This window comes from Micromonospora sp. NPDC047187 (genome assembly GCF_040643355.1).
Lineage (GTDB): Bacteria > Actinomycetota > Actinomycetes > Mycobacteriales > Micromonosporaceae > Micromonospora > Micromonospora salmantinae.
The window spans coordinates 1-50,642 of record NZ_JBEYUF010000018.1 but is presented as its reverse complement, the minus strand read 5'-3'; the positions used below and the strand labels follow the sequence as shown (position 1 = coordinate 50,642).

The 50,642-nt window shown below is 72.1% G+C and carries 47 protein-coding genes; 35 read left to right on the top strand and 12 right to left on the bottom strand.

Going from position 1 to position 50,642, the window contains the following annotated elements; translation table 11 throughout:
• Positions 1-177 precede the first annotated feature (177 nt).
• Together ABZ794_RS24510 and ABZ794_RS24505 are read right to left on the bottom strand one after the other, a co-directional pair.
• Entirely contained in the window at positions 178-525 is a 348-nt protein-coding gene (locus ABZ794_RS24510) for an Lsr2 family protein (protein ID WP_210784867.1), read from the bottom strand.
• A gap of 144 nt (positions 526-669) precedes the next feature.
• Positions 670-1,278 carry a response regulator transcription factor gene (locus ABZ794_RS24505; RefSeq protein ID WP_307850583.1) on the bottom strand — a complete coding sequence of 203 codons (609 nt, stop codon included), beginning with the start codon at positions 1,276-1,278 and terminating at the stop codon, positions 670-672.
• Between the two features lie 98 nt (positions 1,279-1,376).
• Here ABZ794_RS24505 and ABZ794_RS24500 point away from each other — a divergent pair, with 98 nt between their 5' ends.
• The 5 genes from ABZ794_RS24500 to ABZ794_RS24480 all read left to right on the top strand — a co-directional run bounded on the left by ABZ794_RS24500 (position 1,377) and on the right by ABZ794_RS24480 (position 7,358).
• Positions 1,377-2,108, top strand: a complete 732-nt coding sequence (locus tag ABZ794_RS24500) for a HAMP domain-containing sensor histidine kinase (RefSeq protein ID WP_357517751.1) — start codon at positions 1,377-1,379, stop codon at positions 2,106-2,108.
• 84 nt (positions 2,109-2,192) lie between these two features.
• Entirely contained in the window at positions 2,193-3,062 is an 870-nt protein-coding gene (locus ABZ794_RS24495; RefSeq protein WP_210784870.1) for a manganese catalase family protein, read from the top strand.
• A gap of 141 nt (positions 3,063-3,203) precedes the next feature.
• Positions 3,204-5,534, top strand: coding sequence for an endopeptidase La (lon, locus tag ABZ794_RS24490; RefSeq protein ID WP_357517749.1), 2,331 nt, complete (start codon positions 3,204-3,206; stop codon positions 5,532-5,534).
• A gap of 131 nt (positions 5,535-5,665) precedes the next feature.
• The gene (locus ABZ794_RS24485; RefSeq protein ID WP_210784872.1) at positions 5,666-6,070 is read left to right on the top strand and encodes a DoxX family protein; all 405 of its coding nucleotides are present in this window, start codon (positions 5,666-5,668) and stop codon (positions 6,068-6,070) included.
• A 163-nt stretch (positions 6,071-6,233) separates the two neighbouring features.
• Positions 6,234-7,358, top strand: coding sequence for a right-handed parallel beta-helix repeat-containing protein (locus ABZ794_RS24480; protein WP_357517746.1), 1,125 nt, complete (start codon positions 6,234-6,236; stop codon positions 7,356-7,358).
• Positions 7,359-7,454: 96 nt separating this feature from the next.
• On the opposite strand, the gene ABZ794_RS24475 is transcribed toward ABZ794_RS24480, so the two are convergent.
• Positions 7,455-9,188: a DEAD/DEAH box helicase gene (locus ABZ794_RS24475; RefSeq protein WP_210784874.1), complete on the bottom strand. Its 1,734-nt coding sequence runs from the start codon at positions 9,186-9,188 to the stop codon at positions 7,455-7,457.
• A 105-nt stretch (positions 9,189-9,293) separates the two neighbouring features.
• Complete coding sequence (locus ABZ794_RS24470) at positions 9,294-10,223, bottom strand: hypothetical protein (protein ID WP_357517744.1); 930 nt, start codon at positions 10,221-10,223, stop codon at positions 9,294-9,296.
• Positions 10,224-10,356: 133 nt separating this feature from the next.
• Between ABZ794_RS24470 and ABZ794_RS24465 the strand changes: the two genes are divergently transcribed.
• From ABZ794_RS24465 to ABZ794_RS24455, 3 genes are read left to right on the top strand one after another with little or no spacing between them, the layout of a single operon-like run.
• On the top strand, positions 10,357-11,511 hold the full coding sequence (locus tag ABZ794_RS24465; protein WP_210784876.1) for a histidine kinase: 1,155 nt from the start codon (positions 10,357-10,359) through the stop codon (positions 11,509-11,511).
• Positions 11,508-12,113 carry a response regulator transcription factor gene (locus ABZ794_RS24460; RefSeq protein WP_238688889.1) on the top strand — a complete coding sequence of 202 codons (606 nt, stop codon included), beginning with the start codon at positions 11,508-11,510 and terminating at the stop codon, positions 12,111-12,113. Before ABZ794_RS24465 ends, ABZ794_RS24460 begins: the two co-directional genes overlap by 4 nt.
• 49 nt (positions 12,114-12,162) lie before the next feature.
• The gene (locus ABZ794_RS24455) at positions 12,163-12,681 is read left to right on the top strand and encodes a 2'-5' RNA ligase family protein (protein ID WP_357517741.1); all 519 of its coding nucleotides are present in this window, start codon (positions 12,163-12,165) and stop codon (positions 12,679-12,681) included.
• A gap of 24 nt (positions 12,682-12,705) precedes the next feature.
• On the opposite strand, the gene ABZ794_RS24450 is transcribed toward ABZ794_RS24455, so the two are convergent.
• Positions 12,706-13,350, bottom strand: coding sequence for a hypothetical protein (locus ABZ794_RS24450; RefSeq protein ID WP_357517739.1), 645 nt, complete (start codon positions 13,348-13,350; stop codon positions 12,706-12,708).
• Positions 13,351-13,498: 148 nt separating this feature from the next.
• Complete coding sequence (locus ABZ794_RS24445) at positions 13,499-14,335, bottom strand: helix-turn-helix transcriptional regulator (RefSeq protein ID WP_210786286.1); 837 nt, start codon at positions 14,333-14,335, stop codon at positions 13,499-13,501.
• Positions 14,336-14,555: 220 nt separating this feature from the next.
• Between ABZ794_RS24445 and ABZ794_RS24440 the strand changes: the two genes are divergently transcribed.
• The 8 genes from ABZ794_RS24440 (at position 14,556) to ABZ794_RS24405 (ending at position 22,085) form a co-directional block, all read left to right on the top strand.
• Positions 14,556-15,344 (top strand): SDR family oxidoreductase, encoded by a 789-nt coding sequence (locus tag ABZ794_RS24440; protein ID WP_357517737.1) that lies wholly within the window; start codon positions 14,556-14,558, stop codon positions 15,342-15,344.
• A gap of 24 nt (positions 15,345-15,368) precedes the next feature.
• Complete coding sequence (locus ABZ794_RS24435) at positions 15,369-15,671, top strand: hypothetical protein (protein ID WP_238688892.1); 303 nt, start codon at positions 15,369-15,371, stop codon at positions 15,669-15,671.
• A 72-nt stretch (positions 15,672-15,743) separates the two neighbouring features.
• Positions 15,744-16,487: a winged helix-turn-helix domain-containing protein gene (locus ABZ794_RS24430; RefSeq protein WP_210786283.1), complete on the top strand. Its 744-nt coding sequence runs from the start codon at positions 15,744-15,746 to the stop codon at positions 16,485-16,487.
• A gap of 192 nt (positions 16,488-16,679) precedes the next feature.
• On the top strand, positions 16,680-17,714 hold the full coding sequence (locus ABZ794_RS24425) for a cytochrome P450 (protein ID WP_307850668.1): 1,035 nt from the start codon (positions 16,680-16,682) through the stop codon (positions 17,712-17,714).
• Entirely contained in the window at positions 17,711-18,508 is a 798-nt protein-coding gene (locus ABZ794_RS24420) for an isocitrate lyase/phosphoenolpyruvate mutase family protein (protein WP_210786281.1), read from the top strand. The genes ABZ794_RS24425 and ABZ794_RS24420 overlap by 4 nt, the downstream gene beginning before the upstream one ends.
• Before the next feature lie 124 nt (positions 18,509-18,632).
• Positions 18,633-19,601: a DUF5715 family protein gene (locus tag ABZ794_RS24415; RefSeq protein ID WP_210786280.1), complete on the top strand. Its 969-nt coding sequence runs from the start codon at positions 18,633-18,635 to the stop codon at positions 19,599-19,601.
• A 4-nt stretch (positions 19,602-19,605) separates the two neighbouring features.
• Positions 19,606-21,195 (top strand): asparagine synthase-related protein, encoded by a 1,590-nt coding sequence (locus ABZ794_RS24410; RefSeq protein ID WP_357517733.1) that lies wholly within the window; start codon positions 19,606-19,608, stop codon positions 21,193-21,195.
• 62 nt (positions 21,196-21,257) lie between these two features.
• Complete coding sequence (locus ABZ794_RS24405) at positions 21,258-22,085, top strand: MerR family transcriptional regulator (protein WP_357517731.1); 828 nt, start codon at positions 21,258-21,260, stop codon at positions 22,083-22,085.
• Positions 22,086-22,089: 4 nt separating this feature from the next.
• Here the strand turns inward: ABZ794_RS24405 and ABZ794_RS24400 are convergent, their stop codons facing one another.
• Entirely contained in the window at positions 22,090-23,301 is a 1,212-nt protein-coding gene (locus ABZ794_RS24400; RefSeq protein ID WP_357517729.1) for an SLC13 family permease, read from the bottom strand.
• Between the two features lie 155 nt (positions 23,302-23,456).
• Entirely contained in the window at positions 23,457-24,902 is a 1,446-nt protein-coding gene (locus ABZ794_RS24395; RefSeq protein ID WP_210786276.1) for a hypothetical protein, read from the bottom strand.
• A 138-nt stretch (positions 24,903-25,040) separates the two neighbouring features.
• Between ABZ794_RS24395 and ABZ794_RS24390 the strand changes: the two genes are divergently transcribed.
• The 4 genes from ABZ794_RS24390 to ABZ794_RS24375 all read left to right on the top strand — a co-directional run bounded on the left by ABZ794_RS24390 (position 25,041) and on the right by ABZ794_RS24375 (position 30,301).
• A complete protein-coding gene (locus ABZ794_RS24390; RefSeq protein WP_357517727.1) occupies positions 25,041-25,748 on the top strand; it encodes a DUF305 domain-containing protein in 708 nt (235 codons plus the stop codon).
• Between the two features lie 48 nt (positions 25,749-25,796).
• The gene (locus tag ABZ794_RS24385) at positions 25,797-27,017 is read left to right on the top strand and encodes a histidine kinase (RefSeq protein ID WP_238688901.1); all 1,221 of its coding nucleotides are present in this window, start codon (positions 25,797-25,799) and stop codon (positions 27,015-27,017) included.
• A complete protein-coding gene (locus ABZ794_RS24380; RefSeq protein WP_091397823.1) occupies positions 27,014-27,679 on the top strand; it encodes a response regulator transcription factor in 666 nt (221 codons plus the stop codon). The genes ABZ794_RS24385 and ABZ794_RS24380 overlap by 4 nt, the downstream gene beginning before the upstream one ends.
• A gap of 147 nt (positions 27,680-27,826) precedes the next feature.
• Positions 27,827-30,301: an ABC transporter permease gene (locus ABZ794_RS24375; protein WP_357517724.1), complete on the top strand. Its 2,475-nt coding sequence runs from the start codon at positions 27,827-27,829 to the stop codon at positions 30,299-30,301.
• A gap of 107 nt (positions 30,302-30,408) precedes the next feature.
• On the opposite strand, the gene ABZ794_RS24370 is transcribed toward ABZ794_RS24375, so the two are convergent.
• On the bottom strand, positions 30,409-31,671 hold the full coding sequence (locus tag ABZ794_RS24370; protein WP_357517722.1) for a nucleotide sugar dehydrogenase: 1,263 nt from the start codon (positions 31,669-31,671) through the stop codon (positions 30,409-30,411).
• Between the two features lie 126 nt (positions 31,672-31,797).
• A complete protein-coding gene (locus ABZ794_RS24365) occupies positions 31,798-33,159 on the bottom strand; it encodes a serine/threonine-protein kinase (RefSeq protein ID WP_210786271.1) in 1,362 nt (453 codons plus the stop codon).
• A 538-nt stretch (positions 33,160-33,697) separates the two neighbouring features.
• Here ABZ794_RS24365 and ABZ794_RS24360 point away from each other — a divergent pair.
• From ABZ794_RS24360 to ABZ794_RS24315, 10 genes are all read left to right on the top strand, one after another.
• A complete protein-coding gene (locus tag ABZ794_RS24360; RefSeq protein ID WP_210786270.1) occupies positions 33,698-34,330 on the top strand; it encodes an RNA polymerase sigma factor in 633 nt (210 codons plus the stop codon).
• Between the two features lie 16 nt (positions 34,331-34,346).
• Positions 34,347-35,171, top strand: a complete 825-nt coding sequence (locus ABZ794_RS24355; protein WP_210786269.1) for a hypothetical protein — start codon at positions 34,347-34,349, stop codon at positions 35,169-35,171.
• Between the two features lie 158 nt (positions 35,172-35,329).
• Positions 35,330-36,565, top strand: a complete 1,236-nt coding sequence (gene egtA / locus ABZ794_RS24350; protein WP_238688905.1) for an ergothioneine biosynthesis glutamate--cysteine ligase EgtA — start codon at positions 35,330-35,332, stop codon at positions 36,563-36,565.
• Between the two features lie 80 nt (positions 36,566-36,645).
• Positions 36,646-37,983, top strand: a complete 1,338-nt coding sequence (gene egtB, locus ABZ794_RS24345) for an ergothioneine biosynthesis protein EgtB (protein ID WP_357517793.1) — start codon at positions 36,646-36,648, stop codon at positions 37,981-37,983.
• A gap of 43 nt (positions 37,984-38,026) precedes the next feature.
• Positions 38,027-38,803 carry an ergothioneine biosynthesis protein EgtC gene (gene egtC / locus ABZ794_RS24340; RefSeq protein ID WP_238688906.1) on the top strand — a complete coding sequence of 259 codons (777 nt, stop codon included), beginning with the start codon at positions 38,027-38,029 and terminating at the stop codon, positions 38,801-38,803.
• A gap of 21 nt (positions 38,804-38,824) precedes the next feature.
• Complete coding sequence (gene egtD, locus ABZ794_RS24335; protein ID WP_238688907.1) at positions 38,825-39,790, top strand: L-histidine N(alpha)-methyltransferase; 966 nt, start codon at positions 38,825-38,827, stop codon at positions 39,788-39,790.
• A 217-nt stretch (positions 39,791-40,007) separates the two neighbouring features.
• The gene (locus tag ABZ794_RS24330) at positions 40,008-40,595 is read left to right on the top strand and encodes a TMEM165/GDT1 family protein (RefSeq protein WP_145785637.1); all 588 of its coding nucleotides are present in this window, start codon (positions 40,008-40,010) and stop codon (positions 40,593-40,595) included.
• A gap of 39 nt (positions 40,596-40,634) precedes the next feature.
• A complete protein-coding gene (locus ABZ794_RS24325) occupies positions 40,635-40,997 on the top strand; it encodes a DUF1622 domain-containing protein (RefSeq protein WP_238685702.1) in 363 nt (120 codons plus the stop codon).
• Positions 40,994-41,317 carry a hypothetical protein gene (locus tag ABZ794_RS24320; protein WP_210786265.1) on the top strand — a complete coding sequence of 108 codons (324 nt, stop codon included), beginning with the start codon at positions 40,994-40,996 and terminating at the stop codon, positions 41,315-41,317. Before ABZ794_RS24325 ends, ABZ794_RS24320 begins: the two co-directional genes overlap by 4 nt.
• A 4-nt stretch (positions 41,318-41,321) precedes the next feature.
• Positions 41,322-41,519, top strand: a complete 198-nt coding sequence (locus tag ABZ794_RS24315; protein ID WP_210786264.1) for a hypothetical protein — start codon at positions 41,322-41,324, stop codon at positions 41,517-41,519.
• A gap of 103 nt (positions 41,520-41,622) precedes the next feature.
• On the opposite strand, the gene nhaA is transcribed toward ABZ794_RS24315, so the two are convergent.
• Complete coding sequence (nhaA, locus tag ABZ794_RS24310) at positions 41,623-42,993, bottom strand: Na+/H+ antiporter NhaA (protein ID WP_238688908.1); 1,371 nt, start codon at positions 42,991-42,993, stop codon at positions 41,623-41,625.
• Between the two features lie 327 nt (positions 42,994-43,320).
• Here nhaA and ABZ794_RS24305 point away from each other — a divergent pair, with 327 nt between their 5' ends.
• Entirely contained in the window at positions 43,321-44,784 is a 1,464-nt protein-coding gene (locus ABZ794_RS24305; RefSeq protein WP_210787564.1) for a polysaccharide biosynthesis tyrosine autokinase, read from the top strand.
• On the opposite strand, the gene ABZ794_RS24300 is transcribed toward ABZ794_RS24305, so the two are convergent.
• Positions 44,765-45,319: a low molecular weight phosphatase family protein gene (locus ABZ794_RS24300; RefSeq protein WP_357517716.1), complete on the bottom strand. Its 555-nt coding sequence runs from the start codon at positions 45,317-45,319 to the stop codon at positions 44,765-44,767. The two genes, ABZ794_RS24305 and ABZ794_RS24300, sit on opposite strands and share 20 nt — an antisense overlap.
• 168 nt (positions 45,320-45,487) lie before the next feature.
• Between ABZ794_RS24300 and ABZ794_RS24295 the strand changes: the two genes are divergently transcribed.
• The 4 genes from ABZ794_RS24295 to ABZ794_RS24280 all read left to right on the top strand — a co-directional run.
• On the top strand, positions 45,488-46,735 hold the full coding sequence (locus ABZ794_RS24295) for a glycosyltransferase family 4 protein (RefSeq protein ID WP_238688909.1): 1,248 nt from the start codon (positions 45,488-45,490) through the stop codon (positions 46,733-46,735).
• Between the two features lie 103 nt (positions 46,736-46,838).
• Complete coding sequence (locus ABZ794_RS24290; RefSeq protein WP_238688910.1) at positions 46,839-48,617, top strand: DUF4012 domain-containing protein; 1,779 nt, start codon at positions 46,839-46,841, stop codon at positions 48,615-48,617.
• Between the two features lie 13 nt (positions 48,618-48,630).
• Positions 48,631-49,260 carry a hypothetical protein gene (locus ABZ794_RS24285; protein WP_210783762.1) on the top strand — a complete coding sequence of 210 codons (630 nt, stop codon included), beginning with the start codon at positions 48,631-48,633 and terminating at the stop codon, positions 49,258-49,260.
• Between the two features lie 828 nt (positions 49,261-50,088).
• Positions 50,089-50,642: hypothetical protein (locus tag ABZ794_RS24280; RefSeq protein WP_357517712.1), on the top strand; the 554-nt coding region annotated here is incomplete at its 3' end.

The following is a 50,642-nucleotide window of genomic DNA, read 5'->3' as shown; positions in this document are numbered from 1 at the left end:
CCCCAAACCCCCCCCCCCGCTTCCGCCGGGGGGCACCTCCCCCACATTTTTTTCCGGGGCCCCCGGGGGCCCCCCCCCGGGGCCCCCCCCCGGGGGGGCCCCCCCCGCCGCCTCGCTTCGGGTGCCTGGACAAACGACGGGGCCCCGCCGTTTCCGGCGGGGCCCCGTCGAGTCGCGTCAGCGGCTCTTGTACGCCTCGACGACCTCAACCGGGATCCGGCCGCGCTCGGAAATCTTGTAGCCGTTCTTGACGGCCCATTCCCGGATGGCCCGGTTCTGCTCCCGATCCATTCCCGCGCCGGTGGGTCGCCCCGGTCGCCGGACAGAACGGGTGCTCTCCACCGGACCGCGCCCGATCCGCCGACCCGCATTGATGTACGGATCGAGCGCCTTGCGCAGGACGCCGGCATTCTCGTCGGAGACATCGATCGTGTAGGCCACGCCGTCGAGACTGAACTCAACCGTCCGGTCGGCCTTCCCACCGTCGAGGTCGTCGGTCAGGACCGTGATTACTTTTCTCGCCATTGCCGATTACTCCCTGTGTGCGGCGGGATGTGTCCAAAGTCTGACCTACCACCCCGGTAATCCGCAACAATATGCCTTCCATTCATTCGGCGCGTCGCGATTCCGTTACCGAGCAAAACCGTGAATCGGTTCGGTGCGGAGGCTTCATTCCCCGAGGATGCCGCTGTGACCGGCGACGGCAGCCGCCTCGGCCCGGTTCGAGACCCGCAACTTGCGCAGCAACGCGGCGGTCATCCGTTTCACCGTCCGTTCGGAGACGTGCAGTTCTTCGGCGATGTCGACGGTGCTGCGGCCGGCGGCGATCGCTCGCAGCAGTCGCCGTTCCTCGCCGTCCAGGTCGACGGGCGCGGAGCGCGTGGGCCGCAGCATGGCGCGCAGCAGTTCGGCCGGCAGCACCGCCCAGCCGTCGAGGATCGCCAGCAGCGGGGGCAGCAGCTCCTCCGGTTCGCTGGTCTTCGGCAGGAACCCCTCGGCGCCGGCCCGCAGCGCCTCCACCGCTGGCCCGGGCTCGGCGGAACCAGACATCGCGACCACCCGTACCCGTGGGGTGGTCCGCCGGATCGCGGCCACCGCCCGGATACCGCCGGGCGGCGGCATGTGCAGGTCGACCAGGGCCAGGTCGGGGCAGCAGCTGCTGACCAGGGCCGCCGCCGCGGCGGCGTCGCCGGTCGAGGCGACCACCTCGGCGCGGCCGTTAGTGGTGATCGGGAGCAGCAACTCCAGGCCGCGGACGAAAAGGGGGTGATCGTCCACGACGACGAGTCGCAAGGTGGAGGCTCCCGGCATGTCTGCGCCGTTCCCCAGCGGGTACCGATCATGCGGGTTCGCACCGAACGAGGGGAGTCGGGTGGATGCGCGTACGGCACGGTTTGCGGGACCTGCTGCGAGGGTTGCGCCCCAATGAGCCGACACCCGGCGAGAGGCGACCGACGGCGGCCGATTCGGAGTTGCTGCTGCGGGTGTTGTGCCACGAGTTCCGGACGCCGATCAGCACCCTGACCTCGCTGACCCGCGCGCTGGCAGACGAGCGTCGGGAGCTGACCGGGGACGACCGGCGGGCGCTCAGTGAGCTGGCCCGTGACCAGGCCGCCCACCTGCAGAGCCTGCTGCGCGACGCGACCGCCGGCACCGGCGTGCTGACGCCGACTCCGCAGCCGGAGCCGGCCGTCGCGCTGGCGGGCATCCTGCGGGAGGCCGCCGCTCTGGTGCCGGTCGGCCGTCGGCGGGCGCGGGCCACCCGGGGAGCGGCCTCCTTCCCGGTGCCGGCGGGACGAACTCGACAGGTGCTGGTCAACCTGGTGCAGAACGCGTTGCGGCACGGGCCGCCGGACGGACAGGTCGGGCTCTACGCCACGGTGCGCGGCCCCAGCCTGAGCATCCTGGTCACCGACGAGGGTCGGGTCGACGAAGCGCTGCTGGTCGCGCTGCGGCGTCCGGCGCCGGCCGTCGGGATGTCCGGTCTGGGCCTGTGGATCGCGCGGCAGCTCGTCGCGACCGACGGTGGAGCGTTGCGGGCGTACCGGCTACGGCCCCGTGGAGTGGCGCTGGAGGTGCTGCTGCCGATGGCTCGGCCGGTGCGCTGACCCGGGCGGGACACCGGTTGGCCCGCTCGGGTCATCGGGGCGGGAACGGCCTCGCTACCTGTTTTCCGGTACCGAGGAGGTTGGATGTTCAGCCACGTCAAGGATCTGCAGTTCGAAGCCAAGCCGGACGGCCCGGACGCGGCGTTCGCCCGGCGGTTGCAGGAGGTGCTGGGCGGCAAGTGGGGTGAGATGACGGTCGCCAACCAGTATCTCTTCCAGGGTTGGAACTGCCGGCTGCCCGGCAAGTACAAGGACCTGCTGCTCGACGTCGGCACCGAGGAGATGGGCCACGTCGAGATGATCGTCACGATGATCACCCGGCTGTTGGACAACGCGCCGCTGTCGCTGACCGAGGGGATCGCGGAGGATCCCGGAGGTGCCGCGACCTACGCCGGTGAGAATCCGGCGCACTTCATCCACGGCGGGGGTGGGGCCCTGCCCACCGACTCCAACGGGGTGCCCTGGAACGGCGCGTTCATCACCGCCAGCGGCAACCTGTTGGCCGATTTCCAGCTCAACGTCACCGCCGAGGCGCAGGGTCGGCTCCAGGTCGCCCGGTTGTTCCACATGACCGACGACCCGGGCGTCAAGCAGATGCTGCGCTTCCTGCTGGCCCGCGACACGATGCACCAGAACATGTGGCTGGCGGCGATCGAGCAGCTCAAGGAGGACGGGCTGGAGGAGATGCCGGTGCCGGAGGCCTTCCCGGACTCGGGTGAGTTCACCGAGGAGTACGGCTACACGTACCTGGGTTTCTCCTCGGGCACCGACGCCGCCCAGGGGCGCTGGGCGTCCGGGCCCTCGCCGGACGGCAAGGGCGAGTTCCGGTACGACGACAACCCGCGGGCGAACGCGCCGGAACCGGTGCTGCCTCCGGGTGACCCTCGGTTGTACGGCACCAACCCGGGGGTGGCCGGCTCGGTGGTGAACACGGTGAAGAGCAAGCTCACCTGAGGTGCCTCGTCGGGTCGCCCGCCGGTCCTGGGCGACCCGACGGACCGGGGAGAAGAGTGGTCTGGGTCACAGGTCGGAACAAGGGGAACGCTTTGTTACTTGAGTGAGACACGCTCAACTCAACGCGATAGCAGGTGTTCGATGGCAACTCTTCCGGTACTTCCCCTGACCGACGCCGTGCTGCTGCCCGGCATGGTCATCCCGGTGACCCTCGACCCCACCACCCAGGCCGCGATCGACGCGGCGCGGGCGACCGGCGACCGCAAGCTGCTGGCCGTGCCGCGCATCGACGGCGAGTACGGTCCGGTGGGCGTGGTCGCCACCATCGAGAAGGTCGGCCGGCTGCCCGAGGGTGAGCCCGCCGCCGTCATCCGTGGCCTGTCCCGGGCCCGGATCGGCTCCGGCGTGCCCGGCCCCGGCGCCGCCCTCTGGGTCGAGGCGACCGAACTCGACGAACCCGCCTACGCCGGTCGGGCCCGGGAACTCGCCCGCGAGTACCGCGCCCTGGTGACCTCCGTGCTCCAGCAGCGGGGCGCCTGGCAGGTCATCGACGCGGTGGAGCGGATGACCGACCTCTCCGAGCTGGCCGACTCGGCCGGTTACGCGCCCTGGCTCACGCTGGAGCAGAAGACCGAGCTGCTCGCCGCGCCGGACGTCACCGCCCGGCTGGAGCTGCTGGTCGGCTGGGTGAAGGACTACCTGGCCGAGCAGGAGGTCACCGAGCAGATCAACAGTGACGTCCGCGAGGGGCTGGAGAAGTCCCAACGCGAGTTCCTGCTGCGCCAGCAACTCGCCGCGATCCGCAAGGAGCTGGGCGAGGACGAGCCGGACGGCTCCGCCGACTACCGGTCCCGCGTCGAGTCCGCCGAGCTGCCGGAGAAGGTACGCGAGGCGGCCATGCGGGAGGTCGGCAAGCTGGAACGGGCCAGCGACGCCTCCCCGGAGGCGGGCTGGATCCGTACCTGGCTGGACACCGTGCTCGAGATGCCGTGGGGCACGCGTACCGAGGACAACACCGACCTGGCCGCGGCCCGAGCCGTGCTCGACGCCGACCACGCCGGCCTGGCCGACGTCAAGGACCGCATCCTGGAGTACCTGGCGGTGCGTAACCGGCGTGCCGAGCGCAACCTGGGTGTCGTCGGTGGTCGCGGGTCCGGCGCGGTGCTCGCCCTCGCTGGTCCTCCCGGCGTGGGTAAGACCAGCCTCGGCGAGTCCGTGGCGCGGGCGCTCGGCCGTAACTTCGTCCGGGTCTCGCTCGGCGGCGTCCGCGACGAGGCGGAGATCCGCGGGCACCGGCGCACCTACGTGGGGGCGCTGCCCGGTCGGATCGTCCGCGCGTTGCGCGAGGCCGGTTCGATGAACCCGGTCGTGCTTCTCGACGAGGTGGACAAGCTGGCCGCCGGCTACGCCGGTGACCCGGCCGCCGCCCTGCTGGAGGTGCTCGACCCGGCCCAGAACCACACCTTCCGGGATCACTACCTGGAGGTTGACCTCGACCTGTCCGACGTGCTGTTCCTGGCCACCGCCAACGTGGTGGAGTCCATTCCCGGCCCCCTGCTGGACCGGATGGAGCTGGTCACCCTGGACGGCTACACCGAGGACGAGAAGGTCGCCATCGCCCGCGACCACCTGCTGCCCCGGCAGCGGGAGCGGGCCGGGCTGACCGTCGACGAGGTCGCCGTTGCCGACGAGGCTCTCGCGCTGATCGCGGGGGAGTACACCCGGGAGGCCGGCGTCCGGCAGCTCGAGCGGGCCCTGGCCAAGATCCTGCGTAAGGTGGCGGTGACGCTGGCGACGGACCCGACGCCGGCACGCGTGGGCACCGACAACCTCACCGGTTACCTGGGTCGGCCGAAGTTCACCCCGGAATCGGCCGAGCGCACCGCCGTGCCCGGCGTGGCCACCGGTCTGGCCGTCACGGGTGCCGGTGGGGACGTGCTCTTCATCGAGGCGACCAGCATGGAGGGCGAGCCGGGGCTGACCCTGACCGGCCAGCTCGGTGACGTGATGAAGGAGTCGGCGCAGATCGCGCTCTCCTACCTGCGCTCCAACGGGCGGCGGTTCGGCATCGACCCGAACGCTCTCGCGGGACGCCGGATCCACGTCCACTTCCCGGCGGGCGCGGTGCCCAAGGACGGTCCGAGCGCCGGCATCACCATGGTCACGGCCCTGGCGTCGCTGGTCACCGGTCGCCCGGTCCGCCCCGAGTTCGGGATGACCGGTGAGGTGACGCTCTCCGGCCGGGTGCTGCCGATCGGTGGGGTGAAGCAGAAGCTGCTCGCCGCGCACCGGGCCGGCCTCACCGAGGTGATCATCCCGGCGCGCAACGAGCCCGACCTGGACGACCTGCCGACCGAGGTGCGCGAGGCGCTGACAGTGCACACCCTGGCCGACGTCGCCGACGTGCTCGCCCTGGCGCTGCGCCCGGCCGACGTGAAGACGCTGGACGGTCCGGCGCTCTTCGCGGTCTGACGCTCCGACCGTTCGGGCCCCCGCCGTCTTCCGACGGCGGGGGCCCTTTCGGTACGCGGGGGAAGGTCTACTGTCTCGTCTGCACCGTCAACCACCTCTCCGCCGCGAGGCGGCCCCCTGGAGGAACCCCAGTGAACGTGGTGCTCTGGATCATTCAGATCCTTCTCGCCGCCGTCTTCGCCGGCGTCGGACTGGCCAAGCTGAGCCAGCCCAAGGAGAAGTTGCGCGACGTGATGCGGTGGGTGGACCCGGTGCCGCCGTCACAGGTCAGGTCGCTCGGCGCGGTCGAGTTGCTGGCCGCCGCCGGGCTCGTGCTGCCGGCCGCCACCGGCATCGCCACAGTGCTCACCCCACTCGCCGCCGTCGGGCTGGTCATCGTCATGATCGGCGGCATCCTGGTGCACCTGCGCGCCCGCAAGCAGCAGACCACCCAGGACGGGCGTCGCACCGAGATCCAGGGCGCTGTCGCCTGCGCGGTGCTGCTCGTCCTCGCCGCCGTGGTGGCCGTTGGCCGTTTCGGCCCGTACGCTCTCTGATCCGCGTCGGCCAGCAGGCGACAATGCACAGTAGAGTCTGCCCGCCGCTCGAGGTGGCACTCAACGGGGGAGAGGCATGGAACCGATCGTGAGCGCACCTGGTGCGGTACCGCCGGCAGTGCCACAACGGTCAGATCCACCGGGCCGACGGTTGGGACGGCGGGTGCTCTTCGCTGGCGGCGCGGGCGCCGCGGTGGCGACGACGGTGGCCACCCTCGCCGGTGCCGAACAGGCGGGATCACCGCCCGTCACGACAGTGCGGGAGGCCCCGCTCAGCCTCCGGGACCCCCGGGTCGGCTGCCGGCTCGACGGCAGTGACGAGTCGGACAAGGTCACCACCGCGCTGAACCTGCTGCCGCCCGGTGGCGGGGAGATCTTCCAACCGGTGGGCGCACTCGGTCTCGGATCGGAGGTCCGCTTCCCGACGAGCGTGACCTGGACCGGCGAGAACATCGGCGCGGCGATCATCCAGCCGGCCCCGGGCTACACCGGTCGTCTGGTATCGAGCGGTAAGTACAACCAGATCTCCAACGTGCACTTCTACGGCATGCGGACCTCCGACGTGCTGTTGACCGTCCGCGGCCCCCGGTCGACCTTCCACCACCTGCACTTCGGCAACTCGGGCAGCCACGCCATCGAGTTCCTCGGCAAGGACGCGGACACCAGCGCCCACGCCAACAAGATCACCGATATCAACATCGAGGACTGCCTCGGCGTCGGCATCCTCGTGAACAAGGTCGCGTACGACAACGAGTTCCTCAACGTCTGGGTCGGTGAGTGCCAGACCGGGATACGGCTGCTGGACAGCGCCTGCTTCTTCGACAACCTGCACGTCTGGGGTTGCCGGGGCAACGGCGTGGAGCTGCGCGAACCCGCCCATCGAAACATCTTCCAGAACGTCTACCTGGAGTCGAACGGCACGAGTGGCACCGGTAGCGGCGCCGACCTGCGGCAGGTCTGGGGGACCCAGTTCATCGGCGGCCGGCTGTGGCGCAACGCCACCAACGGTATCGAGGTCTCCTCATCCGGACGTACCCGGATCATGGGGCTCGACATCCACGACAACGGCGCGAACGGGATCCTCGGCCGTGACGCCGACCTGTGCCAGGTGATCGGCAACCAGTTCTACGACGACGCGACGCCCCGCCGCCAGGACCGACCGATCGTGACGGCCGGCACCAGCAACAACTGGATCGTCACCAACAACGTGATGCGGGCGTACGACCACCGGTCCGGTGGCGCGTCGCTGGCCGGGGCCAACAACGTGGTCAACGGAAACATCGGCTAGCGCCGGCGGGGCGGCGGGTGCTCGGCGTTTCTCCCGCCGCCTCGCCGGGCCGTGTCGTCGGCGACCGTCGTGCCCCGGCGGTCGCCGACGGCGTGTTCAGCGCTCGTCGCCGCCGCGGTCGCGGCGCACGGTGGCCTTGCGGCCCTTGATCGTGCTGGAGCGCAACCCGGAGATGACCTCGTCGGCCACCCCCTGCGGCACCTCCACCAGCGAGAACCGGTCGGCGATCTCGATCGAGCCGATGTCCCGGCCGCGGATGCCGGTCTCCCCGGTGATCGCGCCGACCAGGTCCTGCGGGCGCACCCCGGCGCGTCGACCCAGGCCGACGAAGACCTGGACGGTGTTGCCGCCGCCGGAGCGTGGCCGGCCCCCGCCCCGCCGGTCGCCGCCCCGGCCGCCGGCCTCCGGTCGACCCTCGCGCGGCCCACGGACCGGAACCTGCGGGATCTCCTCCTCGTCGTCGGAGCCCGGCGACGTCACCTCGTGGGCCAGCTTCACGGCGGCGAGGGCGACCTCCATCAGGTCGAACTCGTCGGTCAGCGTCTCCACGATCACCCGGAACGGGTCGAGGTCGTCCTCCAGCAGGCTCTCCCGCAGGGCCGCCTGGGTCAGCTCCAGCCGGCGGGTACGCATGTCGGCCACGGTGGGGATCTTGTCGATGGTGATCCGCTGGCCGGTCACGCGCTCGATGGTCTTGAGCATCCGGTGCTCACGCGGCTCGGCGAGGGTGATCGCCACGCCCTCGCGGCCAGCCCGACCCACCCGGCCGATCCGGTGCACGTACGACTCCGGGGCGGACGGCACGTCGTAGTTGACCACGTGGGTCAGCTGCTCGACGTCCAGCCCACGCGCCGCCACGTCGGTGGCCACCAGCAGGTCGGCGGTGCCCGCCCGCAGCCGGCCCATGACCCGGTCGCGTTGCTCCTGGCTCATGCCACCGTGCAGCGCCTCGGAGCGGTAGCCGCGACCGTTCATCGTCTCGGTCAACCGGTCGACCTCTTCCCGGCTGCGGCAGAACACGATCGCCGCGGTCGGGGACTCCACGTCCAACACCCGACCCAGCGCGGCCGGCTTGTGCGCCCGGGTCACGATGTACGCGCTCTGCCGTACCCGGGGCGCCTCACCCGCTACCTGCTGCTCCCGGCCGATCTCGATCCGCACCGGTTCGCGCAGGTGCTGGCGGGCCATCCCGTCGATGCGCGACGGCATGGTGGCCGAGAAGAGCACCGTCTGACGCTGCGCCGGAGCGTGCTCCAGGATCGCCTCGATGTCCTCGGCGAAGCCCATGTCGAGCATCTCGTCGGCCTCGTCCAGCACCACCGTGGCCAATCCACCGAGGCGCAGGGTGCCCCGGGCGATGTGGTCGAGGGCCCGACCCGGGGTGGCCACCACCACGTCGACACCGCTGTCCAGTGCCCGCAACTGCCGCCCGATCGGCTGCCCACCGTAGATCGGCAGCACCCGCGCGCCCAGGTCCTTGCCGTAGCGGTGGAACGCCTCGGAGACCTGTACCGCCAGCTCCCGGGTCGGCACCAGCACCAGCGCCACCGGGTCGCCGCCCTGGCGGTGTGCCGTCATGAGGTTCAGCAGCGGCAGCGCGAACGCGGCCGTCTTGCCGGTGCCGGTGGCCGCCTGACCCAGCAGGTCCCGACCCTCCAGCAGCGGTGGGATAGCCTCCCGCTGGATGGGGGTCGGCTCCTCGTACCCGAGGGCGGCGAGCGCGCCCAGCAGCTCGGCGCGGAGCCCGAGCTCGGTGAAGGCGCTCACCTCGTCGGTGCCGTCGGGGGTGGCGTCGATCGGTGCGTCGTGCTGTGCAGGTGCGGAACTCATGCGCCAAGCCTTTCATCACGCCGTCCGGGCCGTTGCGGCGACCGCCACAAGAGCTGTCCCCGAGCCCGTGCTGCGGCCGTTCCGCGGTCCCGACGGCGGCCTCGATCAGGCGTCGGTGGTCAGGATGGCCAGCACCATCACCGCGGCGAGGGCCACATCGAGCACCGCGCAGAACTCGGCGTAGCCGCGCGGCACCACCCGGCCGCTGCGGTGGTACGTCAGGTCCCAGCCGGCGTGCGCCAACCACCCGAACGCCACCAGCCAGTCGGCGGTCCGCCCGCCGGCCTTCACCGCGATCAGCGTCAGGGCGACCCAGCAGAACAGACCGGCGAGTTGGGTGGCGAGCACGCCCCGCCCGCCCAGCGTGCGGCGGGCCACGCCGATCACCAGGTAGCCGCCGGGCAGCACCAGCATGGTCCACGGGCTGAGCACGCTCGGGTCGACCCACATGTCCACGGTCATCAGCAGCGCCAACCCGGTCGGCCAGCGGTGGGCGAGCGCCACCACGACCCGGTGTCGGCGTACCGGCGCCAACGCCTCGTGTCGGTGTCGGACCGCCACCAGCACCATCGCGGGGATCATCAGCAGGTGACCGCCGAGCATCAGCGCGTCGGCGTCGATCAGGCCGGCCCGAAACGGCACGACCAGCAGCAGGAACGGAACGTACATCGCGGCGGCCATCTCGCCGACCGCGTGCCAGCGGTGCGCCCGGTAGCGCATCCCCACCGTCATCCCGACGGTCATGTTCGTGGCCATCACCAGTGCGGCGACCTCCGGCCGGGCCAGCGCGTCGCCGACGCCCAGAGCGGCGCCGGCCAGCTCCCACAACGGCCCGAGCAGCAGCATCCCGGCGACCATCGCCACTGCCATCTCGCCCAGGTGCCCCAGCAGCCGCCGCCTGCCGCTGGCCGGTGCCGCGGCGGTCGGTGCCGCGCTGGTCGGTGTCGGGGCCGAGGGGGTCGGCTCGTCGGTGGGCAGGGGCGCGGTCGACGGTACGGCGGTGAGGCTGTCCGCGTACATCCGGGTGTTTTCCATGCCTCGACCCTGCCGGTGCCCCCCGGTGTGGCCGGCAGACCCGTTCGTCACGGGAAAACCGTGCGGACCGCACGGCCCGACCGTGACGGTTCGCATGGGTGGACCGTGCGCGGGGCGGTCCTAGGATCGGTGCGTGGCGAGCGAGGCGGTGACTCCCCGGGCGGACCGCCGGCTGCGTCGCGCCCGGCAGGCGACGCTGGTGTCGCTGGCCACCGGCGTCTGGGCGAGCGTCCTGCTACCGGCGGTCGGCCTGACCCGCGAGCCCGACCCGGGCCGGGTGACACTCGGCGCGGTCGGGATCCTCGCCTTCGTGATCGCCCAGACCGTCGTCCTGTACGCGGCCGTGACGCCGTGGCTCGACCCGCGCTGGCGGCGTCGGGCCGAGCTGAGTCTGGTCGCGGTGGCGGTGCTGACCGTTCCGCTGGTGGGTCCGGTGGCGGCCGGCAGGTGGCCGACCTGGGCCTGGCTCGGTGCGGCGCTGATCGGCATGACGCCGCTGCTGGTGCGGTGGCGGGCCGCGCTGGCGGTCGCGGTCGGCGTCCTGGCGGTGGCGGTGGCGGTGGCCTGGTGGACCGGTGGTTCCGTTCCGCGCCATCTCGCCGTGACTGGTGGGATCGGCGCGGCAGTGGCCGCCGTCAACGGGTTCCAGGTCTGGTTCTGGGACCTGCTCGTGGAGGCCCGGCAGGGCCAGGCCGCCCAGTCCCGGCTGGCCGCCGCCGAGGAGCGGCTGCGCTTCGCCCGCGACGTGCACGACGTCCTGGGGCACCGCCTCACGGTGATCGCGTTGAAGGCCGAACTCGCCGCCCGGCTCGCCCCGGTCGACGCGGAACGGGCCGGGCGGGAAGCCGCCGAGGTGCAACGGTTGGCCGCCTCCGCGCTGAGCGAGGTACGGGAGACCGTGCACGGCTATCGGGCCGTCGACCTCGACGAACAGCTCGCCGCGGTGGTGGGGGTGCTGCGCTCCTGCGGGGTGCGGTGCACGGTTCTGCCACTGCCGGCGGACCTGCCGCAACCCGCCGCCACCGAGCTGGCGGCGGTGCTGCGCGAGGCGAGCACCAACGTGTTGCGGCACAGCCGGGCCGACTGGTGCCGGATCCGCATCGATCGGGAGGATGGCGTGGCCAGGATGACGGTGGCCAACGACGGTGCCGACGACCGTGGCCCGGACGCGCACAGCCACGGCCTGCGCGGGCTGGCCGACCGGCTCGCCGCTGCCGGGGGCGAGTTGCGGGTACGCCGGGAGGACATGATCTTCACCCTCGAAGCCACAGTGCCGGCGCCGTCGTGATCCGCGTCCTGCTCGCCGACGACGAGGACCTGATCCGGGTAGCCGTCGCCGCGCTGCTCGCCCTGGAACCGGACATCGAGGTGGTGGCACACGCCGCCGACGGGCCGACAGCCGTCACCGCGGCGCTGGCGCACCGCCCGGACGTGGCAGTGGTGGACCTGGAGATGCCCGGCCTGGACGGCATCGCGGTGGCCGCCGAGCTGACCCGGGTCCGACCCGACTGCGCGGTGGTCGTGCTGACCGGGCACGGTCGTCCCGGGCACCTGCGCCAGGCGTTGACCGCCGGCGCCCGAGGGTTCCTGCCCAAGGGCTCGCCGGGTGGGGCGCTCGCCGACGTGATCCGCCGGGTGCACGCCGGAGGGCGCTACGTCGACCCCTCGCTGGCCGCCGACGCGTTGACCCTGCCCCCGTGCCCGCTGACCCCTCGGGAACTGGAGACGCTGCGGCTGGCGGAGGTCGGTGCCCCGGTCGCGGTGATCGCCCGTCGGGTGCACCTGTCCACCGGAACCGTGCGCAACCACCTCTCCGCCGCCGTGCAGAAGCTCGGCGCCGCCGACCGGGCCGAGGCCGTCCGCACCGCCCGGGACAACGGCTGGCTCTGACTTCGGTTGGCGTCCGCCGAGCAGGAGCGTCGCCGGCTAGCGTGGGCGCGTGCGTACGGTGGAACTGGTCTGCTCGCCCGGCCTGGAGGTCGCGGTCCGGGCGGTCTGGGGTCGGCTGGCCGCCGCCGGGTTGCCCAGCCTGGCCCGCAACATCCACCCGACCAGCCGGCCGCACCTCACCCTCGCCGCCGTCGACGAGTTCCCGCCGGGGGTCGAGCACCGCCTCGCCGCACTGTTCGACGCCGCGCTGCCGGTGCCGGTGACGCTCGACCGGGTCGTCGTCCTCGACGGCAGCGCCCCACTGGTCTGGCTCGTCCGACCCACTCCGGCGCTGACCGCGCTGCACGCCGCCGTCTGGGACGTTCTCGCCGAGGCCGACGGACACCGCCCGTGGCATGCGCCCGACGCATGGGTGCCGCACCTGAGCCTGGCCCTGCGGTTCCGCAACGCGGACCTGCGGATGGCTCGTGCCGTCGCCGGGGGGCAGCGTCCGACGGGTGACTTCGACGCCGCCCGCAGCTACGACGGCACGGACCGGACGGTGAGCCCGTTGACCGGCCGCGGCTGAGGTCGTCACGCGTCGTCCGGAGCCTCAGTTGCTGCCCCCACCGCCGTCGCCGCCTCCACCATCGCCCCCACCACTGAACTCGCCGCCACCACCGCCACCACCTGCGCCGCCGGCGTAGCCGTGGCGGCCGTCGAGGAAGGGCAGGTCGCCGCGAATGCCGGGTGGCTTGGGCCGCCTGCCCGGCCCGGCGAGGTGTTGCAGGCAGACCCGGCCCGAGACCGGGAAGCATTCGCCACGGCCTCCGCAGTCGGCCAGGTAGCGGTTGCCGTCGTGGATGTGCAGTTCCTGGTCCACCCGGAACAACAGGGGAAGGCCGGTCGGGCCACACCCCTCGTCACGCCGGCCATGGCCGAGCGTGGCGAGCAGGAGAGGCCCGCGATTGGCGTCGGTCCTGTCGCTGCTCGTCGCGGACGTCGGTCGGTGGTGCGTAGAGCGCCCGAACGCGGCGTCGCAGAAGGTGGCGTAGTCCCGCGCGTGCAGGGTCATCTCCTGCCACAGATCGTCCACGACCACCGAGGGCATGGACAGCTTCGCGCCGGGCTGGCGGGCGATGATCCGGAACCACTGCCGGGTCGCGGTTTCGACGAGAACGAGGTCGTCGTCGCTGAGATGGGGATACCGGTTTCTGAGATGTTGACGCCCGCTGGCAGGAAACCGCAGTTCGGACACGGCACGGAGTCGGCGAGGGGTGCGGTCGCTTCTGAACTTCGTCCAGATCATCCGGTTACTTCTATCCGCCCGGCGATGCAGGCGCTAAGGCCCCGACTTGCCGAAGTGGCGCCGCGGCTCCTTCAGAGTAGGGCAGTAGGCAAGCGCCTCACCGACGCCTGTCAGGCAGGCTGTACGTGGTGGCCAGTGCGGCGAGGGCCTCGGCGCTGCGGCTCCCCGGCTCCGGCATGCCGACCAGGAGCTGCTGTCCGGGCGCATCACGGACGTCGAACGTCTGGTAGGTCAACTCGATCCGTCCGGCGGCCGGGTGCTGCACCACCTTGAACATCCTGGTAAGACCGCGCACGCTCTGGTTCGCCCAGAGGGTCCGGAACTCTGGCGAGCCCCGCCCCAGGTCGGCCACCAGCGACTGGATTTCCGGGTCGTTTGGAAAGAGGCCGGCATTGAGCCGCAGAGCGTGTACGACGTTCTCGGTAAGAGTTGGCCAGTCCGGAAAGACGGTGCGCGCCTGCGGATGTTGGAACAGCACCCGGACCATGTTGACAGTGCCCACGAAGGGTGACAGCAGTGCCGCCGCCACATTGTTCGTGGCCAGCACGTCGAACGCGGGGTTGAGCACGTAGGCGGCGGAGGTGGGGAACGCGTCCAACAGCCGCAGCAACTCGGGGTGAACCGAATCTCGAAAGCTCGTCGGACCCAGGCTGGGGTTCAGCCCGGCGAGCCGGAAGAGGTGGCCGCGCGCATCCAGGTCGAGGCGCAGGGCCCGTCCGATTGCGTCGAGCACCTGCGCCGAAGGGTTGCGCTCCCGGCCCTGTTCGAGGCGGGCGTAGTAGTCGACGCTCACGCCGGCCAGCACCGCGATCTCCTCACGGCGCAACCCGGACACCCGGCGGTCGCCGCCCCCGCGCAGTCCAACGTCCCTGGGGTCGACACGGGCACGCTGGGCTCGGAGGTAGTCGCCGAGCCCGTTGCTGGTGGCGACCATGTCCACCAGCCTAAAGCTCCGGTCCCCGCCCTCGACGGCCGCTACCGCGACGGCGGGCATCGCCGGCAGCCGTTCGCCAGCGGAACCGGACAGCGACGTCGAAACCGGGCTGGGTCGGTGTGATGGCCGGGGCGGACGGAGCCGTGCAGGTCCAGGGCGGCGTTCCAGGGTGCGGTGCACCTAGGAAAGGCCGCCCTTCCCGGCTCCCGGCCGCCGCAGGATGGTTGGACACGCGCTGCCTCGACGCAGGCACCAACCGAGACCAGGAGCAGCAGTGACCAGCCCATCCTCAAAGATCATTCTTATCACCGGCGCGAGCAGCGGCATCGGTGCGGCGACCGCCCGCAGGTTGGCCGCCGACGGCCACCACGTCGTGCTTGGCGCGCGACGGGTCGAGCGGCTCGCCGCGCTCGTCGATGAACTGCGCCATGACGGCGGCACGGCCGACTACCAGGAACTCGACGTGACCAGCAGGAACAGCGTGCTCGGCTTCGTCGAGGGCGTGCATGACCGGCACGGGCGCATCGACGTTTTGATCAACAACGCCGGGGTGATGGCCCTGTCCACGCTCGACTCCCTGCGGACTGACGAGTGGGACCAGATGATCGACGTGAACCTACGCGGCACGCTGCACGGCGTCGCGGCGGCCCTGCCGCTCATGCGGGCCCGCGGCAAGGGCCACATCATCAACGTCGGTTCCTCCGCTGCCTACCGTGTCGACCCGACGGCGTCGGTGTACTGCGCCACCAAGTACGCCATCCGGGCGCTCACCGAAGGCCTGCGTCAGGAGAACCGGGACGTCCGGGTGACCCTGGTCAGCCCGGGGTACACCCACTCCGAACTCACCCAGCGCGGCGGTGACCCGCAGATCCAGGATGCCGCTCGGGCAGCGACCGAGGAACTCGGCATGCCAGCCTCGGCGGTGGCCGACGCCATCGCCCACGCAATCGCGCAGCCCGACACCGTCGACGTCAACGAGATCATCATGCGGTCCACCGCGCAAGGCTGAACACGCACGAGGAGGAGAAAGGTCATGAGTGAAGCGCTCGAGATGACGACATTCCGGCTCGTCCCCGGCCTCACCGGCGCCGACTTCGTCAAGTCCAATAAAGACATCGACGACTACCTACGACGCCAGCCGGGCTTCCGCTGGCGCCGCATTATCGCGACCGATGATGGCACGATCACCGACATCGTCGCCTGGGACTCGGTGGCGGACGGCCGGCGCAGCGCGTCAGGGATCATGACCGAAATGGCCGACTCGCCGGTGCACGCGACCATCGACCACGCCACCGTCGACTTCCGGATCGTCCCGGTGTTGCACGAGGTCACCTGATCGTGGCGGCCGTCGGTTCGAGCCAGGCACCCGCACCGCTGATGCGCCGCCATCGCCGGGCATGATGAGGCGATGACCGCAGGTGCCGAGGGGCGGGGGATGGCCGAGGTGGCCGCTCTGCTGGCCGACGGCACCCGGGCCAGCATCTGTGTCGCGCTGCTCGACGGGCGGGCGTGGACCGCCGGCGAGCTGGCCCGGCGCGCCGGTGTCGCCCCGTCGACGGCCAGCGACCACCTCAACCGACTCGTCCGCGGTGGGCTGCTCGTCGAGGAACGGCAGGGCCGGCACCGTTACCTGCGGCTGGCCGGGCCGTCGGTGGCCCAGCTGATCGAGGACCTGGCCGGCCACGCCCCAACGACGCCCGCACCGACCGGGTCGCTGCGGGCGGCGACCTCCACCGCCGCCCTGGCGTACGCCCGGACCTGCTACGACCACCTGGCGGGGCGGCTCGGCGTGCTGATGTACGACGCGCTGCTGGCCGGCGGACGGCTGGACCAGTCCAGCGGGTTGGCGTTGACCTCCGAAGGATGGGCGTGGGCGACCGAACTGGGCGTACCGGTGCATCTGCTGCGCACCGGTCGACGCCCGGTGGTCCGCGACTGCCTGGATTGGACCGAGCGCCGCCCGCACCTGGCCGGAGCACTCGGCGCGGCGCTCTGCCGCCGCTTCACCGATCTGGGCTGGATCAGCCAGGGCACCGGCCGCGCCATTCGTCTCACCCCCACCGGCCGCGTCGCCCTCGCCGAGACCCTGGACGTCCCCGACGACACCCTCGCCCCCGCTTCTTTCCCGGCACCCACCAGCGGCCGAGCCTGACGCGCAGCGGCAGCCGTCGCCAGTGGCGGTCGAGCAAGAGGACCACGCCGATCTTGCACTTTCCGTTGCTGAGATGCGTGGATATGCCCCTTGCGTCGGGACAGAAAATGCAAGATCGCGGAGCAGGGTCAGCGCGGGGCGGGGCGGGATCGTTCGGTGCGGGGCGAACGGTTCGCGCCCTACGGTCGGGCGGTGACTGACAACTGGCCGCACATTGCGCCCGCCCCGGGAACACCGGCGTGTGGGCCGTCCTCGTTCGAACCGGAACGCGGTTGGTGGGTGACCCGGCACGCCGACGTACGCGCGGCGCTGACCGACAGGGCATTCCAGGTGCCGGCCGTCGACACCGGTCCGCCCGGCACCCTCGCCTGGCTGCGCGCCACGGTCAGCCGGTTCAGTTCACCACGACAGCACGCCGACCGTCGGGCGGTCGCAGTGAGCGCGCTGGCCGCGCTGGCCCCGGACGACCTGCGACAGGACGCGGCGCGGCTGACAGTGGCCGTTCTCGACCGCGCCGGCGACCGCGTCGACGTGATGCGGGAACTGGCCCGGCCGGTGCCGCTGCGGGCGTTGGCCGATCGCCTCGGTTTCGCTGATCCGGCAGCCGCCGGGACGGCGGTCGCTGTCGTCGCGGCGGCGTACCACCCGGGGGTGGACCCGGCCTCGACCTCGCGGGCCGACCGGGCGGTGACGACGCTGCTGGCACTCGCGCCGCAGGGTCCGCCGGAGGTACTGGCGAACCTGATCGGTCTGCTGGTCCAGGCGTGCGACGCGACGGCGGGCCTGATCGGCGCCGCCGCCCATCACCTGCTGCCCCCGGCCGGCCCGCGAGCGGCGGCCACGGTACCGACCGCCGACCTGCTGGCCGAGGTGCTGCGCCTCGACCCGCCGGTCCGGGCCACCCGACGGGTCACCGTCGACGAGGTACGGCTGGGCGGGCGGGATCTGCCGCCCGGAAGCCCCGTGCTGCTGCGCTTCGACGCGGCCAACCGTGACCCGCAGGCGTTCACCGAGCCCGCGACGTTCCAGCCCGGTCGGCCCGGTGCCGGGCTGTTGACCTTCGGGACGGGGGAGCGGGGTTGCCCCGGCGACCGGCACGCCCTGGCGCTGGCCAGCGGGGTGCTCGACGTGCTGCGGGAACGCTGCCGGCGTGCTCCGACCCCGGTGCGCCACGAGCCGCACCCGACCCTGCGGGTGCCGACAACTCTGGAGGTGAGCGTCCGATGATCGAACGTCGTGCGGCGTTCCACGCCCTGCACCGCGCCGGCCGCCCCCTGCTGTTGCCCAACGCGTGGGACCACGCCTCGGCGGCGGCGCTCGCCGCGCGTGGACATCCGGCCATCGGCACCACCAGCCTCGGGGTCGCCGCGACCGCCGGCCTGCCCGACGGGACCGCGGCAACCGCAACGGAGACCCTCGCCCTGGCCCGCCGGCTGGCTGGGCTGCCGGTGCTGCTCAGCGTGGACGTGGAGGCCGGGTTCAGCGACGACCCGGTCGAGGTCGCCGAGTACGTGGCGGAGTTGGCCGGGGCCGGCGTGGTCGGGATCAACCTGGAGGACGGGCGTGCCGACGGCACCCTCGCCGACACCGAGGTCGCCGCTGCCAAGATTGTGGCAGTGAAGGCGGCGGTGCCGGAGCTGTTCGTCAACGCCCGCACCGACACCTGGTGGCTCGGGGTGGACGACCCACTGCCGCAGACCCTCGCTCGCGCTCGCGCCTACCGGCTGGCCGGTGCCGACGGGATCTTCGTGCCCGGGACCGTCGACCTGGCCACCCTGCGCATCCTCACCGAGCGGATCGACGCTCCGGTGAACGCGCTGTACCAGCCGGGCGGCCCAGGGCTGGCTGAGTTGGGCGGGGCCGGGGCGGCCCGGGTCAGCACCGGCTCGCTGCTGTTCCGGGCCGCGCTGGGCGCCGCGCTCGCCGCCGCCGACGCCGTCCGCGACGGCGGGTCCACCATGCCGGGGGGACTGCCGTCGTACGCCGAGGTGCAGGCCCTGGTGCTGACGGACGGCGACTGACGGTGGCTGCCGGCGCTCCGTTAGGGGGGAGATAGGAGGAATGTTCGGTCCGTTCCGGTCCCGATGATTACGGTGTGTTTCAGGGCGAACCACCCAGTGCCGTGACCGGAGAGAGGGACCCGTCATGCGAGTGCCCAGCCGTAGCCCGGGACAGCAGCCCGGTTCGCCTCCGTCGCCCACCGCTCCGGCCCGCCGTCGACCCTCCGGTGCGACCCCCCGCCGCGTTTCCGCCGCCGCCCCCGACCTGCCCGCCTACCGGGCCGCCGTCGCCGAACTGCTGGTCGAGGTCGGCGCCCTGGCCGACGCGGCGAGCACCCGGGCCCGGCAGGTGCTCATCGACGAGCGGCTGCGGGAGCCGGCGCTCGCCGCGGTCCTCGACGCCACGCCGCAGGGGCTGATCGGCGCGCGCGAGACGCTGCTGCTGGAGATGGCCCGCTACCAACCGAACGACCGCACCTCGGCGACTGACCTCAGGGCACTGGTCCGGATCTACCTGCTCTCCCGCATCGACGTGCTGTGGTGGCAGGACGCACCGACCTTCGTCACCGACGACCAGGTCAACGGCAGCCCCGAGCTGGTCGACCTGGAGTGGCTGCGCCGCCGCGACCTGCTGCGCTTCCGCTACCAGGAGCAGCCCGCCACGATACTGGGCCGGGCCGCCCGCGGGCTGCGTCGCCGGCTGCGACCCGACGCCACCCCGCGTACCGCGGGGCTGCTGTTCCGCCGCGCTCGGCGCGAGGTGGTGGCGCTGCTCAACGACATCGGACGGGAGTTCACCGCCGTCGCGCCGCCGGCCACCCCGCCGCTCTGGGTGACCAGCCTGGTCCGCAGCGCCGAGCACCAGTACCGGCTGCGCCGCCTGGGCTACGCGGCGATGCTGCCCAGCGGGCACTGCCTCGGCTACTCGGCCGACGTCGAGCTGGCCTGGTTCGAGCGTTTCGGCGCGCGCGAGGCCCTGGCGGAGCTGCTGCTGAGCCGGCAGGAGGCCGGTGAGCTGAACGTGATCGACGAGGGGCAGGCCTGGCACGTGTGTCTCGCGCCCACCGCCCGGCGTCGCCTACGCCGGGCGTACGAGGCCGAGATGGGGGTCTGAGCCGGTGTGCGGTATCGCGTTGAGCATCGGTCCCGAGGCCGACCCCGCGACCTTCCGGCGGATGCTCGCCGCCCTGGCCCCGCGCGGTGAGGTCACCGAGACCCGGTCCGAGAGTGGGCTGCTCGCCGGCACCCGCCGGCTGCGGGTCGTCGACCGGGACCGGGCGGTGCAACCGTGGACGTCGACCGACGAGCGGTGGCTGCTCTGCTTCAACGGCGAGATCTTCAACTACCGGGAGCTGCGGGCGCAGCTGACCCGCCTGGGGCAGGCCTTCCGCACCGAGAGCGACACCGAGGTGCTGCTCGCCGCGTTCCAGCAGTGGGGCGAGGCGGCGGTCACCCGACTCCGTGGTGAGTACGCCTTCGCTGTCGTCGAACGGGCCACCGGCCGGGCGTACCTGGCCCGCGACCCGCTCGGGGTCAAGCCGCTGTACTGGTCCCGTCGACCCGGTTGCCTGCACCTCGCCTCCGAGGTGAAGGCGCTCGTCGGGCACGGCGCCCCGATCGCCGAGGTGCCGCCCGGGCACCACGGCTGGGCGGAGGTGGACGGGCAGGTGCGACTGAGCCCGTACGTCGACCTGCTCACCATCGGCGACGGCCTGCCGGTCATCGACGACCCGGACGAGGCCGCGCTGCTGGTCCGTGCCGCGCTCAGCGACGCGATCCGGATGCGGGTGGAGACCGACCTGACCGTCGGGGTGGTGCTCTCCGGTGGGCTGGACAGCTCGTTGACCCTGCGGCAGGTGCGCGACATCCACCCGGACTGCGTCGCGGTGACCGTCGGCGTGGCCGACAGCCCCGACGTGGCGTACGCCCGGCGGCTCGCCGCCGACCTCGACGTGCCACACGTGGTGGTCGAGCTGCGACCGCGCGACATCCGGCTCGCCGACGTCCGCGAGGCCATCCGGATCTCCGAGCTGACCGAGTACGGCGACATCATCAACGCGGTCGTCTCGGTGCCGATCTTCCGGCGGCTCCGCGACCTGGGCATCAAGGTGGTGCTGACCGGCGACGGCTCCGACGAGCTGTTCGGCGGGTACCCGATGTACCGCCAGGTCGCCCCGGCGGCGGCCCGCCGACTGTTCCTGCACCGGATCCGCAACCTGTGCCGCACCGAGTTGCAGCGCGTCGACCGGGCCGCCATGGCGTACGGCGTGGAGGCCCGGGTGCCGTTCCTCGACCTCAGCGTGGTGGAGCTGGCGATGCGGTTGCCGGTGGATCTGAAGCTGCGCCACGGGCAGGAGAAGTGGATCGTCCGGCGGGCGTTCGCCGACGTGCTGCCGGACTACGTCCTGCGCCGTCCGAAGAACCCGATGTCGTACTCGTCGGGGTTGCACGAGCGGGTCCGGCTGTACAAGCCGCTCTTCGCCCGGCTGCACCGCTCCTTCGGCTACGACCTGCAGGAGCCGGTCCGTCGGGACTTCGACACGGTGCTGAGCCGCTGCGGCAACGACCTGGACCGGGCCGTCGCCGACGGGCTGACCCGACCCGACTACACGGTCCTGGAGCACGCCCGCGACCTGGTCGGCGCGGCCAAGTGGAACGCCGCTCCGATGGTCCGCCGGCTGGTCGGCCCGCGCCCCGCCCGCCACTGACGGCCGCCCCCGCACGCCGCGCTTGACTCTGACACGGTGTCAGGGACGAGTGTGGGGGGACCATGTTCACCATCGGAGACTTCGCCAGACTCGGCCGGGTGTCGGTGCGGATGCTGCGCCACTACGACAGCATCGGCCTGCTGCCCCCCGCCAGCGTCGACCCGCACACCGGCTACCGCTTCTACCGTGCGGACCAGCTGCGCCGGCTCAACCGGGTGATCGCCCTCAAGGAGTTGGGCCTCACCCTCGAACAGGTGCGCGCGATCGTCGACGACGCCGTCGACGTGGCCGAACTGCGTGGCATGTTGCGGCTGCGCCGGAGCCAACTGGCGGAACAGTTGGCCGCCGACACGGCCCGGCTCACGGCTGTCGAGGCGAGGCTCCGAATGATCGAGTCGGAGGGTCGGATGACCACCGAGGATGTCGTCCTCAAGGAGATCGCGCCGGTCCGCGTCGCGGAGCTGACCGCCGTCGCGCCCAGCTACCGGGGCGAGGACATCGGCCCGGTGATCCAGCCGCTCTACCCGGAGCTGTTCCGTCGGCTGGACGCCGCCGGGATCACGCCGACGGGGCCGGGCATCGCCTGGTACGAGCCGGCCGACCCGGGCGGCGACGCCGTCGTCGTCCACGCCGGTGTGCTCGTCGACGCCGAGCCGTCAGCGGCGTCCGACGTCACGGTGCGCGACCTGCCGGAGCTGCGCAACGCTGCGACGATCATCCATCGCGGTGCGATGGACGACGTCGAGCCGAGCATGCAGGCGCTCGCCCGGTGGATCGAGGAGAACGGCTACCGCACCGACGGCTTCGCCCGGGAGGTCTACCTCGACTACTGCCCGGACACCCCGGAGAAGGGCGTCACCGAACTTCAGGTCGCCGTGTACCGCGACTGAGCGCTCAGTTCACCAGCAGCAGCGCGCCGACCGCGGCGAGCGTCGCGGTGACCGCGAGCAGGGTGCTGGTCAGCACGAACCGGGTCACCGGCACCGCCACCCCGGCCGCCCGGCAGCGCTCGAACCACAGCAGGGTGGCCAGTGACGCCCAGGGGGCGGCCAGCGGGCCGACGTTGGTGCCGATCAGCAGGGCCAGCAGGCGGGTGTGGTCACCGGTCGGCAGCACCGACTCGCCGGCCAGGTAGGCGGGCAGGTTGTTCACGGCGTTGGCGAGCAGCGCTCCGGTGCCACCGGCGCGCAGGGCGCCCAGCGCGCCACCGTCGGCGCCGACCAGGGTGCCGACCAGGTCGTCCAGCCCGTGCCGGCCGAGGGTCTGCACCACCAGGAACAGGCCGGTGACGAAGAACAGCAGGCGCACCGGGACCAGCTCCGGGCGCAGCGTGGCGGGGGAGCGGACCAGGAAACCGACAAGCACCAGCGCGAGCCCGACGGTGGAGGCGATCTCGATCTCCACGCCGGCGAGGATGCCGGCGACGAAGATCAGGCAAGCGGCGAGCGCCGTACGGTGCAGCACCGGGTCGGCCGGCACGTGCCGGGTCGGCGGGACGAAGCGCCCACCGGCGGGCCGCTCCCGCCGCCACCACCCGAACCAGAGCAGGGCCATGGTGACCACGACGGAGGTGAGCTGCGGCAACGCCATCCGGGCCGCGTACGCCAGGGGTGCCAGCCCGACCCGGTCGGCGGCGAGGAGGTTGGTCAGGTTGGACACCGGCAGCAGCAGGCTCGCCGTGTTCGCCAGCCAGACCGTGGTGACGGCGAGCGGGGCGGCGGGGATCCGCAGGTTCCGGGCCAGCGCGAGCAGCACCGGGGTGAGCAGCACTGCGGTGGTGTCGAGGTTGAGCACGAGGGTGGTCAGCGTGGCGAGACCACCACCGAGCAGGAACAGTACGGCCCACCTGCCCCGGGAGACGATGGCCAGTCGGCTGGCCAGCACGTCGAAGACACCGGCCACGGCGGTCAGCTCGGCGAGCACGATCACGGTGCCGAGGAACAGCAGCAGCGGCAGGATCCGGTGCAGGGTGGCGGTGGTCTCCGCGCGGGGGAGCAGCCCGCTGAGCGCGCAGGCCGCCCCGACCACGAAGAGGACGGCCGCCACCAGGTCCAGGGGGTGGGGCCGGCGCCGCGTGGTCGGCTCGGGCGGGGCGGCAACTGTCACGTCTGTTCACGTTGGCACAGCGTCTGGCCAGCCGGTTCGCAACCCCCGTCCTGGTGACGGGCCCCACCGTGCCCGCCCCCGACGAGTCTGGCGTCGCACCGGGCCGGGCCCGGCCCCCGAGGATCGGAGACCGGGCCCGGTGTGGTGCGCGGTGCCTACCAGCCCAGGTAGCTGGGCTGGGTCTGCACGTTGAGTTCCTGGTAGCGGGTCAGCTTGGCCGACCAGGTACGCCAGTCGTTCAGCTCCAGGACGTCAAGGCCCTTCACCATGTCGTTGGAGTAGATGTGGCCGTTGTAGTAGTACGCGGACCAGGTGCCGCCGCCGACGAACGTGTCGGCCGAGAGCGGGCCGCGCTCCCAGAAGGCGATCTCCTTCGGGTTGGCCGAGTCGGTGAAGTCGAACACCGAGATGCCACCCTGGTACCACGCCTGGACCATGATGTCCTTGCCGAGCACCGGGATCAGCGAGCCGTTGTGCGCCACGCAGTTCTCGGTGTCGGCGTTCGCCCGGGGGATCTTGTAGTAGCTGCGGAAGGTCATCGTCCGGGCGTTGCCGCGGCCGGCGATGTCGTAGATGGCGTCCGCGCCGCGGTTCGGGCCGACGGTCTCGTTGCAGGTCGCCGCCCCGCCACCACCCAACTCGTCGGTGAAGATCACCTTGGTGCCGGAGTTGTTGAAGGTGGCCGAGTGCCAGAACGCGAAGTTGACCTCGTCCCGGACCCGGTTGATGACCCGGGGGGCCTCGCGGTTCTTGATGTCGAGCAGGATGCCGTCACCCATGCAGGCGCCGGCGGCCAGGTCCTTCGACGGGTAGGCGGTGATGTCGTGGCAACCGGTGGTCGCCGAGCCGGTCTGGCTGCCGGGGAAGCCACCGTCCGGGAAGAGGTTCGGCGTCGCGACCACTGCCGCGTCGGTCGGCTTCTTCACCGGCACCTTGATGATGGAGATGGAGTCGTGCGGCGGCTGGCAGTCCGGGAATTCGGCCCGCGGGCTGTACGACGAGACGTACAGGTAGACGGCCTTGCGGTCCTTGCCCGGCACGAGGGTGTGGGTGTGGGAGCCGCAGGCCGTCTCGACGGACTTGATGTAGCGCGGGTTGGCCTTGTCCTTGATGTCGAAGACCTTGATGCCCTCCCACGAGCCCTTCACGTCCGCTCCCTGCGTGGTGCTGTTGCAGGAGTCGTCGCTGCGCGACGAGTCGGTGGAGAGGAAGAGCAGGTCACCGTGGACGGAGATGTCGTTCTGCGACCCCGGGCAGAGCACCCGGGCCTTGACCGTCGGAGCGCTGGGCCGCGAGATGTCGTAGATGACGAAGCCGTTGTAGTTGCCGGCGAACGCGTACTTGCCCTGGAAGGCGATGTCGCTGTTCGTCGCGTCCAGTGGGGCGACCTTGGGCACGTTGGCGATCTGGCGCAGGTTGGGGCTGCTGACGATCTCGTCGACGCCGGGGATCGTGTTGGTGAGCGCGGGGGCCTTGGCAGCCTGCGGCACCGTCTGGGCGTTGCTCGCCGGGGCGACGAGGGCGCTGGCGACGAGGAGGCCGGTCGTGGCGAGCGCCACGACACGCAGTTGTCGTAACCGTGGCTTGTGGAATCTGATCATCGGCGGGGCCCTTCGCAAGGGGGAGACGATGGTTGACACGTTACCGTCCGACGAAGAACGTCGATGTGAGCTGGATCACATGAAAGCGGGTTCTTCAATGGATAGCATCGCGGTGACCTCGACTGCAGGGAGTGGCCCATGACCAATCGGCGCGCACGCATCCTGGCGGTCGTCACACTGGCTCTCGTGTTGCCGCTGGTGGTGTTCATGGTGATTCGCCTCGACGGCGACACCGGTACGAGCGCACCGCAGCCGGTCTCCGCGCCCGCCACCTCCGCCGCGTCACCGACGGTCAGCCCCGTCCCCACCGACCTGACCGTCATCGCGCCCGGCCGTCCGGGCGAGACGGCGGCCACCCGCCCGGCGCACGAGGTCCGCGACGCCGGTCCCGCCCCGCACAACTCGCTGGACGTCTGGTTCGTCCGGATGATGATCCCGCACCACGCGCAGGCCCTGGCGATGGCGGAGCTCGCCCCCGACCGGGCCGCCGACCCCGACGTCCGGGCCATCGCCGAGCGCATCCGGGCCAGCCAGGGGCCGGAGATGGGCATGATGCGCGGCTGGCTGCAGACCCGTGGCCTCCCGGCGGAGGTGCAGGGGCACGACCACGGCACCATGCGCGGCATGCAGTCGCCAGAGGCGCTGCGGCAGCTCGCCGCGGCCCGTGGCGCGGACTTCGACAGGCTCTTCGTCCGGATGATGACCGAGCACCACCAGGGCGCCATCGAGATGGCCACCAACCTGCTCACTGTCGGCTCCGACCTGACGCTCAACGAGTTCGCCAACTCCGTCGCCACCGAGCAGACCGTCGAGATCGACCGCATGCGCGAGATCCTCGGCGGCTGACCCCCGGGCGCGGGGCGCGAGGGCCGAGCGTCGCGGCACGTACGCTGGGTGACCGTGAGACGCACAGTGTTCGGTCGCCCGCTGCGCGGCGTCGCCTTCGACGTTGCCGTCGCCGCGCTGGTGGTCCTCGTCTCCCTGGCCGCGGCGGTGAACCAGCCGGGCGGTTGGGCGGCCACGGCGGTCGGCCTGGGGATGGCGGTGGCGCTGCTGTTCCGCCGCACCCACCCGAGCGCGGTGACGGTGGCGGTCGCGGCGCTCGCCCTGATCCAGGTGATCGCCCGCTGGGGTCCGCTCATCTACGACGTGGCCGTCCTGATCGCGCTGTACAGCGTGGTGAAGTACGGCCGGCGGCTGCGCGACGGCGTACTGGCCGGCGCGGTCGCGGCCGTCGGCGTGCTGCTGGCCGCCGCACAGACTCCCAACGTCATCCAGTGGTGGGTGACCGCGCTGTGGTACGCGTTGGTCACCGGCGCGGTGTGGCTGGTCGCGCTGAACGTGCGGACCCGCCGGCTCTACGTGCTCAGCCTGGAGGAGCGGGCCACCACCCTGGAACGCGAGCGGGAGGCCGAGTCCCGGGCGGCGGTCGCCGAGGAGCGCACCCGGATCGCCCGTGAGCTGCACGACGTGGTCGCCCACAGCATGGCCGTGATGATCGTCCAGGCGGACGGGGCCCGGTTCATGCTCGACCGTGACCCCGCCCAGGCTCGCACCGCCGTCAAGGTGGTCGCGGACACCGGCCGGCAGGCGCTGGAGGAGATGCGCCGCCTGGTCGGCGTTCTGCGCGACGCCGGCCCGGCCGGTGCGGACGGTGCCGACGGGCTGGCGGTGGCGGCCGACCCCGAGCACCGACGCCTCGCGCTGGCCGAGCTACCCGACCTGCTGGCCCGGTTCGACGACGCCGGTCTGCACGTCCGCAGCACCGTCACCGGTGCGCCACCGGGCCTGCCGCCGGGCCTGGAGCTGACCGTCTACCGGGTGGTGCAGGAGGCGTTGACCAACGCGCTCAAGCACGCCGGCGTCGGCGCCGGCGTCGAGGTCGTCCTGTCGTACACCGCCGAGGCCGTCGTGGTCCGGGTGGTCGACGACGGTCGCGGCCGCCCGCTGGTCAGCCCGGCGCCGTCCGGCGGTCACGGCCTGCTCGGCATGCGGGAGCGGGTGACGGTGTACGACGGCAGCCTCACCGCCGGCCCCCGGCTGGCCGGGGGCTGGCAGGTCGAGGTTCGGCTGCCACTACCGTCAGAGCCGACAACGGAGGTGATCGCGGCATGACGGTCCGGGTAGTGATCGTGGACGACCAGGCGCTGGTCCGCGCCGGGTTCCGGATGGTGCTGGAATCCCAGCCCGACCTGGAGGTCGTCGGGGAGGCGATCGACGGCGCCGACGCCCTGCGGGTGCTCGCCCGCACCGAGGCCGACGTGGTCGTGATGGACATCCGCATGCCCACCATGGACGGGGTGGAGGCGACCCGTCGACTCTGCGCCGAGCGGCCCGCGGGTGGCCCTCGGGTGCTGGTGCTGACCACCTTCGACACCGAGGCGGACGCGTTCGCGGCGCTGCAGGCCGGGGCGAGTGGCTTCCTGCTCAAGAACGTCCCGCCGGAGGAGTTGCTGGCCGCGATCCGGGTGGTGGCCCAGGGCGACTCGGTGGTGGCTCCGTCGATCACCCGGCGCCTGCTGGACCGGTTCGCGGGGCAGCTCGGCGCCGCCCCGAGCGCCGACCCGCGACTCGCGCAGCTCACCGAACGGGAACGGGAGGTGCTGCTGCTGGTCGCCCAGGGGCTGTCCAACGCGGAGATCGCCGCCCGGGTGCACGTGGCCGAGGCGACGGTGAAGACCCACGTCGGGCGGATCCTGGCGAAACTCCAGCTGCGCGACCGGGTCCAGGCAGTGGTCCTGGCGTACGAGAGCGGGCTGGTCACGCCCGGCGGATGACACCGCGTACGACCTGGGTCGTAGCGACCGGCGGACGCACCGCGACCCGGGGCGCACGCAGGTCGAGCGCGCAGGTGGAGATCGACAGACCGTTTCCGGCCATAGCGTCGGAGGGGTCCGATCCGCCACCTGCACCGGGAGCCCCGCATGATCCGCCTGACCCTGCGTTCGCTGCGCGCCGAGGCGCTGCGCATGCTGCTCTCGGCGCTCGCCGTCGTGCTCGGCGTCGCGTTCGTCGCCGGCACGATGATCTTCGTCGACGGGATGCGGGCCGGGGCCTACGAGCGGGCCGGCACCTTCGACCGCCACACCGACCTGGGGGTCTACACGGCCGGCCGCCAGGTGTTGCCCCCGGCACTGATCGACCGGGTGCGGGCGGTCGACGGGGTGGCCGCCGCCGCCGGTGAGCTGACCAACACCGCCGGGATCGTCGGAGCCGACGGTCGGCCGGTGCTCGGCTTCACCATGCTCGTCGCCATCCCCACCGAGGACGCGCTGCGCTCGTACGACGTGGTGGCCGGCCGGTTGCCCGACCGGGCCGGGGAGGTGGTGCTCGACGCGCCGACGGCGGCCGAGCAGGGCTTCGGGCTCGGCGCCACGGTCCGGATCGGCGCCACCGGTGGGGCGGCGCGCCCGTACACACTGGTGGGCACCGTCGACGTGGCCGGCACCGCCCGCGACGTCGGCGGTCCGTTCGTCGGCCTGGTCGGGCCGGACGCCCTGGCCCTCACCGGCGAGCGGGGTTACGGCCGGATCATGGTGGCGGCCCGACCGGGCGCCGACGTCGCGGCGCTGACCGAGAAGGTACGCGCCGTGTCCGGCGCCGAAGCCACGGTGAAGAGTCGCCAGCAGATCCTCGACGAGGCCGTGGAGGACGCGGTCCGCAACGTGGACCAGTTCCGCATGCTGCTGTTGATCTTCGTAGGGGTCGCGATCGTGGTGGCCGGCTTCGTGATCGCCAACACCTTCGCGATCGTGCTGGCCCAGCGCACCCGACGGACCGCGCTGCTGCGCCTGATCGGCGCCACCCGGGGACAGGTCTTCCGGTCCACAGTGCTGGAGTCGGCGGTGCTGGGTCTGGTCGCCTCCGCGCTCGGGGTGCTGCTCGGGGTGGCCCTCGCCGCCGGGTTGCGGCTGCTGCTGTCCCGATTGGACGTGCCGGTCACCGGTGGGCTGACAGTGACCGGTTCGACAGTGCTCACCGGCCTGCTGCTGGGCACCGGGCTCACCGTGTGCGCCGCCCTGCTGCCGGCCTGGCGGGGCACGCGGATCGCCCCGGTGGCCGCGCTCACCGACGCCGCGGTGCAGCCCGGCCGGGGTGCTGGTCGGGTTCGGCTGAGCATCGGCGCGGTGGTCCTCGCCGTCGGTGTGGCCGCGCTGGCCGGTGCCGCCAGCGCCGCTCAGCTTTTACTGGTGGCGGTCGGTGGGGTGCTCACCTTCTTCGGGATCGTGCTGTTCGGGCCGGTGCTCGTCCCCGCGCTGGCCCGGGTGTTCGGCTGGCCGGTTCGACGGGTGCTCGGCACCATCGGTGAGCTGGCGGTCAACAACACGGTGCGCAATCCACGGCGGGTCGCCGCGACGGCCACCGCGCTGGTGATCGGTATCGGACTGGTCTCGGCGTTTATGGTCGGCGCGCGCAGCACCAAGGACGGCATCGAACGCAGCGTGGACGCCCAGATCGGAACGGACTTCGTGGTCAGCGGAATCGGTCAGGACCTGCCGGCCGCGCTCGTCGGTGAGCTCGCCTCCCGTCCCGAACTGGGTGTGGTGCACGAGCAGCGCAGCACCGTCGTCGACGACGTCGAGATCCGCGCGGCCCACCCGGCGCTGGTCGGCCGGACGCTGAGCGGAGTGCTGGCCGGGGACGCCGAGCGGGTCGGGCCGGGGCAGGTGCTGGTGCACAGCGAGTTGGCGCGGGCCCGTGGCTGGCAGGTCGGCTCCCCGGTGACCGTCAGGGGGAAGGCGTTCCGGGTGGCCGCCGTGGTGACCGACGACACCCCCGGCGGTGAGGTGCCCGCAGGTCACGTCATCGACGTGTCCGACCAGGACTTCGCCGCGCTCTTCCCCGCCCGGCGCGGCTACCTGGCCGAGATCGACCCCGCCGCCGGGGTGAGCCCCGAGCGGGCCCGCGACGCGATCACCGCGGTGCTGGGCCGCTACCCGACGGTGAACCTGATGGACCAGGGCGCCTACAAGAAGATGCTCACCGGAACTGTGGACATGCTGCTCGCCTTCGTCACCGCGCTGCTCGGTCTGGCCGTGGTGATCGCCCTGGTCGGCGTGGCGAACACCCTGAGCCTGTCGGTGGTCGAACGGACCAGGGAGAACGCCGTGCTGCGGGCGGTCGGGCTCACCCGAGGGCGGATGCGCGCGGTGCTGGCCGTCGAGGCGGTGCTGATGGCGCTGGTCGGCGCGGTGCTCGGGGTCGGGCTCGGCACCGGAGTCAGCGCGTCCACGATGGCCCTGCTGGACCGCCTCGGCGGCGACTTCCACGTGGTGCTGCCGCTCGGCCAGCTCGGGCTGATCCTCGGTGTCGCGGTGCTCGCCGCACTGCTCGCCTCGGTGCTGCCGGCCCGCCGGGCGCTGTCCCGCCCGGTCGTCGAGGCGCTCGCCGACCAGTGACCCGGTCGCGGCCGGACCGGCCGGGTCCGACCCCGCCGACCGGACGGACATCCGCTGGCCGGTCCCGCCGGCTTCCCCGGCGGCGGGACCGGCCAGCGGTGCCGGGTCTACAGGCGCTCGACCATCGGGCCGACGCACCGGTTGCGGGTGTCGAAGACGTAGCGGGCGTGCCTGACCACGAGGTCGTAGTCGAAGGTGTCATGGTCGGTGACCACCACCACCGCGTCGGCCGCGCGCACCTCACGCTCGCTGAGCCCGACCACTGTGATCCCGGCGGGGATCTGGTGCGCCTCGGCGTACGGCTCGACGGCGTGCACCTCGGCGCCGAGGGCCTGCAACCGACGGGCCACGTCCACGGCGGGGGAGTCGCGCATGTCGCCGGTGTTCTTCTTGTACGCCAGACCGAGCAGCAGCAGTCGGGCGCCGCTGACAGCCCGACCGTCCCGGTTCAGCCCTCCCATGATCCGCTGCGCGACGTGTTCGGGCATCTCGTGGTTGACGTCGTTGGCCAGCTCGATGAACCGGAACTGCCGACCGAGGCGGCGCTTGACCTGCCAGGACAGGTAGCACGGGTCGATCGGCAGGCAGTGCCCGCCGACGCCGGGGCCGGGCCGGAACGGCATGAAGCCGAACGGTTTGGTCGAGGCGGCGTCGATCGCCTGCCAGACGTCGATGTCGAGGTGGTGCGAGAGCATGGTCAGCTCGTTGATCAGCGCGATGTTGACCTGGCGGAAGGTGTTCTCGATCAGCTTGGTCAGCTCGGCGACGCGGGTGGAGTCCACCGGCACGGTGCGTTCCACGAGGCGCTGGTAGAACCCGTCCACCCGGGCCAGCGCCGCCGGGTCCACACCGGAGACCACCTTAGGGGTGTTCTCCAGGCGCCAGGTCGGGTTGCCCGGGTCGATCCGCTCGGGGCTGTAGCCGAGGTGGAAGTCACCGGGGCTGGTCAGGCCGCTGGCCGACTCCAACAGAGGACGCAGCAGTTCCTCGGTGGTGCCCGGGTAGGTGGTCGATTCCAGGATCACCGTGCAGCCCGGGCGTACGTACGGGCCGATACCGATGCCGGCCTGCTCGACGAAGCTCAGGTCCGGGGTCCCGTCGCGCAGCGGGGTCGGCACCGTGATGACGCAGATGTCGAACCCGTCAGCATCGGTGTACTCAGTGCTGGGGTGGTAGCGGCCGCTGCCCAACGCGCGGCCCAGCCGGTCGGCCGGAATGTCCTCGACGAACGACTCGCCGGAGGCGAGACGCTTCACCCGGTCGGCGTCGACGTCGAGACCGACCACGTCCAGCCCCGCCTCGACGGCCCGCATGGCCAGCGGCAGTCCGACGTACCCCTGACCGATCACGACCAGCTTTTCAGCGCTCACCCAGGCTCCCGCAGCAGATGGTGTAAATAGCCTGCTGAGAGCCTAGAGGCGTCTTCGGCGTCGTAAGTCCGTTTTGGGGATATCGGTGCTGGTGAGACTGGAGGAGGATCGGCGACAGCGGTCGGCTCAACCGTCCGCCGGCACCTCCGGCTCGAGCGGCGGGCTGGAGGTGGCGGGTGGATCAGGAGGCGCGCTGGTCGTCGGCGGCGCGGCCGTCGTGGGTGCCGCGCTGGTAGGCGGCGCCGTGGTGACGCCCGCCGTCGGCGTCGGCGAGTTGGCGGTCTGACTCGGCTGCACACTCGGCGTGACGGAGAGCGAGGCCGACGGGGAGTTGCCGGGGACGTGCGGCCGGTCCGGCCGGCCCGGCTCGACGCTGGTGATCTGCTCGTTCGCCGCGGGCAGGTCGACGGGACCGCTCGGCGCGGCCGTCGGCGAGGTGGCCGGCAGATTGACCGCCGGGTCCTCGATGTTGCGCGTCGCGGCCAGCGCCGCGCCGAGCCCGACCAGCGCGACCAGCATCGCCGCCGCCGCGCCGACGAGCGGACCCCGCCGTCGCTGGCGCCCGTCCGCCACCGCCGCGCCGGCCGGCACGTCCGTGCGGGTGCCCGGCCCAGCGTCGCGCAGCGCGACCGGCCCGGCCATCGCCGTCGGCGGCTCGCCGCCGGTGACCGCCGTCCGAGCGGCCTCGGCCATCGCCGCTCCGCTGGTGAACCGCTCCAGCGGATCCTTGGCCAGGGCCCGCGACACCAGGGCGCGGACCGCCTCCGGAATGTCGTGCGACAGCTCCGGCGGCTCGTCGTCCAGGTGCCGCACGGCGACCTGGAGCGGATTGTCACCGGTGAACGGCGGACTGCCGGTCAGACAGCAGTAGGTGACAGCGCCCAGGGCGTAGATGTCGGTGGCACCGCTGACCGGCCGACCGGCGGCCTGCTCGGGAGCCATGTAGAGGGCGGTGCCGGGCACCGCGTTGGTGCTGGTGATGCTGGTGATGTCGGTGGAGCGGGCCACGCCGAAGTCCACCAGGACGACGGTGCCGTCCTCCTGCACCAGCAGGTTGCTGGGCTTGACGTCGCGATGCACGATGCCGCCGCGGTGCGCCGCGTTGAGCGCCGCGGCCGCCTGGGCCACGATCGACATCGTCTCGGCCACGTCGAGCCGTCCGGCCGCCTCGATCCGCTTGGACAACGGCTCGCCGGCGACGAACTCCATGACGAGGTAGTCCGCCCGCCCCCCGTCGGGGAGGTCGTCCGCACCGCAGTCGAAGACCTGCACGATGCCGGGGTGCCGCAGCGCCGCCATGATCCGGGCCTCGGCGCGGAACCGGGCGATGAAATCGGGATCGGAGACCAGCGCCGGCAGGAGAACCTTGACCGCGACCTGCCGGCCGAGGATCAGGTCGGAGGCACGCCAAACGTCGCCCATGCCGCCCGTGGCGACACGTTCGTCCAAGCGGTAGCGACCGCTGAGCACGACCTCCGATGACAACACCGCATTACCGTACCTAGAGTGGCGCGGGGCGGCGCGCCGCGGCAGGGCCGCCGGGCGGCTGGTTCAGACTGGCTGATCCGGCCTGACCTGTGTGGACGCTCGCTCTTCGTGACGCTGCGGATGTGTGGTGTCACAAAAAGCGACTATTTCCGTCGCTCGGGTCGTCGGCGGTGGCCAGAATCCGCCTCCAGGCACGGTTGGCGTCTGCTGCGTACCGGCCGTTACGGCGACGCGCCGTCGGGCCGGGTTGATAATTGTCACTCTTCCGTGACACGACGCCGACTTGTCGCGTCGCGAGCCCCCTCCTAGCGTTAGCCCGGCTCGGGCCCTCCCGGCTACCTCGGCGCGCAGCGCGCCGATCGACCACCCTGGCGTTGGCCCCCGGACACGCCGCCCCGACAATCGTTGTCGCGGGCACAATCAGAGCGGTGGAGGGCGGTGTGGTGCTGGTGCTGATCGGGCGGACGACTCGTGCCGCGTGGCGTGCGCCAGCCCGGTTGGTCGGGCCGACACGCCCCGAACGATGCGTGGGCCGCGGATGACCGCCGACCTGTCGGAGGTGGTGACCGCCGCGCAGGCCGGGGACGAGGAGGCGTTCCGCTTCCTCTACCGCAGCCTCCAGCCCGGGCTGCTGCGGTACCTGACCGCGCTCGTCGGCGCCGACGCCGAGGACGTCGCTTCCGAGACCTGGCTCCAGATCTCCCGTGACCTGCCCGGCTTCACCGGGGGCGAGTTCCGGGCCTGGGCGGTCACCATCGCCCGTAACCGCGCGATGGACCACCTGCGCCGGATGCGCCGCCGCCCCTCGCTCCCGGTCCCGGTGCAGGCGCTCGTCGAGCTCGCCAGCGACGCGGACACCGCCGAGCGAGCCAGCGAGACGATCGGTACCGAGACCGCCCTCGCGCTGATCGCCACCCTCCCGCCCCGGGAGGCCGAAGCAGTCCTGCTGCGGGCCGTGATCGGGCTGGACGCGGGATCCGCCGGCCGGGTACTGGGCCGCCGGGCCGGCGCCGTGCGGACCGCCGCTCACCGTGGCCTACGCCGGCTCGCGGTCCTGCTGGAGCGGCAGACCCCGGCCGAGTCCTCGGCCGGGGTCGAGGGGGTGCCACCGCCGCGTGCGGGCAGCGGCCCCGCCCTGCGGGCATCGCACGTCGAACCGGCGGACGGCTGACGTGAGGGGACTCCCGATGAACCCGTTCCGGCGGGCCGACCACGCCGACAGCGAGCGGCTGCTCGACTCGGCCTCCGCCCGGGGGGACGCCACCCTGGACCAGAACCCCTCCGCCGCGCGCACCGAACTGGACGCGGACTCACCTGAGGCGCACCTGAGCGCCCCGAACGTGCCCCCGGTCGAGCCGGTCGCCGCGCTGCTCGCCGCGGCTGCCGGCCCCGTCCGCCCAGGCGAGTTGGCCGGGGAGGACGCCGCGGTGGCCGCGTTCCGGGCCGCCCGGGCCAACCCGGCACCGGCTGTGCCGCAGCGGCCACGCCGTCGCCGGACGACCACCGGCGCGGTGGCCTGGATCGGCGCGGTGGCAGCCACCGCCACCGCGGGGGCCGCCTTCGCCGCGGTCACCCGGGACCGGGGGCCAGAACCGGTCGCTCCGGCACCGTCGCGCCCGTCACCCTCGACGCACCAGGGCGCATCCCGATCGAGCGAGCCCGGTCGGTCGGTGGGCACCGGCGCCCCGTCGCCGGGCGCGCCGCCGCCCGTCACCGCCACGCCGCCGGCCAGTCCCGCTACCGTCGGCGAGGTGCACGGACTGTGCCGCGCATGGCGGGCGAAGGCACCCGAGCAGCGGGAGAAGGCGCTACGCACGCCGGCCTTCCAGAAGCTGGTGACCGCTGCCGGCGGCCCCGCCGAGGTCGAGGCGTACTGCCAGCGGCTGGTACCCGAGACGAAGCCGTCCGAGCCGGCGAAGGTCACGCCCTCCGAGTCGGCGAACGGCAGGCCGTCCCCATCCGGGAACGCCCCGCCGTCACCGCCGGGACCGGGCCACCGGGCCGGCGGCTGACCGGTCGGCGGTGGGAGCGGTTTGGTTCCGCCCTGCTTCGGAAATTCGTCTGTTAGACAGAGGTTGGTGGCACCGTGCACGCCCCCGACGGTGTCGGTGGGTGGGTTTACGGTGGCACGGTGTGCCGGACCCGGCACAACGGAGAGGGGGCCCGACCCTTGGCGACGTCATCCGACCTGGACCGCAGCGCCATCCTGCGCGAGTCCGCAGCCGCAGTCCGACACCTCGCCCGGATCTGCTTCAAGACCGGCCCACCCACCCACACCGGCGTCGAACTGGAATGGACCGTGCACGACGCCGCCGATCCCGCTCGACCGGTCGACGCGACGCGACTGCGGGCGGCGCTGGGGCGGCACAGCCCCGCCACGCTGGATGCCACCAGCCCAGCCGAGCCGCTGCGACACGGCGGCATGGTCACCCTGGAGCCGGGTGGCCAGCTGGAGATCTCCACCCCGCCCCGCCCCTCGGTCGCCGCGTTGATCCGCGCCACCGAGGCCGACATCGCCCAGGTCACCGACCTGCTGGCCGCCGCCGGGCTGATCCTCGGCAGCAGCGGCATCGACCCCCACCGACGGCCCCGCCCGGTGGTGGAAACTCCCCGTTACCGCGCGATGCGCGGAGCCTTCGACCGCCACGGCCCGGCCGGCCGCACGATGATGTACAGCACCGCCGGCCTGCAGATCTGCCTCGACGCCGGTGAGCCGGACCAGGTCGCTGACCGCTGGGCCGCCGCCCACGCGGTCGGGCCCCCACTGCTCGCGGTGTTCGCCTCCGCCGCTCGACACGCCGGGCGGCGCACCGGTTGGGCCTCCGCCCGGATGGCCGCCTGGCTGGCCATCGACCCGGCTCGGACCCGCCCGGTCTGGTCGCCCTCCCGGGCTGGGGACGATCCGACCGACACCTGGATCAGCTACGTGCTCGCCGCGCCGCTGCTCTGTCTGCGCCGGCGCAGCGCCGACTGGGCCGCGCCGCCCGGAGTGACCTTCGCCGACTGGCTCGACGGCGCGCTGCCACAACCGCCGACCACCGATGACCTCGACTACCACGTCAGCACCCTCTTTCCGCCGGTGCGCCCGCGCGGCTACCTGGAGCTGCGCTACCTGGACGCCCAACCGGGTGGCGGCTGGCGGCTGCCACTGGCGGTGCTGACCGCCCTGTTCGGTGACCCGGGCACCGTGCGCGAGGCGTACACCATCGCCACGCCGGTGGCGCACCGCTGGTCGCCCGCCGCTCGGCACGGCCTGGCCGACCCGGCGCTGGCCGCCGCCGCGGCGGCCCTGCTCGACCTGGCCCTGAGCAGCATGCCCCGACTGGAGCTGCCGGCCAGCACTCACGACGAGATCCGGCGAGGGGTACGCCAGCGGCTCGCCGCCGCAGAGAGGAGAGACCAGTGAGCGCGAGGAGTGAGCCGGGGTTGCGAGCCTCGCAGTCGCCAACGGAAGGCGGTTCAGTGAGCGCGAGGAGTGAGCCGGTTCTGCGAACCTCGCGGGCGGGCCGGGTCGACGGCGAGCAGTTGCGCGACCACATCGCTGTGGAGTTGGCGCGGGCCCGCGCCCGTACCGCGTTGCTGACCGAGGTGGTCGACGACGTCGACCTGACGCGCCAGCACTCACCGCTGATGTCGCCGTTGGTCTGGGACCTCGCCCACGTCGGTAACCAGGAGGAGCTCTGGTTGGTGCGGGACGTCGGGGGCCGGGAACCGGTCCGGTGTGACATCGACGAGTTGTACGACGCGTTCAAGCAGCCGCGCCGAGACCGCCCCGCGCTGCCCCTGTTGCCGCCCGCGGAGGCGCGCGCCTACCTGGCCACCGTTCGGGACAAGGTGCACGACCTGCTCGACGCGGTGACCTTCACCGAGCCGCCGCTGGTCGCCGACGGGTTCGCCTTCGGCATGATCGTGCAGCACGAGCAGCAGCACGACGAGACCATGCTCGCCACCCACCAGCTGCGCTCGGGGCCGGCGGTGCTGCACGCCCCGGCGCCGCCCGAGCCGTCGGTCCGGGTCGGCGCGGAGGTGCTGGTGCCGGCCGGCGGGTTCACCATGGGCACCGACACCGATCCGTGGGCGTTGGACAACGAACGTCCGGCGCACCGGGTCGACCTCCCGGCGTACGTCATCGACGCCGCCCCGGTGACCAACGGCCAGTACGCGGCCTTCATCGCCGACGGCGGCTACACGGATCAGCGCTGGTGGAGCGCGGCGGGCTGGGAGCATCGGGTTCGGGAGCAGCTCAGCGCCCCGATGCACTGGCGTTCCGACGGCGACGACTGGTCGTATCGGCGCTTCGGTCAGTGGGCGCGGGTCCGCGCCGACGAGCCGGTGGTGCACGTGTGCTGGTACGAGGCGCAGGCGTACGCGGCGTGGGCCGGCAAGCGGCTGCCGACCGAGGCGGAGTGGGAGAAGGCGGCCCGGTGGGATCCGACGACCGGGCGGTCGCGCCGTTACCCCTGGGGGGACGACGACCCGACCGAGGCGCACGCCAACCTCGACCAGCGCCATCTGCGGCCGGCGCCGGTGGGCGCGTATCCGGCCGGCGCGTCACCGTTGGGTGTGCACCAGCTCATAGGGGACGTCTGGGAGTGGACCTCGACCCCGTTCGACGGGCATCCGGGGTTCGCCGCGTTCCCCTATCGCGAATATTCGGAGGTCTTCTTCGGCGGCGACTACCGGGTGCTGCGCGGTGGCTCGTTCGGCACCGACCGCTCCGCCTGCCGGGGCACCTTCCGTAACTGGGACTATCCGATCCGCCGGCAGATCTTCAGCGGGTTCCGCTGCGCCCGGGACGCGCGACCGGACGAGTCGTACCGGTGAGTCGCCGCACGACCGGCGGCCCGGCGGCGGGCCGGGGGCGCTGATGTGTCGCCACCTGGCCTACCTGGGGCCGCCGGTCACCCTGGCCGAGCTGTTGTTCGACCCTCCGCACTCGCTGGTGCGGCAGTCCTGGGCGCCCCGTGACATGCGCGGCGGCGGCACGATCAACGCCGACGGGTTCGGTGTCGGCTGGTACCCGGGTGAGGGTGAGCCGGTGCGCTACCGACGGGCGCAGCCGATCTGGAGCGACCCGACCATCGCCCAACTGGCGGCGGTGACCCGCAGCGCGGCGGTGGTGGCGGCGGTGCGCTCGGCCACGGTCGGGATGGCGGTGCTCGACGGCGCGGCGGCGCCCTTCGCCGAGGGGCGGTGGCTGTTCAGCCACAACGGTGTGGTCCGCGGCTGGCCGGACGCCGTGGTGCCGCTCGCCGCCGGTCTGCCGGTGCGTGACCTGCTCACTCTGGACGCCACCACTGACTCGGCGCTGCTCTGGGCGCTGGTGCGGCATCGGTTGCGCGCCGGTGCCGACCCGGTCGAGGCGGTCGGGCGGACGGTGACCGACGTCGCCGCCGCCGCCCCCGGGTCGCGGCTCAACCTGCTGCTCACCGACGGGCACCGGGTGGTGGCGAGCGTGGCGGGGCACGCGTTGTCGGTCCGCGAGACACCGGGTTCGGTGCTGCTCGCCTCCGAGCCGCACGACGACGATCCCGGGTGGCGGTCGGTGCCGGAGGGGCACCTCGTCGTCGCCACCGCGGGTGAGGCGCGGGTACGCCCACTGCCGGCCCCGGTGAGCCGCGCCGGGCAGGCACGCACAGGCTGATCGAACGAAAGGAGCGAACCGATGACCGCGGAACCCCTGGAGGTCTACCTCGAAGAGGGTGACCTGGAGCGTGGCCTGCGCGACGACGTCCGGGCCGGGCTGAGCGCCGGGCGGAAGTGGCTGCCGCCGAAGTGGTTCTACGACGCGCGGGGCAGCGAACTCTTCGAGGAGATCACCCGACTGCCCGAGTACTACCCGACCCGGGCCGAGCGGGCCGTGCTGGCCGCGCACGCGCCCGACATCGCGACGCTGACCGGGGCCAAGACGCTCATCGAGTTGGGCTCCGGTTCGTCGGAGAAGACCCGGCTGTTGCTGGACGCCTTCACCCGCCGCGGTGGGCTGGGCACGTTCGTCCCCCTCGACGTGTCGGTCAGTGCGCTGCGCGGGTCCACCGCCCAGATCGCGGCCGACTATCCCCGCCTGCGGGTGCGGGGCATCGTGGGGGACTTCACCCGCCAACTGGACCGGCTGCCCACCGGCGGTCGGCGGCTCGTGGTGTTCCTCGGCGGCACCATCGGCAACCTGTTGCCCGCCGAGCGGGCCGACTTCCTGACGGCGATGCGCGCCGCGCTGGAGGTCGGCGACTGGTTGTTGCTCGGCACGGACCTGGTGAAGGACCCGTCGGTGATCGTGCCGGCGTACGACGACGCCGCCGGGGTCACCGCCGAGTTCAACCGCAACGTGCTGCACGTGATCAATCGGGAGTTGGGCGCCGATTTCGACCCGGCGGCGTTCGAGCACGTCGCCGTGTGGGATCCGGACCACGAGTGGATCGAGATGCGGTTGCGGGCGACCCGGCCGATGAGCGTGCGGGTGCTGGGGCTGACAGTCGATTTCGCGGCGGGGGAGGAGCTGCGTACCGAGGTCTCGGCGAAGTTCCACCGGGAGGGGATCGCCGCGGAACTGGCCAGCGCCGGCTTCGCCACCGCGGAGTTCTGGACCGACCCGGACGCGCTCTTCGGCGTCACGCTGGCGCGGGCGCGGTGAGCCTGTCCACCCGGCTCGGCCGGGCCGGGCGGTGATCCGATAGGCTGATCACGCGAAGGGGAGTAGCCCCCAATGTCGTGGTCGACATACTGGTGCGTTCCGCATCCGGCCACGCGGCCCCGGTTTTCCCGGGGCGGGCGAGACCTTCGACTCAGGCTGTTGCAGCCGGGTCGAGGGCGCCCCTGTACCTCCTCCCGGCGTGAACGGGAAGGACGTCATGGAGGGATTTTTCGCCGCGCTGGTCGTCAGCTTCGGCGTCATCTTCGTCGCCGAGCTGGGGGACAAGTCCCAGCTGATGGCGCTGACCTTCGCCACGCGGTTCAAACCGATTCCGGTGCTGATCGGCATCACGGTCGCCACCGCGGTGGTGCACCTGGCGTCGGTCGCCATCGGCGCGGGTCTCGGGGCGGTGCTGCCGACTGAGTGGATCTCCCTGGTTGCCGGCGTGGCGTTCCTCGGGTTCGGCGCCTGGACGTTACGCGGGGACAAGCTCACCGAGGAGGAGAAGCGCAAGGCGGAGAAGACCAACAAGACCGCGCTGGTGGCGGTGTCGGTGGCGTTCTTCCTCGCCGAGCTGGGCGACAAGACGATGCTCGCCACGATCACGCTCGCCACCAAGTACGGCTGGTTCGGCACCTGGCTCGGCTCCACCATCGGCATGGTGGCCGCGGACGCGCTGGCAATCCTGGTCGGCCGGATGCTCGGCCGGCGGCTGCCGGAGAAGACCATCAAGTACGGCGCCGCGATCCTCTTCGCCATCTCCGGTCTCTGGCTGATCCTGGAAGCGGTGAATGAGCTGACCTGAGCGCCGACTAGCTGCCCGGAGGGCGGGTAACGGCCCGGGGTGGAGCCGGCCGAGTTGTTGCGCCAGGGCGACCAGGTGCTGGTTGCCGTGGTGGAGGTGGCCGGCGCGCTGGTGATCTTCGTGGGCGCGGTGTGGGCGGCGGTGCGGTTCGTTGTCGAAGGGCTGCGACACCGCAGCGCCGCCCGCTTCACGCCGATCCGGCTCTCGCTGGGCCGCTTTCTGACCCTCGGCCTGGAATTCCAGCTGGCGGCCGACGTGCTGCGCACGGCGGTGTCCCCGTCGTTCACGCAGATCGGCCAACTGGCCGCGATCGCGACGATCCGAACGGCGTTGAACTACTTCCTGGGCCGCGAGATCCGTCAGGAGCAGCGTCAGGTGGCCGAGGGGGAGCGTCAATCGTGACGGGCACCCTGGTCACGGTGGTCACCGCCGTGGCGCTGGTCGCCGGAGTGCTCACCACGCTCACCACCGGGGCGCTGCGCAGCGGCGTCCGGGTACTGCTGGACCTGCTCACCGCGGCCGGCCTGCTCCGGCTTGCCGGCGAGCCGGGTTGGAACGGCCTGGCCGGCGCGGTGGCGATCATCGCCCTGCGTCAGCTGCTCGGGGCGGCGCTCAGCGGCCCACCCCCATGGTCCGGCCGACAATCCCCGGCGCGCTGCGCCGCGGACGATCACCACCTACCGTTGGCCTCGACAGGTGAAACGGGAAAAGCGGGAGGATGACCACATGAGCCGGCACGACGAACCGAACGAGTACGGCTACGCCGGCGGTGCCACCGCCCCGGAGCCGCCGCCCGGCGGTAAGGCCGATGAGCAGGATCGCGTCGAGGCGGTGGCGGTGCCGGGCGACGACCTCACCGGGCCGGCGGCCGAGGCGCTGGTCGAGGAGACCGAGGACCTGCCGCCCGCCGACCGTCGCCACTGAGCGCAAGCCCGCGCCGTTGGTGCGGCGGCGCGGCACGACGGTGACCCGCGCTCGCCGCGCCGCCCCTCGGCGCTTCGCGTCAGCCGTGGCGCGTCCGCGTTGTTCAGCGTGCGTCGGGGTGTTGGTAGACGTCGGGTACGCCGTCCCCGTCGGCGTCCAGCCGCTCCCGCTGCGCCACCCTCCGGTAGGCCGCGTTGCGGCGTCTGAGCACGGCGGCGGCCAACCCGGCGGAGATCACCGAGCCGAGCAGCACGGCAGCCTTGACCCGGTCGTCGGCAGTGCTGCCCGCCCCGAACGCCAGGTCGCCGATGAGCAGCGAGACGGTGAAGCCGACGCCGGCCAGCAGGGCGATCCCGAGCAGGTCGACCCAGGTGATGTCCTCGTCCAGTTCGGCGCGGGTGAACCGGGCCAGCAGGTACGTCGAGCCGAAGATGCCGATGCTCTTGCCGAACACCAGGGCGGCGACGATGGCGATCACGATCGGGTCGCTCAGCAGGGCGCCCAGGTCGGTGCCGCGTAGGGTGACCCCGGCGGCGAAAAGGGCGAAGATCGGCACCGCGAAGCCGGCCGACACGGGCCGCCAGCGGTGTTCCAGGCGGGCGGCGAGCCCACCCTCGCCCGCCTCTGCGCTGGCGCTGGCCGGCTGGCCGCCGTCCGCCCGTCGGCGGGCGAGCACCGGGACCGTGAAGCCGAGCAGGACACCGGCGACAGTGGCGTGCACGCCCGAGGCGTGCATCAGTGTCCAGGCGGCGATCGCGAGGGGGATCAGCGCCCACCACCAGGTGCGCCCCCGCTGCACCAGCACCGCGAAGAGCCCGATCGGCGCGAACGCGGCGAGCAGCGGAACGGGATGAAAGTCGGCGGTGTAGAAGATCGCGATGATGGTGATCGCGAACAGGTCGTCGACCACCGCGAGGGTGAGCAGGAATGCGCGTAGCCCCTGGGGCAGATGTGAGCTGACCACAGCGAGTACGGCGAGCGCGAATGCGATGTCGGTGGCGGTCGGAATGGCCCACCCGCGCAGGCCCTCCCCGCCCCCGCTCAGCACCACCGCCACGTAGATCAGCGCCGGCAGCACCATCCCGCCGAGCGCGGCCGCCATCGGTAGGGCGGCTCGGCGCGGGTCGCGGAGGTCACCGGCGACGAACTCCCGTTTGAGCTCCAGGCCCACCACGAAGAAGAAGATGGCCAGCAGGCCGTCCGCCGCCCAGGTGGCCAGGTCCAGGTCGAGGTGCCAGGGCGCGCCGGGCCAGGGCACCACGTCGCCGAGGCGGGTGTACGAGTCGGACCACGGGGAGTTGGCCCAGACCAGCGCGATCACGGCGCCTGACAGCAGTAGCGCGCCACCGACGGTCTCGGTGCGCAGCACGTCGGCCAGGTGCCGGGCCTCCGGCCAGGACGATCGGGAGAACAGCCGGATCTTCGGCGGACGCGGGTCGGCTGGCGGGGTGGGGGAGGTCAACTTCGGGCTCACCTACAGGAGTCGGGACGGCAGGAATCCACTCGCCGACCAGACTTCCCGGCACACCGCTGTCGACCCTATCCGGAGGTGCGGTCGGCGGCGACCGCTGGGCCGATCGGACGCCGTCCGATCGGCCTTCGACTTTTTTCCCGGTTGTCGCCGCTGCCGAATGGACGTTTGTCGGGTTGGTCATGCGGGCGCACATCTCGCCGCCGGAATATAGGTAACTCCGGACATAAGCCGCATGAGCCGCTTTAATGGTTTCACGAGTTTAGAGACGACCTTGGGGGTTTTCGTGAAGTTATTTGCCGTAACCGGACCGGCACGGGGGCGCTCCTGATGGACCTGCTCCGCCAATTGCGCCACGTGCGTCGGCACTGGTGGGTCGCGCTGGTCACGGTCATGGTGGCTCTCGGCGTCTCGGCGTTCCTGACCGTACGGGCCCAACCCCGGTACGTCGCCTCGGTGACCTTCTTCGTCACCACCCCCAACACCGGCGTCACCGACGCCTACCAGGGCGGGCTCTTCCTCCAGCAGCGCGTCAAGTCGTACGCCGACCTGCTCAGCAGCGACCGGCTGGCGCAGAGCGTGGTGGCCGAGACTCCGGTCGGCCTCACCGCCGACGAGGTGCAGCGTCGGGTGAGCACCTCCACCGAGACCGGCACCGTTCTGCTGCGGGCATCGGTCACCGACACCGACCAGACCCGCGCTTTGCGCGTGACGGAGACCCTCGCCAACAAGTTCGTCGAGCTCGTACAGAAGGTGGAGACGACGCCGGAGGGCAAGGCGCCCATCAAGATCGAGGTGGTCAGTGGCCCGCGGGTCAGCGCCGACCCCGTCTCGCCGCAGCCGGTTCGCAACCTCACCCTCGGTGGCCTGATCGGCCTGATCCTCGGCATCGGTCTGGCGATCCTGCGCGGCGTCGCCGACGTCCGACTGCGCGACGCCGCCGGCCTGCAACGCGCCACCGGCAGCCCGCTGCTCGGTGAGATTCCGTTCGAGGCCAACGCCCGCAGCGCTCCGCTCATCGTGGGCGACGCCGCGACCTCGGCGCGCGCCGAGGCGGTCCGCAAGTTGCGGACCAACCTGCGCTTCGTGGACGTCCACGAGCCGGCCCGGGTCATCGCGGTGACCAGTGCCCTTCAGGGCGAGGGCAAGACCACCCTCTCCTGCAACCTGGCCATCGCGTTGGCCGAGGCGGGCTGGCGGGTGCTGCTTGTCGACGCCGATCTGCGCCGCCCGAAGGTCGACGACTACCTGGGCCTGGACGCCGGCGTCGGCCTCACCGACGTGCTGGTGGGCGACGTGAAGGTGGGCGACGTCGTGCAGCGCTGGGGCGACAAGTCCCTGCTGGTGCTGCCCAGCGGGTCAGCCCCGCCGAACCCGAGCGAGCTGCTCGGCTCCAAGGCCATGTCGGACCTGTTGCTGGCGCTGCGCGAGTCGGCGGACATCGTGATCATCGACACCGCGCCGCTGCTGGCGGTGACCGACGGCGTGGTGGTGGCCGTGCAGGCCGACGGCGCGCTGTTGGTGACCCAGCAGGGCCGTACCTCGCGGACCCAGGTCGCCGCGGCGGCCCGGTCACTGCACTCGGTTTCGGTCCGGCTGCTCGGCTGTGTGCTGAACATGGCGAAGGTGGCCAAGGCCGAGGCGTACCAGTACGAGGCCTACCGGGTGGTGGCCTCGACGGCCGAGACGTCGGTGCCGGCCGACCGGGCCGCGTCCGGCCGGCACAGCGCGACCGCCGACGGGGTCAACGGGGTCCCCGACCACACCCAGGAACTCACCCGGCTGCCCCGATGAGTGCGGCGAGGGGTCGCAGCGACCGTTCGATCTCCTCGGCGCAGCGTCTGAAGTCGGCCGCGGTACCGCCGATCGGGTCCCGAAGGTCGTCCTCGTCCGGGGCGGCGGGTTGCAGCCGTCCCCGGGCCTGGGCGGCGGCGGCGATCGCCGCCCGCAGCGGGTCGTCGGCCGAGTCGGTGGGCGGCTCGGCCGCCGCGGCCAGCCGGCCGAACTGGCGCAACGTGAACGTCCGGTGCAGCGCGCCCGGCGCCAACGCGGTGCAGACCGAGCGTTGGCGTCGGGTCGCGGTCAGCACGAGCGTCGCGTCGACCAGATACTCGGGGCGCAACCCCCGGGTCCGGAACGCCGCCGGGTCGGTGCCACTCTCGGTCGCGACCTCCAGGGCGTACGGGTGCATGGCCAGCCCGTCGATCGCGTCGGTGCCGGCGCTGGCCACCTCGACGGGTCGGTCGGCCAGCAGCCGGCGGGCCAGGTACTCGGCCATCGGTGACCGGCACAGGTTGGCGTGGCAGACGAACAACACGCGATCAGCCATCGGTGCCCCTCTCATCGGTACGGACACCGCAGCGCGCACCGCGAGGGCGGTGCGTCGACGCCGGTGGCCGCGCGGGGAGGGGTTGTCGGCATCGTACGCGCGCCGCACGCCGGCCGGTCGTGGTGCCGCGCCGGTCGCCGGCGATCCCTGTGGGGCGGGGGCGCACCGGTGAAGATCGGCATCCTGTCGTACCACTTTCCGCCCGAGCCGGCGTTCATCCCGGGGAGCCTCGCCGAGGAGTTGGCCGCGCGTGGGCACGAGGTACGGGTCCTCACCGGCTTTCCGGACTACCCCGGTGGCCACGTCTATCCCGGCTGGCGACAGCGGTGGCACCACGAGACGCACAGCCAACGGCTGAGTGTTCGACGGGTGCCCCGGTACCCCGGGGCTGCCGCGTCCGTCGGTGGCCGGATGGCCAGTTACCTCTCCTTCGCCGGCAGCGCGGGGCTCGTTGCACGCCGGTTCCTGGGCGACGTGGACGCGCTCTACGTCTTTCAACTGCCCGCCACGACGTTCGCCGCCGCCGCGGTGCTCCGGTTGCTCGGGCGGGTGCCGGCGGTACTGCACGTGCAGGACGTCTGGACCAGCGACGGCGCGGACGAGGGGGGCGAGGGGCGCTGGGCGGCGCGGATGGGCAGCACGATGACCCGGATCTACCGGACCGCGGCGCGAATCGCGGTCGCGGCGCCGTCGATGCGGGACCTGGTGGTCGCCGCCGGCGCCGACCCGGCCCGGGTCCGGCTGGTGCTGAACTGGACCGACGAGCGGATCTTCTACCCGGCGACACCCGGCGCGGCGGCCCGCCAGTTGGTCCGTCGCGACGGTCGGTGCGTGGTGATGCACGCCGGGACCATCGGGGCGCGGCAGGGACTGGAGACAGCGGTCCGTGCGGCCGCGGCACTGGACCGGACGATGGATCTGGTCCTGGTCGGTTCGGGCGCGGCGGAGCGGCGGGTGCGGGGGCTCGCCGCCGAGTTGGGCGCGGAGAACGTCCGTTTCCTGGAGCGGCGGTCACCGGTCGACATGCCCGAGCTGTACGCCGCCGCCGACTACCAGCTGGTCATGTTGCGCGACCTTCCGGAGCTGCGCGGCACGGTACCCGGCAAACTCCAGGCCGCGCTCTCCTGCGCCGCGCCGGTGATCGCGTCAGCGGGTGGGGACACGGCCGAGCTTGTCGAACGGGTTCGGGCTGGGTTGTCCTGCCCGCCCGAGGACTGGGCGGTATTGGCCGACAGGTTCTGGTTGGCAGCCACCATTGCGCCGCCGACCCGCACCGAGATGGGTCGCCGGGGGCGGGCCGCGTACCTGCGCGAGATGTCGCTGCCGGCCGGCGTGGACCAGATCGAACGGCTGTTGCACGAGGCGGCCGGACGGGTCACTGAGCCCGCTACGGCACCACGAAGAAAGCTCGCCTAAAGGGCGAGAAATGCAATAACGGTACGAACTTCCCTCAGGCGTGCTAAGAACGTCAGGGAATCGACCTTCTGTCCGGTTCCGCGAATGGGAGTTAGGTGTGACGGTGAGCGAACGTCCGATCCGGCGGCGGAGCCGGTCCCGGCGTCGTCGGCGGGCCCGACTGCGACGGGCCCTCCTTGGCGCCCTGGTGGTGGGCTCGCTGCTACTGGCGACGGCCGGGTGGATCGGCTTCCGCGGCTGGCAGGCGCGCACTCACCTGCTCAACGCCGCTGGCCTGGCCCGAGAGTTGAGCGCCCAGATCGTCGGTGGGGACACCGACCGCGCCCTGCGGACGCTCGCCGCCCTCCAGGAGCAGGCCGGCGCGGCCCGCTCGGCAACGGCCGACCCGGGTTGGCAGCTCGGACGGCGTACGCCGATCGCCGGCGACGACCTCGACGCCGTCGCGCAGATCGCCGTCGCCATTGACGAACTGGCCCGGCACGCGTTCCCGACCCTGCTCCGGACGGACCTGGCCAGCCTGGTGCCGACCGGCGGCGGGGTGGACCTCGCCCGGCTCGCCGCCGTCTCCACGGAGCTGACCGGGGTGCACGAGTCGGTGCAACGTACCCGCCAGAACCTGGCGGCGGTGCCAGCCGACAGCCTGGTCAGCCAGATCCGGCAGGCGCTGAGCGATCTGCGCGACGAGATCGACCGGTTGGCCAGCCTCACCACGGCTGCCGACCAGGGTGCCCGCCTCCTCCCGCCGCTGCTCGGCGCGAACGGCCCACGCCGCTACCTGCTCGTCTCGCAGAACCTCGCCGAGTTGCGCGCCACCGGCGGCATGTTCGGCGCGTACGCGATGATCGAGGCGGAGAACGGCAAGGTCAAGATGGGCAAGCAGGGCAGCACGTCCTCGCTCGGTCAGTTCACCCCGGCGTTGAAGGTGCCCGCCGAGACCAGGGCCCTCTGGACGGACCTGCCCGGCATCTACCCCGCCGACGTCAACCTGTCCCCGCACTTCCCGACCGCCGCCACGCTGTACCGCGAGATGTTCCGGCGCAAGACCGGCACCACTGTCGACGGCGTGCTCGCCGTCGATCCGGTGGTGCTGTCCTACCTGCTCAAGGCGACCGGCCCGGTGCTGGTGCCCGGCGGCGTCCCGCTCGCCAGCGAGAAGGTCGTACAGACCCTGCTGAACGACAGCTACCAGCGCCTCGACGTCAAACAGCAGGACGAGTTCTTCGCGGCGTCGGCGTCGGCGGTGTTCGACGCCTTCTTCAAGAAGAATGTCAACCCACGGGTGTTGTTGTCCGCATTTGACCGTGCTATCACTGAACGCCGGATATTGTTCTGGAGTGCCCGACCTGAGGAACAGCGGACATTCGGCGAAAGCCGGATGGCCGGGACGCTTCCGGAACAGGACACCGTGCCGACCGTCGGCGTGTTCCTCAACGACGGCAGCGGCGCGAAGCTCGGCTACTACCTGCGGCCGACGGCGAACCTGACGGTCGGCGAATGCCGATCGGACGGTCGCCGTGAGCTCCGGCTGCGGGTGACCCTGCGCTCAACGGCGCCGAAGTCCGGACTTAGCAAATCCGTGCTCGGCCTCGGCCTGGCTGGCGATCCGTACACCGCCCGAACGTTGGTGTCGATCTTCAGTCCGGCTGGTGGAGCGGTGCTGGAGGCCCGACTGGACGGGGCCGAGACGGCGCTTGGCAGCGGCACCGAACGCCGCCGCCAGGTAGCCACGGCCAGCGTCGACGTCGGCCCCGGCGCCGAGAGAGCGCTGGAGGTCACCGTGCTGACGGCCAAGACCGGCGTCGGGCAGGCCGAGCTGTGGCTGACCCCCACCGCCAGCCCCTGGACCACCCAAGTTCATTCCGCACCAAGCTGTGATCAGTAGGAGGGAACCAATCATGCGGCTATCCCGCATCATCATGGCGCTCACGGTCGGCCTGGCCGTGGTGGCCGTGCCGACGGCAGCGGGGGCGGCACAGCCGCAGCCGACGCCCAGCGCCACCACCGACCCGCCGCAACCGCCGCCGTACCCGCCGACCGCCGCGTCGCTGACCGTCAACCGCCCGACGATCTTCCTGGGCGAGACGGTGGTGCTGACCGGCACCAACTTCGGCCCGAACGAGACCGTCGACATCACCGTGACTGTCACTCCGCAGGCCGCTCCGGCCGGCGGTGCGGCTCCGGCTCGCCGCAGCGACGGCAGCACCGTGGCCATGGCCCCGGTGGCCTACCAGGCGAGCGCGCCTCTGCACTTCACGGCGTACACCGACGGTCAGGGTCGCTTCACCAAGAGCTACAAGCCGTCGGTGACGGGTCTGCTGACCTTCACCGCCACGGGCCGGGAGTCCGGCCGTACCGCCACCACCGAGCTGCGGGTGCTGCACAAGAAGCAGCCGCTGCCCGTCACGGGTGACAGCCTCGGCACGCCCATGAAGCTCGGTGGCGGCCTGGTCGGCGCCGGAGCGGTGATGCTGCTGCTGACCCTGGCCTGGCGTCGCCGCCAGCGCTTCGGTGGTGCGGCGCACTAATCCACACCACCGGGCTGCGCCCGGTTAGCACTCAAGCTGGCGCCCGTCGGAACACTCCGACGGGCGCCAGCCTGTTCAGACGTCCAGTGCCGCCGCGTCGAGCCTCAGCCCGGCCCGAACCTTTCGCCGGCGACAGTCTCTTCCCAGGCGGGGTGGGTCACATCCGCGAATGGCCGTCACTGCCATCACCGTGCGGGCGCCGCCCGGTCTGTGCGCCCGCCATGTTCCGATGGGCACGATGTCCGCCTTACCGCCTTTGCGCAGGTCGCTTCATTCGTGATGGACTCGGGTTTCGTGAAGTCGGGGTGCCCGGTTGTCCGGAATGCCCCGAATTCTGGGAAGCCGAGTGGATCAAGCGGGCGACGGCCGGTTCGACGCCGTGGGCCCGGCGCCGGATGGGTGGTTTGCCCGTTGGTGGGTGTTTGTGGGGTGTGGTCGGGCGCACTCGTGGGCCGGAATCATGGCCGGGCCGGGGTCGTTACACACCCTGACGATCGCAGCACCACCGACCCGCCGCCGGACCCCTGACGGCTGGTCGCGCAGGTTGGAATGCCAGCCTCCACCGGGTCGTTACAGTCCCCACGAACGACCACCGGGCACCGCCTCGACGAGGGTGCTGATGGATGGGCCGACCCGGAATGACCCCGGCCCTCCGGTCGTTACAGATGGACCCGGCGCCACGAGCCCCGCTCGCCAGGTCGCCGACCTAGACGCCCGACCAGGCGTCACCCCCCAAGACTTATCGCAGCGCCGGACGAGGTGCTCACACCCTTGCCGCCGTCCCCCCTTTGGCGGTGCGGGTGTTCTACCCCCGAAGGAGCTACCCCCATGAACACGATCATGCGTAAGAGCGTGCTGTCTGTTGCTGGTCTCGCGTTCGCCGGTGGTGTGTTCGCCGGCCCGGTCGCCCACGTGGCCAACCCGGTCGACGCCAAGCCCGTGGCGGTTGCGGTGCAGGCCGACAAGCCCGACATCAGCAAGCTGATCCCGCACGGCACGCAGGGCGAGCAGTCCCGGATCCCCCTGAACGATGAGCAGACGGCGAATGTGAAGGCGATCATCGCGGCCACGAAGAAGGCCGGTCTGCCAGAGCGGGCCGCGGTCATCTCGATCGCGACGAGCTTGCAGGAGTCGAAGCTGGAGAACCTGGGTCACCTGGGTGACCGGAACGACCATGACTCGCTGGGCCTGTTCCAGCAGCGCCCGAGTTCGGGTTGGGGTACTCCGGAGCAGATCACCGACCCCGAGTACTCGACGACCGCGTTCTTGAAGGGTCTGAAGCAGGTCGACGGGTGGCAGGACATGCCGCTGACCGACGCCGCGCAGACGGTGCAGGTGTCGGCCTACCCGGACGCCTACGCCCAGTGGGAGCAGCAGGCCGC

Coding starts and splice junctions, on each gene's coding strand:
- ABZ794_RS24390 (WP_357517727.1), top strand. CDS start 25,041: ATGACCAATCGGCGCGCACGCATCCTGGCGGTCGTCACACTGGCTCTC.
- ABZ794_RS24375 (WP_357517724.1), top strand. CDS start 27,827: ATGATCCGCCTGACCCTGCGTTCGCTGCGCGCCGAGGCGCTGCGCATG.
- ABZ794_RS24440 (WP_357517737.1), top strand. CDS start 14,556: ATGGTTGGACACGCGCTGCCTCGACGCAGGCACCAACCGAGACCAGGA.
- ABZ794_RS24315 (WP_210786264.1), top strand. CDS start 41,322: ATGAGCCGGCACGACGAACCGAACGAGTACGGCTACGCCGGCGGTGCC.
- ABZ794_RS24355 (WP_210786269.1), top strand. CDS start 34,347: ATGAACCCGTTCCGGCGGGCCGACCACGCCGACAGCGAGCGGCTGCTC.
- ABZ794_RS24300 (WP_357517716.1), bottom strand. CDS start 45,319: ATGGCTGATCGCGTGTTGTTCGTCTGCCACGCCAACCTGTGCCGGTCA.
- ABZ794_RS24500 (WP_357517751.1), top strand. CDS start 1,377: ATGCGCGTACGGCACGGTTTGCGGGACCTGCTGCGAGGGTTGCGCCCC.
- ABZ794_RS24415 (WP_210786280.1), top strand. CDS start 18,633: ATGCGAGTGCCCAGCCGTAGCCCGGGACAGCAGCCCGGTTCGCCTCCG.
- lon (WP_357517749.1), top strand. CDS start 3,204: ATGGCAACTCTTCCGGTACTTCCCCTGACCGACGCCGTGCTGCTGCCC.
- ABZ794_RS24395 (WP_210786276.1), bottom strand. CDS start 24,902: ATGATCAGATTCCACAAGCCACGGTTACGACAACTGCGTGTCGTGGCG.
- ABZ794_RS24330 (WP_145785637.1), top strand. CDS start 40,008: ATGGAGGGATTTTTCGCCGCGCTGGTCGTCAGCTTCGGCGTCATCTTC.
- ABZ794_RS24445 (WP_210786286.1), bottom strand. CDS start 14,335: ATGGTCGCCACCAGCAACGGGCTCGGCGACTACCTCCGAGCCCAGCGT.
- ABZ794_RS24305 (WP_210787564.1), top strand. CDS start 43,321: ATGGACCTGCTCCGCCAATTGCGCCACGTGCGTCGGCACTGGTGGGTC.
- ABZ794_RS24510 (WP_210784867.1), bottom strand. CDS start 525: ATGGCGAGAAAAGTAATCACGGTCCTGACCGACGACCTCGACGGTGGG.
- ABZ794_RS24405 (WP_357517731.1), top strand. CDS start 21,258: ATGTTCACCATCGGAGACTTCGCCAGACTCGGCCGGGTGTCGGTGCGG.
- ABZ794_RS24420 (WP_210786281.1), top strand. CDS start 17,711: ATGATCGAACGTCGTGCGGCGTTCCACGCCCTGCACCGCGCCGGCCGC.
- ABZ794_RS24380 (WP_091397823.1), top strand. CDS start 27,014: ATGACGGTCCGGGTAGTGATCGTGGACGACCAGGCGCTGGTCCGCGCC.
- ABZ794_RS24435 (WP_238688892.1), top strand. CDS start 15,369: ATGAGTGAAGCGCTCGAGATGACGACATTCCGGCTCGTCCCCGGCCTC.
- ABZ794_RS24495 (WP_210784870.1), top strand. CDS start 2,193: ATGTTCAGCCACGTCAAGGATCTGCAGTTCGAAGCCAAGCCGGACGGC.
- egtC (WP_238688906.1), top strand. CDS start 38,027: ATGTGTCGCCACCTGGCCTACCTGGGGCCGCCGGTCACCCTGGCCGAG.
- ABZ794_RS24470 (WP_357517744.1), bottom strand. CDS start 10,223: ATGGAAAACACCCGGATGTACGCGGACAGCCTCACCGCCGTACCGTCG.
- ABZ794_RS24475 (WP_210784874.1), bottom strand. CDS start 9,188: ATGAGTTCCGCACCTGCACAGCACGACGCACCGATCGACGCCACCCCC.
- ABZ794_RS24430 (WP_210786283.1), top strand. CDS start 15,744: ATGACCGCAGGTGCCGAGGGGCGGGGGATGGCCGAGGTGGCCGCTCTG.
- ABZ794_RS24360 (WP_210786270.1), top strand. CDS start 33,698: ATGACCGCCGACCTGTCGGAGGTGGTGACCGCCGCGCAGGCCGGGGAC.
- egtD (WP_238688907.1), top strand. CDS start 38,825: ATGACCGCGGAACCCCTGGAGGTCTACCTCGAAGAGGGTGACCTGGAG.
- ABZ794_RS24285 (WP_210783762.1), top strand. CDS start 48,631: ATGCGGCTATCCCGCATCATCATGGCGCTCACGGTCGGCCTGGCCGTG.